Origin of the sequence: Psychrobacter cryohalolentis K5, assembly GCF_000013905.1 — a bacterium.
Taxonomy (GTDB): Bacteria; Pseudomonadota; Gammaproteobacteria; order Pseudomonadales; family Moraxellaceae; genus Psychrobacter; species Psychrobacter cryohalolentis.
Genome location: NC_007969.1, coordinates 1,845,484 through 1,903,154, shown reverse-complemented (window position 1 = coordinate 1,903,154; position 57,671 = coordinate 1,845,484). Strand labels below are relative to the sequence as shown.

The 57,671-nt window shown below is 43.2% G+C and carries 50 protein-coding genes and 1 tRNA gene (2 of these 51 only partly in view); 31 read left to right on the top strand and 20 right to left on the bottom strand.

Annotated elements, in window-relative coordinates:
• From speB to PCRYO_RS13085, 4 genes are all read left to right on the top strand, one after another.
• A protein-coding gene (gene speB, locus PCRYO_RS07895) for an agmatinase (RefSeq protein ID WP_011513879.1) crosses the window boundary here: on the top strand, window positions 1-85 show its final stretch. The gene continues 884 nt to the left of window position 1, outside the view; only the last 85 of its 969 coding nucleotides appear in the window; the start codon falls outside the window, past its left edge; the stop codon is at window positions 83-85.
• Between the two features lie 121 nt (window positions 86-206).
• Window positions 207-1,949, top strand: a complete 1,743-nt coding sequence (locus tag PCRYO_RS07890; RefSeq protein ID WP_011513878.1) for a 5-guanidino-2-oxopentanoate decarboxylase — start codon at window positions 207-209, stop codon at window positions 1,947-1,949.
• A gap of 135 nt (window positions 1,950-2,084) precedes the next feature.
• Window positions 2,085-3,491: a YjiH family protein gene (locus tag PCRYO_RS07885; RefSeq protein ID WP_011513877.1), complete on the top strand. Its 1,407-nt coding sequence runs from the start codon at window positions 2,085-2,087 to the stop codon at window positions 3,489-3,491.
• Between the two features lie 177 nt (window positions 3,492-3,668).
• The gene (locus tag PCRYO_RS13085) at window positions 3,669-3,842 is read left to right on the top strand and encodes an aldehyde dehydrogenase family protein (RefSeq protein ID WP_228707432.1); all 174 of its coding nucleotides are present in this window, start codon (window positions 3,669-3,671) and stop codon (window positions 3,840-3,842) included.
• A gap of 341 nt (window positions 3,843-4,183) precedes the next feature.
• Here PCRYO_RS13085 and PCRYO_RS07880 read toward each other — a convergent pair whose 3' ends face one another.
• From PCRYO_RS07880 to PCRYO_RS07865, 4 genes are all read right to left on the bottom strand, one after another.
• A complete protein-coding gene (locus PCRYO_RS07880; RefSeq protein ID WP_011513876.1) occupies window positions 4,184-4,792 on the bottom strand; it encodes a nitroreductase family protein in 609 nt (202 codons plus the stop codon).
• A gap of 135 nt (window positions 4,793-4,927) precedes the next feature.
• Window positions 4,928-5,638, bottom strand: a complete 711-nt coding sequence (locus PCRYO_RS07875) for a pirin family protein (RefSeq protein WP_011513875.1) — start codon at window positions 5,636-5,638, stop codon at window positions 4,928-4,930.
• Between the two features lie 239 nt (window positions 5,639-5,877).
• Entirely contained in the window at window positions 5,878-6,600 is a 723-nt protein-coding gene (locus tag PCRYO_RS07870; RefSeq protein WP_011513874.1) for a YoaK family protein, read from the bottom strand.
• 77 nt (window positions 6,601-6,677) lie between these two features.
• Entirely contained in the window at window positions 6,678-7,067 is a 390-nt protein-coding gene (locus PCRYO_RS07865) for a DoxX family protein (RefSeq protein WP_011513873.1), read from the bottom strand.
• A gap of 150 nt (window positions 7,068-7,217) precedes the next feature.
• On the opposite strand from PCRYO_RS07865, the gene PCRYO_RS07860 reads away from it, so the two are divergent.
• A complete protein-coding gene (locus PCRYO_RS07860) occupies window positions 7,218-8,123 on the top strand; it encodes a LysR family transcriptional regulator (protein ID WP_011513872.1) in 906 nt (301 codons plus the stop codon).
• Between the two features lie 468 nt (window positions 8,124-8,591).
• On the opposite strand, the gene PCRYO_RS07855 is transcribed toward PCRYO_RS07860, so the two are convergent.
• From PCRYO_RS07855 to PCRYO_RS07840, 4 genes are all read right to left on the bottom strand, one after another.
• Window positions 8,592-9,650: a CaiB/BaiF CoA transferase family protein gene (locus PCRYO_RS07855; RefSeq protein WP_011513871.1), complete on the bottom strand. Its 1,059-nt coding sequence runs from the start codon at window positions 9,648-9,650 to the stop codon at window positions 8,592-8,594.
• On the bottom strand, window positions 9,643-11,829 hold the full coding sequence (locus tag PCRYO_RS07850; protein WP_011513870.1) for a 3-hydroxyacyl-CoA dehydrogenase NAD-binding domain-containing protein: 2,187 nt from the start codon (window positions 11,827-11,829) through the stop codon (window positions 9,643-9,645). The genes PCRYO_RS07855 and PCRYO_RS07850 overlap by 8 nt, the downstream gene beginning before the upstream one ends.
• 56 nt (window positions 11,830-11,885) lie before the next feature.
• Window positions 11,886-13,094, bottom strand: a complete 1,209-nt coding sequence (locus tag PCRYO_RS07845; protein ID WP_011513869.1) for an acetyl-CoA C-acetyltransferase — start codon at window positions 13,092-13,094, stop codon at window positions 11,886-11,888.
• Window positions 13,095-13,272: 178 nt separating this feature from the next.
• Entirely contained in the window at window positions 13,273-14,424 is a 1,152-nt protein-coding gene (locus PCRYO_RS07840) for an acyl-CoA dehydrogenase family protein (protein WP_011513868.1), read from the bottom strand.
• Window positions 14,425-14,663: 239 nt separating this feature from the next.
• Here PCRYO_RS07840 and PCRYO_RS07835 point away from each other — a divergent pair, with 239 nt between their 5' ends.
• Window positions 14,664-15,317, top strand: a complete 654-nt coding sequence (locus PCRYO_RS07835) for a TetR/AcrR family transcriptional regulator (RefSeq protein WP_011513867.1) — start codon at window positions 14,664-14,666, stop codon at window positions 15,315-15,317.
• 242 nt (window positions 15,318-15,559) lie between these two features.
• Here the strand turns inward: PCRYO_RS07835 and PCRYO_RS07830 are convergent.
• Window positions 15,560-15,646 (bottom strand) — tRNA-Leu (locus tag PCRYO_RS07830).
• Between the two features lie 139 nt (window positions 15,647-15,785).
• Window positions 15,786-16,559 (bottom strand): ferredoxin--NADP reductase, encoded by a 774-nt coding sequence (locus PCRYO_RS07825; protein ID WP_011513866.1) that lies wholly within the window; start codon window positions 16,557-16,559, stop codon window positions 15,786-15,788.
• A gap of 399 nt (window positions 16,560-16,958) precedes the next feature.
• On the opposite strand from PCRYO_RS07825, the gene tsaA reads away from it, so the two are divergent.
• From tsaA to gspK, 8 genes are all read left to right on the top strand, one after another.
• Complete coding sequence (gene tsaA, locus PCRYO_RS07820; protein ID WP_011513865.1) at window positions 16,959-17,801, top strand: tRNA (N6-threonylcarbamoyladenosine(37)-N6)-methyltransferase TrmO; 843 nt, start codon at window positions 16,959-16,961, stop codon at window positions 17,799-17,801.
• 63 nt (window positions 17,802-17,864) lie between these two features.
• Window positions 17,865-19,652 carry a GspE/PulE family protein gene (locus tag PCRYO_RS07815; RefSeq protein ID WP_011513864.1) on the top strand — a complete coding sequence of 596 codons (1,788 nt, stop codon included), beginning with the start codon at window positions 17,865-17,867 and terminating at the stop codon, window positions 19,650-19,652.
• A 149-nt stretch (window positions 19,653-19,801) separates the two neighbouring features.
• Complete coding sequence (locus PCRYO_RS07810; protein ID WP_041753132.1) at window positions 19,802-20,590, top strand: TatD family hydrolase; 789 nt, start codon at window positions 19,802-19,804, stop codon at window positions 20,588-20,590.
• Between the two features lie 233 nt (window positions 20,591-20,823).
• Window positions 20,824-21,507, top strand: a complete 684-nt coding sequence (locus tag PCRYO_RS07805) for a TetR/AcrR family transcriptional regulator (RefSeq protein WP_011513862.1) — start codon at window positions 20,824-20,826, stop codon at window positions 21,505-21,507.
• A 176-nt stretch (window positions 21,508-21,683) separates the two neighbouring features.
• The gene (locus PCRYO_RS07800) at window positions 21,684-22,367 is read left to right on the top strand and encodes a prepilin-type N-terminal cleavage/methylation domain-containing protein (RefSeq protein WP_011513861.1); all 684 of its coding nucleotides are present in this window, start codon (window positions 21,684-21,686) and stop codon (window positions 22,365-22,367) included.
• A gap of 3 nt (window positions 22,368-22,370) precedes the next feature.
• Window positions 22,371-22,850, top strand: coding sequence for a type II secretion system minor pseudopilin GspI (gene gspI / locus PCRYO_RS07795; protein ID WP_011513860.1), 480 nt, complete (start codon window positions 22,371-22,373; stop codon window positions 22,848-22,850).
• On the top strand, window positions 22,847-23,722 hold the full coding sequence (gene gspJ, locus PCRYO_RS07790) for a type II secretion system minor pseudopilin GspJ (protein WP_011513859.1): 876 nt from the start codon (window positions 22,847-22,849) through the stop codon (window positions 23,720-23,722). Before gspI ends, gspJ begins: the two co-directional genes overlap by 4 nt.
• A gap of 3 nt (window positions 23,723-23,725) precedes the next feature.
• On the top strand, window positions 23,726-24,799 hold the full coding sequence (gene gspK / locus PCRYO_RS07785) for a type II secretion system minor pseudopilin GspK (protein WP_011513858.1): 1,074 nt from the start codon (window positions 23,726-23,728) through the stop codon (window positions 24,797-24,799).
• 49 nt (window positions 24,800-24,848) lie between these two features.
• Here gspK and PCRYO_RS07780 read toward each other — a convergent pair whose 3' ends face one another.
• The 3 genes from PCRYO_RS07780 to ychF form a co-directional block, all read right to left on the bottom strand.
• The gene (locus PCRYO_RS07780; RefSeq protein WP_011513857.1) at window positions 24,849-25,529 is read right to left on the bottom strand and encodes a TetR family transcriptional regulator; all 681 of its coding nucleotides are present in this window, start codon (window positions 25,527-25,529) and stop codon (window positions 24,849-24,851) included.
• 82 nt (window positions 25,530-25,611) lie between these two features.
• Window positions 25,612-27,045 carry a deoxyguanosinetriphosphate triphosphohydrolase gene (locus PCRYO_RS07775; RefSeq protein WP_011513856.1) on the bottom strand — a complete coding sequence of 478 codons (1,434 nt, stop codon included), beginning with the start codon at window positions 27,043-27,045 and terminating at the stop codon, window positions 25,612-25,614.
• Between the two features lie 136 nt (window positions 27,046-27,181).
• Window positions 27,182-28,273, bottom strand: coding sequence for a redox-regulated ATPase YchF (gene ychF / locus PCRYO_RS07770; RefSeq protein WP_011513855.1), 1,092 nt, complete (start codon window positions 28,271-28,273; stop codon window positions 27,182-27,184).
• A 489-nt stretch (window positions 28,274-28,762) separates the two neighbouring features.
• Here ychF and PCRYO_RS07765 point away from each other — a divergent pair, with 489 nt between their 5' ends.
• On the top strand, window positions 28,763-29,308 hold the full coding sequence (locus tag PCRYO_RS07765) for an Rrf2 family transcriptional regulator (protein WP_011513854.1): 546 nt from the start codon (window positions 28,763-28,765) through the stop codon (window positions 29,306-29,308).
• 170 nt (window positions 29,309-29,478) lie between these two features.
• Window positions 29,479-29,628 (top strand): hypothetical protein, encoded by a 150-nt coding sequence (locus PCRYO_RS13180; RefSeq protein WP_156772647.1) that lies wholly within the window; start codon window positions 29,479-29,481, stop codon window positions 29,626-29,628.
• Window positions 29,629-29,656: 28 nt separating this feature from the next.
• Here PCRYO_RS13180 and PCRYO_RS07760 read toward each other — a convergent pair whose 3' ends face one another.
• Together PCRYO_RS07760 and PCRYO_RS07755 are read right to left on the bottom strand one after the other, a co-directional pair.
• A complete protein-coding gene (locus PCRYO_RS07760; protein ID WP_011513853.1) occupies window positions 29,657-30,403 on the bottom strand; it encodes a hypothetical protein in 747 nt (248 codons plus the stop codon).
• 209 nt (window positions 30,404-30,612) lie between these two features.
• The gene (locus PCRYO_RS07755) at window positions 30,613-31,035 is read right to left on the bottom strand and encodes a hypothetical protein (protein WP_011513852.1); all 423 of its coding nucleotides are present in this window, start codon (window positions 31,033-31,035) and stop codon (window positions 30,613-30,615) included.
• Between the two features lie 527 nt (window positions 31,036-31,562).
• On the opposite strand from PCRYO_RS07755, the gene PCRYO_RS07750 reads away from it, so the two are divergent.
• The 8 genes from PCRYO_RS07750 (at window position 31,563) to mmsB (ending at window position 43,234) form a co-directional block, all read left to right on the top strand.
• Window positions 31,563-32,801 (top strand): MFS transporter, encoded by a 1,239-nt coding sequence (locus PCRYO_RS07750; RefSeq protein WP_011513851.1) that lies wholly within the window; start codon window positions 31,563-31,565, stop codon window positions 32,799-32,801.
• Between the two features lie 252 nt (window positions 32,802-33,053).
• Complete coding sequence (locus PCRYO_RS07745; RefSeq protein WP_011513850.1) at window positions 33,054-34,724, top strand: fatty acid--CoA ligase; 1,671 nt, start codon at window positions 33,054-33,056, stop codon at window positions 34,722-34,724.
• A 222-nt stretch (window positions 34,725-34,946) separates the two neighbouring features.
• Window positions 34,947-36,992: a propionate--CoA ligase gene (locus PCRYO_RS07740; RefSeq protein ID WP_011513849.1), complete on the top strand. Its 2,046-nt coding sequence runs from the start codon at window positions 34,947-34,949 to the stop codon at window positions 36,990-36,992.
• A gap of 324 nt (window positions 36,993-37,316) precedes the next feature.
• A complete protein-coding gene (locus tag PCRYO_RS07735) occupies window positions 37,317-38,801 on the top strand; it encodes a CoA-acylating methylmalonate-semialdehyde dehydrogenase (protein WP_011513848.1) in 1,485 nt (494 codons plus the stop codon).
• Between the two features lie 63 nt (window positions 38,802-38,864).
• Window positions 38,865-40,025 (top strand): acyl-CoA dehydrogenase family protein, encoded by a 1,161-nt coding sequence (locus PCRYO_RS07730; protein ID WP_011513847.1) that lies wholly within the window; start codon window positions 38,865-38,867, stop codon window positions 40,023-40,025.
• A 45-nt stretch (window positions 40,026-40,070) separates the two neighbouring features.
• Complete coding sequence (locus tag PCRYO_RS07725; protein WP_011513846.1) at window positions 40,071-40,853, top strand: enoyl-CoA hydratase; 783 nt, start codon at window positions 40,071-40,073, stop codon at window positions 40,851-40,853.
• 59 nt (window positions 40,854-40,912) lie between these two features.
• Entirely contained in the window at window positions 40,913-42,157 is a 1,245-nt protein-coding gene (locus tag PCRYO_RS07720; RefSeq protein WP_011513845.1) for an enoyl-CoA hydratase/isomerase family protein, read from the top strand.
• A 111-nt stretch (window positions 42,158-42,268) separates the two neighbouring features.
• Window positions 42,269-43,234, top strand: coding sequence for a 3-hydroxyisobutyrate dehydrogenase (gene mmsB / locus PCRYO_RS07715; protein WP_011513844.1), 966 nt, complete (start codon window positions 42,269-42,271; stop codon window positions 43,232-43,234).
• 87 nt (window positions 43,235-43,321) lie between these two features.
• On the opposite strand, the gene PCRYO_RS07710 is transcribed toward mmsB, so the two are convergent.
• Window positions 43,322-44,080 (bottom strand): IclR family transcriptional regulator, encoded by a 759-nt coding sequence (locus PCRYO_RS07710; protein ID WP_011513843.1) that lies wholly within the window; start codon window positions 44,078-44,080, stop codon window positions 43,322-43,324.
• A 643-nt stretch (window positions 44,081-44,723) separates the two neighbouring features.
• Here PCRYO_RS07710 and PCRYO_RS07705 point away from each other — a divergent pair.
• Window positions 44,724-45,560, top strand: coding sequence for a hypothetical protein (locus PCRYO_RS07705; protein WP_011513842.1), 837 nt, complete (start codon window positions 44,724-44,726; stop codon window positions 45,558-45,560).
• Between the two features lie 129 nt (window positions 45,561-45,689).
• On the opposite strand, the gene PCRYO_RS07700 is transcribed toward PCRYO_RS07705, so the two are convergent.
• Together PCRYO_RS07700 and pal are read right to left on the bottom strand one after the other, a co-directional pair.
• Complete coding sequence (locus PCRYO_RS07700) at window positions 45,690-46,385, bottom strand: 4'-phosphopantetheinyl transferase family protein (protein ID WP_105575666.1); 696 nt, start codon at window positions 46,383-46,385, stop codon at window positions 45,690-45,692.
• Between the two features lie 127 nt (window positions 46,386-46,512).
• Entirely contained in the window at window positions 46,513-47,031 is a 519-nt protein-coding gene (pal, locus tag PCRYO_RS07695) for a peptidoglycan-associated lipoprotein Pal (protein WP_011513840.1), read from the bottom strand.
• Between the two features lie 404 nt (window positions 47,032-47,435).
• Here pal and pepN point away from each other — a divergent pair, with 404 nt between their 5' ends.
• Window positions 47,436-50,036, top strand: coding sequence for an aminopeptidase N (gene pepN, locus PCRYO_RS07690; RefSeq protein WP_041753531.1), 2,601 nt, complete (start codon window positions 47,436-47,438; stop codon window positions 50,034-50,036).
• A gap of 110 nt (window positions 50,037-50,146) precedes the next feature.
• On the opposite strand, the gene PCRYO_RS07685 is transcribed toward pepN, so the two are convergent.
• Entirely contained in the window at window positions 50,147-51,229 is a 1,083-nt protein-coding gene (locus PCRYO_RS07685; protein WP_011513838.1) for a 3-deoxy-7-phosphoheptulonate synthase, read from the bottom strand.
• Between the two features lie 364 nt (window positions 51,230-51,593).
• Between PCRYO_RS07685 and lpxB the strand changes: the two genes are divergently transcribed.
• The 3 genes from lpxB (at window position 51,594) to PCRYO_RS07670 (ending at window position 55,196) form a co-directional block, all read left to right on the top strand.
• Entirely contained in the window at window positions 51,594-52,904 is a 1,311-nt protein-coding gene (lpxB, locus tag PCRYO_RS07680) for a lipid-A-disaccharide synthase (RefSeq protein WP_011513837.1), read from the top strand.
• A gap of 62 nt (window positions 52,905-52,966) precedes the next feature.
• A complete protein-coding gene (locus PCRYO_RS07675; protein WP_227500786.1) occupies window positions 52,967-53,818 on the top strand; it encodes a ribonuclease HII in 852 nt (283 codons plus the stop codon).
• 187 nt (window positions 53,819-54,005) lie between these two features.
• The gene (locus tag PCRYO_RS07670) at window positions 54,006-55,196 is read left to right on the top strand and encodes a CAP domain-containing protein (protein ID WP_011513835.1); all 1,191 of its coding nucleotides are present in this window, start codon (window positions 54,006-54,008) and stop codon (window positions 55,194-55,196) included.
• 115 nt (window positions 55,197-55,311) lie between these two features.
• Here the strand turns inward: PCRYO_RS07670 and PCRYO_RS07665 are convergent, their stop codons facing one another.
• Window positions 55,312-55,977, bottom strand: coding sequence for a DUF924 family protein (locus tag PCRYO_RS07665; protein WP_011513834.1), 666 nt, complete (start codon window positions 55,975-55,977; stop codon window positions 55,312-55,314).
• A gap of 89 nt (window positions 55,978-56,066) precedes the next feature.
• On the opposite strand from PCRYO_RS07665, the gene PCRYO_RS07660 reads away from it, so the two are divergent.
• Window positions 56,067-57,311 carry a carboxynorspermidine decarboxylase gene (locus PCRYO_RS07660; RefSeq protein WP_011513833.1) on the top strand — a complete coding sequence of 415 codons (1,245 nt, stop codon included), beginning with the start codon at window positions 56,067-56,069 and terminating at the stop codon, window positions 57,309-57,311.
• A 277-nt stretch (window positions 57,312-57,588) separates the two neighbouring features.
• Window positions 57,589-57,671 carry the beginning of a saccharopine dehydrogenase family protein gene (locus PCRYO_RS07655; RefSeq protein WP_011513832.1) on the top strand. Its footprint extends 1,192 nt past the window's final position, so only the first 83 of its 1,275 coding nucleotides appear in the window; the start codon lies at window positions 57,589-57,591; its stop codon lies off the right edge, out of view.

The following is a 57,671-nucleotide window of genomic DNA, read 5'->3' as shown; positions in this document are numbered from 1 at the left end:
GGTACTAGCCGCGAACCTGCTATTTGAGATGCTATGTATTCTACCGGGCGTGCGCTATGACGATAAGGTTAAAGCCATTTATTGAAAATAATTTATAAACCCAAACTGTCCTTTATAGGGAATTAAAGGGCAGTTTGGGTTTAGCTTGGATTTGATATTGAACGACTTATTTAATTGCTATTGAATTTTTTTAGGATGATTAACTCATGACGCATTCTCTACAAACGCCTTCTTCATTGCCAAATTCCGCGCCAACTGCCTCATCTCTAACTTGCGGTGAGCTGCTTGTTCAGTGGTTAGAGTATTATGGGGTGGAGACGGTATTTGGTATTCCGGGCGTACATACGGTCGAGCTATATCGTGGCCTGCCCAATACCGATATTCGCCACGTGACACCGCGTCATGAGCAAGGCGCAGGCTTTATGGCGGATGGTTATTACCGCGCTTCTGGTAAAGTTGGAGTATGCTTTATCATCACCGGTCCCGGCATGACCAACATCATGACGGCGATGGCACAAGCATTGGCGGATTCTATACCGATGCTGGTGATATCTAGCGTCAATAAAGTGCAGCATACCGGCAGCGGTGAAGGGCACTTGCATGAATTGCACGATCAGCAAGGTATGGTCAGTAAGGTTGCGCTCATGAGTAAAACGATTTGGCAGCCTGAGTCATTACCAAAAGTCATCGCTGAAGCTTTTGCGTTATTCAATGGCGCGCGTCCAGGGCCGGTACATATCCAGCTGCCCATTGATGTGATTACCGCCGATGCCAGTCATGTCGCCAAGCCGCCTAAGCTAAATAAGCTAGATGCTTCTCTAAACAGCCAATCTACTAATAATATTTCGACGCAACTACAAGCAAACAAACCGCTACCTCATCCTGCGCAATTGGATTTGATTGTTGAGCAGCTTAAAAGCGCAAAAAATCCAGTATTGCTCTATGGCGGTGGCTGCGTTGATGTTAATCATGACGCACAAAAATTAGCAGAACTTATCGATGCACCGACGTTTTTGACCATCAATGCCAAAGGTTTACTGCCGCCTGCTCATCCGCTGAGTTTGGGTAGCAATCAGTCATTGGATGTTGGTCGCGCTGTCATTAGCGAGGCCGACTTAGTATTGGCGATTGGTACTGAGCTTGGCGAGACTGATTATGACGTCTTTTTTAATGGTGGGTTCCAAATCAATGGCACGCTGATTCGTATCGACTGCGATGCTCAGCAATTACAGCGTCCGTTTAGAGCAGATATTGCGCTATTGTCAGATGCGCAAATGGCTATCAGCGGTTTATGTACGCGCTTAGAAAATCAACCGCTGAATCATCAAGCCGCACCGCGAGTAGCAAAGGTAAAGCAAGCGTTGATAGAAGAAATGACGCCAAATTTTGCTGGTCAAAACGCACTGCTACAGCTGATTCGAGATGAAGTAAAAGACGTCATTTTCGTTGGCGATTCAACCCAGCCTGTTTATAGTGGCAACCTTGGTTTTGAGGCTTTAGCCACGCGTCGATGGTTTAACTCATCGACTGGCTTTGGCACCTTGGGTTATGGTTTGCCTGCCGCGATTGGTGCCATGATTGGCTCAAAAGCGCCGGTTGTGAGTCTGATTGGTGATGGCGGCATTCAGTTTACCATCACAGAACTAATCTGCGCCGCCGAGCTTGATCTACCATTGATTGTGCTGTTATGGAACAACCAAGGTTACGGTGAGATTCGCCGCTATATGGAAGAGGGCGGCCTGCCACTGATCGGGGTCAATATTAAAACCCCGAACTTTGAGCCATTAGCCGCAGGATTTGGTGCCGGTTATCGTCGAATCACAGATAAGCAGCAGCTGCTCGAGGCATTAAAAGAAGACATCAAAGGCAAACAACCGATTATTTATGAGGTTGATGAAGCCGATGAGTTTCTTCTTGAAATGGGCAAGAGTTTTACCTGTTTTAGCTGATGTAATCAAGCATCATTTACATGAAAAATAACTAATAAAACGGCATTCAACTATTTGCTCAATTCGCTAAAACTAGGGATAGGTCAGACAGCGAAGGAAGAAATTTGGCGATCGTCGCCTATCAAGGAGGATTAAATGACGAATTATATCGATAAGTCGCAGCAGCCGATTTTGGGAAATGACCCTGTCGATCTAGAAACGCCGCAAGGGGCGCAGTGGCAAGCATCCATGTGGAAGTTTTTGCTATTTTCAGCGCTGGGTATGGCATTATTTATCATACCTTTTCAGTGGGATGGCAAAATCACCATTTTACTGGGCGTATTAACCGATACCCTGCAAGCAGTGCTGGGAGGTTATGTTGTTTACGCAGTATTGGCAATTGTGACGACATCCTTTATTGGAGCGCTGGCAGTTAAGGTATTAAGACCCAATTTGCACGAAGGCTCTATGTGGGCAAAGCTTTTTGATGTGGACTGGTTTTGGCTTGGCGCGCGCTTTTTGGGCGTTCTGTTTGCATGGATGATTTACCTACAAGTTGGCCCTGAGTTTATTATTAACCGTAATACCGGCAGCGTGATTTTTGAAGACCTGATCCCTATTTTGATTCCTTTGTTCTTTTTTGCCATTTTATCTTTACCGTTTCTGACGGATTTTGGTTTGATGGAATTCTTGGGTACTTTATCCAGCAAAGTGTTTGTTAAATTGTTTAAGTTACCCGGTCGCTCTGCGGTCGATGCGATGTCTTCTTGGTTTGGTGCCGCTTCCATTGGCTTGCTGGTTACCATGCAAGAGTACAATAAAAGCTACTATAGTCTGCGTGAGGCTGCGATTATTGCCACCACATTTTCGGTAACGTCCATCGCCTTTACCTATGTCGTTGCTAAAACCATCGGCGTCGATAATAACTTTGTTTTCTTTTATCTAACCATTGCGTTAACGGGCTTTATTGCCGCTATTATTATGCCGCGTATACCGCCGCTATCGCTAAAACCTGATACTTATCACTCGGGCAAAAGCATGCTGGATGAAGGTATTCCTGCTGAGTACTCTACCTACCAATGGGCGGTCAATCGTGCGGTTACGCGCGCGCATTCTATGCCAAGTTTGGGTAATGTATTCAAACACAGTTTAAAGAATTTGTTTGATATCTACCTTGGCCTCATTCCTGTAATTTTTGCTATCGGTACCATTGGTCTTGGTTTGGCAGAATACACGCCGGTATTTAATTGGCTGTCGGCGCCGCTCGTGCCATTGCTTGAACTATTGCAGATTCCAGAGGCAGCAGAGGCAGCTCCAGCGATGATTATGGGCTTTGCCGATATGTATCTGCCTGCTTTGGTCGGTAAAAGTATTGAGAGTGAGATGACAAGGTTTATCGTCGGTGCTGCTTCTATTACCCAGATTATCTATATGTCTGAGGTAGGCGCGCTGATTCTAAAATCAAATATTAAGCTGAATGTGCTAGAGCTGTTTATGATTTTTATTCTGCGCACGCTGATCAGTTTGGTGGTCATTACTACTGTGGCGCATCTGTTGTATTAAAAAATGTGCTTGTGCGTAATGCTATGCCAGCAATCGATTTTGCCTGATTAAAGGTAGCTATTGAAGCGGTAGACCGAAATGATGAGAAAGATACTTATGCATTATATGACCCAAATTTAGGAGAGGTGATTACTACGACCAGACTGAGCGCAGAAGTCCACGTAGATATGGCGGTGGATGTCACTACTCAAGTCTATCGGTCTTACACCCGTTGATATCTGTGCGCTTATTGTCCCGTGGAATTTTCCAATGGTAACCACTGCTTGGAAATTAGCCTTTGCATTGGCTGCAGGCTGTAACGTACTGTTAAAACCTTCTGAGGTGACATTAATCCAAGCAGGTCGTATTTAGATAGATGAGCAAAAAATAGTATTGCCAGAAGCAGGCTGGGGCGGGTTTAAGCAAAGTGGTATTGGTCGAGAGTTAGGCGCAGGTGGTCTATCGGCTTATCAAAAGAGCAAGCATGTCTTGTTACCGCAATAATGCTCAAAATCTGTACACAGAAAAGTCTCCAATAAGGAGGCTTTTTTAAGCCAATACAAAATTATGACAAGCAAGTGGGTTGCTGTGGTAAATACCTTGTAAGCACAATTAAATTAAAAGAATGTCAAAACAATAAAACCGCTAAGATATTTCGATAGCGGTTTTATTGTCTATATTGTGAGCAGCTTAGTATTGAAAACTATGCGATATTAACCAAATACTTTCATGCGCTCTTCGACAGGCTTAAACGTTTTGTCGCCTGCAGGCTGCTCGATAGCACCAAATACCATTTGAGCGTTTAGCGTCCAGTCTTTGTCAATATTCCATGCTTCAGCAACTTTGTCATCGATAATAGGATTATAGTGTTGCAGATTTGCGCCAACGTCGATACTGGCCAAAGCCGTCCAAATAACATACTGATGCATCGCGTTGGTTTGATGTGCCCAAATGGGGAACTTATCTGCATATAACGGCGCGTTTTCTTGCATGCTTTTCACGACACTTTGATTTTCAAAGAACATGATTGTACCTGCACCCGCCTTAAAGCCCGCGATTTTGTCTTTTGTTGATTTAAACTTCTCTTCATCACCAACGATTGCATGTAACGTCTCTTCAGTGATATTCCACAGTTTCTGATGCTCTTCACCAAACAATACGACAACACGCGTCGATTGTGAGTTGAACGACGACGGCGTATGCAAGATTGCATGCTCAACCAACTTAACGACTTCGTCATTCGATACGGGTAATTGATTGCTCAACGCATAGATAGAACGGCGTTTTTCAGCAAGTTGTTGTAAGGTATTTAGGTCTGACATAGTATTTCTCCACATGGTTAATATAAATTGATTCGAACTAATAAATGATCGGTACTATTAATGGTTATATCCAGTATCTACACTTCCAATAATTATCTTTTAGTATAGATAAATTAAAATGCGTTGAAGCGTCCATTAGCTCATTGGTACTTCCATTAGCAATACTTTAGCATCATCGATGACGTCCATCGTAAAGTTCTTAGTATCCCAAACACCAAGGCCATCGCGTGTATCCAAAGTGTTACCGTTTACGACAACTTTACCGCTAATGACAAAGACATAAACACCATTGTTAGGATCTTTTAGCTGATAGGTATGGGTAACACCTTTATCGAAATCACCCATGCTAAACCAAGCATCTTGATGAATCCATACGCCTGCATCGTCAGCATTGGGTGACAATACTTGATTGAACTCATTTGGCTTTAGGATATCGTCCATACGAACTTGCTGATAACGAGGCTCAACGTTCATTTTATTTGGAATAACCCAAATCTGTAGGAACTTCACCTCTTCTTTGTCATCGCCATTCATTTCGCTGTGCGTGATACCAGTACCCGCTGACATGACTTGGATTTCACCGGTTTCGATGATGCCATTATTACCGATGTTATCGCCGTGACCGAGCTTACCGGATAGAGGAATACTGATAATTTCCATATCGCGGTGTGAGTGCTTACCAAAGCCTTGACCACCAATGACGAAGTCATCATTGATGACACGTAGCGCGCCAAAGCCCATACGTTCTGGATTGTGATAATTGGCAAAGCTAAAGGTGTGCTTGCTTTTGAGCCAGCCATGGTTGGCATCGCCACGAGAATCTGCTGCATGATAGATGGTTTTCATAATTTATCCTTAGATATTAATAGGTTAAATGTCTATAAATTTATTATTAATTAACTTGCTTAAACAATGGGTCTATTATAATTGTTGTCAGCTAATAGATAAACAACGTTAAATGCAATTAGCTATTCTTGTTTTTAGAACAATTGGATGGCAGAGATAGCGCCACATATTCATAGTGGAACCATGGATTCTATAACAGGGTCAGTTGCATAAACGGTTGCTATAAGCCCAAAAATCCATTACGCAATATGTTGTAAAAAGTCTCTATCACGCGCCCTAACTGATAGATACAGCACGGGCAAAACAAATAAGCCTACTGCCCAAAAACTTAGCTGCATATATAACAACGCACCCACTAATGCACCTACTAAAAAGCTAGATACCAATACTGAGCTGTGTGCCAGTTTTTTGCGATTGTCCGCTGTGCGACTGACCAAGTAATCGGTCAGATTGATACCCAGTTGCGTAGTATTACCCGTCATCAATACTGTCGGACTCATATGCTTAATCACCGTTTTACTAGCGGTATTGCGAATCGCCAGCGCAATTAAGCCTAATCCACCCGTTATCGCCACGGTTATATCACCAGCATCGACAAAAGGCTGATAGTACAAACCGGCAATCATAAAAGCGGTCAGAAAAAATGCTTCCGCTAAGAATAAATGGCTCAGCGTTAGCTGTTTATTTTTACTATGGTCAATAAATATCTTGGTCACCATGACCGTCAAAATAAATAACGGTAAGGCGGCAAGTTTAATCCATAGACCGGCTTCACCTTTCACCAAGCCACTGCCCGCCATCACCAAGTTACCCGTGACATGTGCGGTGAAGAAACCAAACAAGGTGATAAAACCAATGGTATCAATAGCACCGCCAACTACTGTCAATAACACAGGCGTTTGATGACGCTGCCAAAAACTTGGTAAGTTATCCTTAGATGGGCTGTGAGCGTTAGTTGTCATGATAAGGAGCTGTCATAAGTATAAGTGAGTATAAATACACGTTTAACCATTGTTTTCTTACTTTTAGTTATAGGCAGTTATCTACGCGTGTTGCTGTGATCAATCGAATAAGCGCCTGCACCATGAGCAAAAATCATTAAGAAACCACCTGCTATCGCGATGTTTTTCATAAACGGGTTCATTTGTGATTCATCAATCCAGAACTGATGGAAAAGCAGTGCTGATATAATGTTAAAACCCACGAACAATAACGCAATCAGGCGTGCTTTAAAACCAAGCAAAATAGCAATGCCACCAAATAACTCAAGGGCAATCACCAACGGTAATAGCATACCCGGTACGCCCATCGACTCCATATAACCTTGAGTAGCAGCGTAGCCTGTGATTTTGGTAAAGCCTGAAAAGATAAAAATCATTGATAAAAATAGGCGACCAATTGGGGCGCTAAGCTCTTGTAATTTATCCATAGTAATTCTCCAAAAATGTCACAATGTGGATCTAAATCGTTTGTATGTCGCTAAGTAATGATTATATTTTAATTGTTGACCATGTATAGATAAACCGTAATAATCGCAAATAACAGTTCTTATTTAGAGAACAGTCAAGGAGCATCTTATATGGGACAATTAGAAGACATGGCAATGTTTGTACGCATTGTTGAAGCCGGTAGCATTACCAAGGCTGCCGAACAACTAAATATTGCCAAATCAGCGGTTAGCCGTCGCCTCAAGGATTTAGAGACGCGGTTAGGCAGTCAACTTATTAGCCGCACCACGCGCCAATCCAACTTAACCCAAGCCGGTGAGCAGTATTACCAAAAGGTGAACAATATACTGAGCGAAGTTGACGCCCTAAACGAAGAAACCAGTGGTGCGCCTACGCGTATCGAGGGCATCTTAAAAATGACCGCGCCATTGTCATTTGGCTTGATGCATCTAAATGATGTCATTGATGAATATGCCAATCAGCATCCCAATTTGAACTTTGAGCTCGATTTCTCTGATCGGCATACAGATTTGGTTGAAGAAGGGTTTGAATTGGGGATTCGTATTAGAGAACTGCAGGACTCGAGCTATCAAGCCAAACGTCTGGCGCTAATTCGCTATACCTTATGTGCCAGCCCTGAATATTTGAGTAAAATGGGCACACCAACTACCCTAGAAGATTTTGCCAAGCATGAGTTTTTACAATACGGTCTAAACAAATCCAGCACGATAGAGCTCATAGACGAGCAAGGTAAAAAGCACCAAGTCGCTATCAACTCAAAGATAAAGGTCAATAATGGCGACTTTTTACGAGAAATGGCGGTAAAAGGTCATGGAATCGCTTTTTTGCCCAATTTTATTACTTACAAAACCTTAGCCAGTGGTGCACTTGTGCCCATCATGCAGCAGTATCAATTGCCGACTTTAAATGCTTATGCTGTTTATCCCAAAAACCGATTTTTATCGCAGCGCTGCCGTTATCTAATCGATTTTATCGCTGAGCGTTTTGGCGATGATCCTTATTGGGATCGTTTTTAACTTTGTTTATGCGTTGGTGTTTGTTTTGGCTAAGTTTGTAATGCCTGTATAGATTCGCTTAGAGCAACTTAAAAGGTGTTAAATACTTGCCAATGGCACTGACAACGACTGCTCTTAACTAAAAGAGTAATTATTAGTGGTTATTTTGATGTCTCAAAATGCTTGAATAAAGATAATTAAAAACAACAATGCAAATAATGTTTTAGGTTCATATGCGGTGTCTTATTGCTATCACCGCGATAACTATTACATCCCGTCAAACCTTCTTTGCAAAATTGCAAGACTTCCTCTTTAGTCAAACTTAGATCTGCTTTAACGACGAAGATTTTATATAGCCTTTTGTGTCCATCGTGTCGATACCGCTGCTGCTGATATTTGTAATGTTGGTATCATGAACGATTTTTTCCAACATAAACCTTCTTTGGTTTTTGACGATTAACTTTAACATAGCGTCCTGACTATGTCATTTTACTGCCAGCCTAATGTTGCACCATGCTCATCTTGGTGCGCAAATAAAGGGTGCGCGCGCGCTTCCTCTAGTGTAAGAACTGGCGTAACGCACACATCTGCCGATTCAAAAACCTGCTGCCAGTGAGCAAGACCATATCTGGCAAAGGTATCAGCGACCAATTGCGCCGTTTCTTGGCTGTCTCTGGTATTAGGCATGACACCCATTTGCCAATGTTTAGTTTTGAGCTCAGGTAATTCTAATACGTCACATAACCCTTGCCAAAACTTTAGCTCTAAAGAGCCGACTGCCATATGACGATCATCTGCTGTTTTGTACAAACGATAGCAGGGTAGTAGACCACCTAAAAAATCATGCTCCGGCTTTGGGTTTTTACCAGAGAAGCTTGCAACCAACTTACCAGTTGCTTTTGGCATGACCAGATGCTGATACAAGCTATGGGTCATACTGACCGCAACGTGACGACCTTTACCCGTGCGCTGTGCTGACAACACGGCAGCCAAAAGGGTAATGACTGCCGTATCACTGCCGCCTGCCAAATCTGCAAACTGGATATTAGGCATTGCTTGATCACCATCTGCGGTTTTGAGCTGATCAAGCACGCCGCTCATCGCCATAAAGTTGATGTCATGACCAGCTTTATTAGCCCAATCATGGGTAATGCTCTCGCCATCAACAACGCCATAACCCGTAATCGATACCATGACCAGCTTTGGATTAATAGCATGCAGGGTCTTAGCGTCCAGCCCTATACCTTCAAGCACTTCTGGGCGAAAACTATCAAGCATCACATCGGCATCTTTAAGATGCGTTTTGATTGTTTCAATACCTGCTGAATCACGAAAATCAATTTTTTGAGTCTTTTTACCATGGTTTAACGCGGTGAATAGCTCGCCAAAGGCGCGGGCAGGATCGCCATTAAGCGGTTCAATCTTAATAACATCCGCGCCCAAGTCAGCAAGTAGTCTAGTCGCAAAAGGCCCTGGGAGGTTGCGCGTCAAATCAACAACGCGCAGCCCCTGTAGGCAGTTTTTCATAGCATCAGCTTGATTAGCCATCTATAAACTCCTCACCACTTGAAGCCATATCCACTAATATTTGAGCCGGTTCAAACCGTTTACCATATTTGCTAGCAAGCTCGCGGCTACGTTCAACAAATTTATCAACGCCTACTGAGTTGATAAACTGAAGCGTACCACCTTGGTTCGGTGCAAAGCCCCAACCGAAGATTGAACCTACGTTTGCATCAGCTACCGTACGTACGACGTTTTCCTCGAAACACTTCGCGGTCTCATTGGCTTGCACGTAAAGTAGGCGGTCTACCAAGTCTTGCTGAGTCGGCTGCTCATCTGTTATTGGGTACAGTTCAGTGAGTTCAGACCATAAGTACTTTTCGCCATTTTCTGGATAATCATAGAAGCCTTTAGCAACCTTTTTACCTTCACGGCCAAGTTCTTTGACCATTTTTTCTACCACTGGCATGGCTGGATGCGGTGTAAAGGTTTTGCCTTGCGCTTCTAAGGCACGCTTGGTTTGCTGCATGACATGTAATGATAGGCTTAGTGACACCTCATCTTGCAGTGCGAGTGGCGGCATCGGCATACCAGATTTCATACCAGCCACTTCAATACTACGAGGATGAATACCTTCACTTAACATGGCAATACTTTCTGAGACATAAGTACCAAAGACGCGAGAAGTGTAGAAGCCTCGGCTGTCATTGACAACGATAGGTGTCTTACCGATTTGACCAACATAATCAAAGCCTTTGGCTAACGTTGCATTGTCCGTTTCTTCGCCCACGATAATCTCAACCAATGGCATCTTATCTACTGGCGAGAAGAAATGTAGACCGATAAACTGGTTTGGACGCTTGCTGGCTTTGGCAAGTTCAGTGATAGGCAATGTAGACGTGTTTGACGCATAAACGGCATTTTCTGGAATTACTGCTTCAGCATTACGCGTGCATTCAGCTTTGATGTCTACATCTTCGAATACCGCTTCGATAATTAAATCACAGCCTTCTAAATCGTCGTAAGACGTTGTGGTTTTAATAAGGTCTAACAGTGCTTGTTTTTTCTCTGGTGTTGAACGACCACGGCTGATCGCCTTATCTAGCAACTTAGTAGAATAGTTTTTGCCTTTTTCAGCGCCTTCGATAGCCGTATCTAACAGCACCACTTCCATACCCGCTTTAGCTGAGACGTAAGCGATACCAGCACCCATCATGCCAGCACCAAGTATGCCGACTTTGCTTACTTTAGAACGCTCAAACCCTTCTGGGCGTGACTGACCTTTTTTAATGCTATTTAACTGTGTCCAAAGCGTATTTATCATATTTTTGGACGCGTCTGATAATACACAAGCGACAAAAAAGCGTGATTCGATTTTAAGACCGTTATCGATATCGGTTAGGCAGCCCTCAAATACGCTAGATAAGATATGGGTAATGGCAGGATAATTGCCGTGTGATTTTTGATTTGCCATCGCTGGCGCAATCGAAAATACTTGCACTATTTTAGGATGCTTGCTGTCACCGCCTGGGATTTTAAAGCCTTTTTTGTCCCAAGGTTGCTGCGCTTTTGGATTGTCATTAATCCACGCTTTAGCCTTACTGATAAGCCCATCATTATCATCAGCCACATCATCGATAAGACCAATGTCAACCGCTTGCTGTGGGCGCAGCTCTTTGCCTTGCGTCATCAGCTCAAGAGCTTTTTGAATACCAACCAAGCGTGGCAGACGCTGAGTACCACCGCCACCAGGCAATAGGCCTAGTTTAACTTCAGGTAGACCAAGCTTGGTTTTAGACGCGGTCTTTGGAGAAGAGTCAATAGCGATGCGATAATGACAGGCTAACGCCAGCTCTAAACCGCCACCTAGTGCCGTACCAGTAATGGCAGCAACCACTGGCTTACCTGAAGTTTCAAGTTTACGCAGGCTAGTTTTTAAGTCCTCAACCAAGTCAAACGCTTGCTCAGCAGTTTCAAGAGTGGCCAGTTGGTCAATATCTGCACCAACTACAAAGGTTGATTTACCAGACGTGAGGATCAAACCTTTTGCTTCTTGGTCGTTGACAAAAGCATCCGTCAATTTGGCAAAGGCGTCATTAAAGCCATCACCGATGACATTCATCTTACGATCTGCTTGATCGATAGTAACCGTGATAATACCGTTGTCTGATTCTGCTGAAAAACTGTTTAATTCATTAATGGCATTTACACTGTTTGCGTTCATTCGATATCCTTATTTTCTATGCGTAGGTTTGTCCATATATAGGTAATATTTGAGGCTTAAACACGCTCAATAATGGTAGCAATACCCATACCACCACCGACACATAGGGTAATCATTGCTGTTTTTAGATCGCGGCGCTCAAGCTCATCAAGTACCGTGGTCAGCAGCATCGCGCCTGTCGCACCCAGTGGGTGACCCATAGCGATAGCGCCACCATTGACGTTCACTTTATCAAGCGAGAGACCAAAGTCATCAGCGGTATTAAGCGGCACAGCTGCAAATGCTTCGTTGATTTCCCAAAGGTCGATATCAGCAGCAGTCATACCGGCTTTAGCCAGTGCTTTTTTGCAGGCAGGGGTAGGGCCAGTTAACATGATGGTTGGCTCTGAGCCAATCACAGATGCCATCGTTATTTTAGCGCGTGGTTTTAGACCTGCTTTTTTGCCAGCAGCTTTACTACCCACAAGACACAATGCTGAACCATCAACGATACCCGATGAGTTACCAGCGTGGTGCACATGATTGACGTTTTCAATCGTCGTATATTTATCAAGAATAACGCCATCGAAGCCCATTTTGCCTGACATTATAAATGATGGGTTTAGGCCTGCTAGCGTTTCCACTGAAGTGTTTGGACGAATGGTTTCGTCTGTGTCTAATAGCAATAAACCGTTTAGATCTTTTACGGGAACGACTGACTTATCGTAGTAGCCTTTCCCCCATGCAGCCGCTGCTCTTCTGTGTGATTCTGATGCAAACTCGTCAACGTCTTTACGACTAAAGCCTTTTAGCGTTGCGATGGTATCAGCGCCAACCCCTTGAGGTACGAACTGAACGGCATCGTTTACTCGTGGATCCATATACCAAGCGCCGCCGTCCATACCCATTGGTACACGGCTCATTGACTCAACACCACCGGCGACGACTAAGTCTTCCATACCAGACATGACTTTGGTTGCCGCAAGGTTAATTGACTCGAGACCAGACGCACAAAAGCGTGACAGCGTTAACCCTGCTACGCTCTCATGCCAATCAGCGTCGATAACGGCGATACGTGCGATATCAGAACCCTGCTCACCGACTGGTGTCACACAGCCTAAAATGACGTCGTCTACCAAACTGGTATCTAAATTATGGCGTTGTTGCATCTCTTTTAGTAGCGTGCGAATCAGCCAGATAGGTGACGCCTGATGGAGGGAGCCATCTTTTTTGCCTTTGCCACGTGGGGTGCGAATGGCATCATAGATATAAGCGGTCTGGGTCATAATAAGTCCCTTTAATATTTCATTGGATATTTGTTAGATAATGAAGTTTTGAGGAGAACGTACTCTCCTCAATTAAATACTTAAGAACATTTGGCTTAATAACATTCGTATATTGGCTGGCATGTATTTATTTGCATGTAACGGTTTTCATAAAGCGGCTTGGTTTTCCCCAACGCTATTACATAAAGCGTGAAGCCAATTCCTTCATAATCTCATTAGTGCCGCCGTAGATTTTTTGGACGCGCGCATCAGCATACATACGAGCGATTGGGTACTCTGTCATATAGCCGTAACCACCAAATAACTGTAAGCATTCATCCATGACATTGCACTGTTTTTCGGTCACCCAATACTTGATTAATGACGCTTGCGGTGCGGTTAAGGTGCCATTAATCATCGCTTCAACAGCAGAGTCACACAAAGCTTTTACGGCTAGGTAATCGGCCTGAACTTCAGCCAGCTTAAAGCGCGTGTTTTGGAACTTCCAAATTGACTTTCCAAAAGCTTCACGCTCTTTTACGTACTCAAGCGTCAACTCTAAAGCCAGCTTGATAGCACCGCAACCACTTAGCGCAATAATCAGGCGCTCTTGCGGCAACTCTTGCATCATTTGGATAAAGCCAAGACCTTCAACACCGCCTAATACATTTTTCTGTGGGACACGGACGTTACTAAAGAATAGCTCTGAGGTATCTTGAGAAGATAGACCGGTCTTTTTGAGGTTGCGACCACGTGAGAAACCTTCTAGAGCGTCAGTTTCGACCACAATCAGGGAAACACCCTGAGCGCCCTGATCGCGATCCGTTTTGCAAGCTAAAACGATAAGGTTGGTATGCTGACCGTTAGTAATAAACGTTTTTGAACCATTGATAATGTAGTCGTCGCCATCTTTCACCGCGTAGGTTTTTATTGCCTGTAAGTCAGAGCCTGTCGTTGGTTCTGTCATCGCGATAGCGCCAACAGATTCGCCAGTAGCCAGTTTAGGTAGCCATGCTTTTTTCTGCTCTTCAGTACCGTGCTTTAAAATATAGGGCGCTACAATACCTGAGTGAACCATACCACCAAAACCAGCTTGGTTAGCCTGTGCCTGAGCCAAAAGAATCGCGGCTTCGTGACCAAAATCACCACCGCCACCGCCATATTCTTCAGGCATTGACGCACATAAAAAGCCCATATCGCCAGCCTCGTGCCAAGCTTCACGGTCGATCATGCCGTTTTCACGCCACTGCTCGTCTTTATCTTCCCAGCTTTTAAACATCTTCAAAGCACTGTCATATACCATGCTGTGTTCTTCGGTCATCCAGTTTGAGGCAAAGCCTTCAATACTCATGTGGTTCATCCTTGATAGTTATGGTGTTTAAATTAATATTTAGGGTAATTTATATTACCCTTTAGTTCGGTATTAAAAACTCTTTAAAATAAAAACTTGAAGAAGATATACTAGATGACCAAAATGCTTTATTCAACACGTTTAAAATAAATGGTAATACATCTTACCTTAGACAAAATTGGCTCATTGAATAAAGTGATTGACTCTAGTCCAAACAGATTACAAGGGAGTAAATAGGAATGACAATGAAGGCGGTCAAGCAAAAGGATGGTATTGAGACCTCTCAACATTTAGCGCCCTTATCAGATATGCGACCTGCCACCTTGGATAAGATTGAGCAAGCGGTTCGTAAAGTGTTCGCAGGCTTCGACCCTAGTGAAGTAACGATGGCGCAAATTGCAAAGTCTGCCAACGTTTCATTGCAAACGCTCTATAAATACTTTGGTGACAAGCAAACTTTGTTTAATACCATTATGGATATCGTACTTGGTAGGTTGGCGACGCGGATTATGGATCATTTACAAGGGATTGATAGCGTCAAAGATCGATTGCGCAAGACACTCTGGGTATGTTTTGATTTTGTCGACAGCCATCCAGATGCAGTGATGGTGCTGTCCTCGATATCGGTATCCCGCATTCGTAGTATTGCTATCTATGAGAATAAAGAGCTGATTGGTGCATTTTTGGATGTATTAGAAGATGGGCAAAAACGAGGGGTATTAAACGACAGCGTGCCGCTATATATCCTATTTGATGTTTTTATGGGTTTTATCAGCCGTCTAGGTTTTATGCATATTATGCGGCAGACAAATACGCCGATAAACGCAGAATTTGACGCGCTATTTGTGATTTTATGGCGAGCGATATCTAAGCCTGAAACAGAGAAAGTGTAATGGTTTATCGCCTAGACCATATTAGAACCTGACTTTCTAACAGCGTCTCCAATCTTAACTTTGATCGTTAGACAGTAATTCCATTTTGATTAAACAGTAAAAGGTGTAATTACTATCTAGTTTACTGTTATTAATCTCAGTTTGCTATAGACCTGCTCAGACTACTACAGACACAAAAAAGCCCTTATGCTATTGAACATAAGGGCTAATCAGTCATTCTCGAACTTGCTTGTACTACTAATTGGTACCGGTGGTCGGACTCGAACCGACACGCTTTTAAAGGCAACGGATTTTGAATCCGTCATGTCTACCAATTCCATCACACCGGCGTGTTAGGTGATAAAGTTTATATACTGCAAACATTATCGAATTGGGCTACAGGGTTATCTCTGTATAGGCTGCGTATTATAGCAGCCTATTTTTGAGCGTCAAGAATTATTTATTGTATTTTGAATAAAAGTTTAGATTTTAACCCACAAAGGCGCGTTCAACCGCATAATCTGCCTGAACACCCATACGCGGTGATACTGTTAGACCAAAATCATTCAAAATAGCTGAGACTTCAGCATTAAATGGCATACTACCGCAAATTAGGACGCGATCATCTTCCTTGTTCATCGGAGGCAGTCCGATATCTTCAAAAAATTTGCCAGATTTCATTAAGTCGGTAATACGACCAGTGTTTCTAAATTCTTCGCGAGTGACCGTTGGGTAGTAGATGAATTTCTTACGGAAATCTTCACCAAAAATTTCATCATTCGGCAGCTCGTTTTCGAACATGTCACGATAAGCCAAGTCACTAATACCGCGCACACCATGTACTAATATGACCTTTTCGAAACGCTCGTAGACTTCAGGGTCACGTGCCAATGCTAAAAATGGTGCAACACCTGTACCGGTTGAGAGCATATAAAGGTTTTTACCCGGTAATAGATCATCTAATACCAAAGTGCCCGTTGGTTTTTTACTGACCAATAGCTCATCACCAACTTTGATATGTTGCAGACGAGACGTTAAAGGACCGTCTTGCACTTTAATGGAGAAAAACTCCAAATGCTCTTCATAGTTAGGACTGGCAATCGAGTAAGCGCGCAGCAACGGCTTGCCATCAACGACCAAACCAATCATCGCAAACTCGCCATTGCGAAAGCGCAAGCCGTCGTCGCGTGTGGTTTTGATGCTAAATAGTGCATCATTCCAATGATGAACCTCTGTAACCGTTTCGGTGCGAAGTTTTGACATAAATTCCTCGTTAGTAAGTGGTAATCTGTATCAATCTAAATAAATGCTGAATACCCATTTTTCATGATAAAGTCAAAATGGTGCAAAATTTTAATAGAAGATGAATGCTATCAATGCTAATTAAGCCATCACTCTGTTATTTTAACATTATTATTCGGCGTTATAAGGTGATGCGGCGCGCATGACCGCGATTTTTAAGCCATTAATGATGAATGCAAGCCATTCTCAATAAATTTCTCGCTCATCATAACAAACTTTAAAATAAAAATCCGTCAAGCGGCTTTGGTATAGCATGATAAAATGGAATATCGTTAGTGAGTTATAATCTATAATTAGTCACAGATGGCTTGTATAGCGCTTATGTGGAACTATAAAACCCTGTTTTTTTGGATTTGATTTATGTCTTGTCAGACTGCTTCTTCATTGAGTAATCATATAGCACCAATTATCGGCTACCATCGTGCGCCGCTTTCACAGAAGTTTGGCGCGCCAAGACAGCCAAATCTGGTTGCATTGACCAGCGTGATTGAGATGATTGCGCCTTATGATACGCCAGCGGCATTTATCGGGCTGGAGGATTTTAGCTATATATGGGTAAGTTGGCAGTTTCATCACAACTATTTGTATAAAGATAAACAGGCTAATAAAGCGGATAGCAGCTTTCGTGCGCAAGTGCGACCGCCGCGTTTGGGCGGCAATCAAAAGATAGGTGTGTTTGCCAGTCGCAGTATGTATCGACCCTCAGCGCTTGGATTGTCTGTGGTTAAGCTTGAAGCTATTGAGATTGTAGAAGGACGGGTGCTACTTATCATTAGCGGTGCTGATATGATAGATGGTACACCAATTATCGATATCAAGCCTTATGTGGCTTATAGTGATGCGTTACCTGATGCACAAAGCGGTTTTGCGCCCTCTGCGCCGCATTTGTTGGAGGTGACTGTCACTAAAGTTGCCTATGAGCAGTTTGTGCAAATTATAGACAATCAACATATTCACAATGAAGCAGAAAAAATAGCTCACAATGAAAAAGCAACGGTAAAATCGGTCATTCATAAAATGCAAAAACAATTGCTTATGCCTGATCTTGATAATATTAAAGCGTTGATAGCACAAGACCCACGCCCTGCTTATCGCCAGAAAGAGGTTAATACTTCATTTATCATGCGCTATAAATCTGTTGATGTGAGTTTTCAATTGATAGGTTCAGGTGAATTACAGATAACGGATATCGACACAATATAGTCTAATAGGTAAGATGAATATCAACATTGCGCAAATGCTTTAAACCATAAAAGAAGAAAAAATATGCCTGCTCAACAGTATTCGATAGTAATTGATTTGCGTTGGTGCCTTGATGAGTTGCTGGCAGATCGAGTGATAGACCAACGGGGTTATAATCTCGTCATTACCAGCCGCCGCAGTAAGGGTCAGCATCCGCTATTGACTATAAGTGAGTTTGGTCTGCCTAATAGTCATGCACTTGATAATAATACTGAAAATAAATTAACTTTGGCATGGCTCAATCAATGGTTGGCTGCCAAAGCAGATATGTCGCTGGTCCGTATTGACCCGTTAAAAGTCGATGTACCAGCAGTGACGCAGCTCATGTCGTTTGAGTATGCACGCTCGCAGCATATTTTGCCGATTGAAGTAACGCTTGATGAGGTGGTTATCGGTACCGATCAGCCATTTTATACCGATTGGCATGGCAATATTGAAAAGCTCATTAAGTCAAAAAGCTATCGTACAGTCTTTATTAATCCTGAACAAATCAATCGCTATCGGCAAGAATTTTACCAAGTCACGCAAGCGATTGCAGGGGCGAACTCACTACATAAACGTGCCGCATCTGATATCACTAATGTTGAAGCACTATTACAGCTAGGGGACAATACCAACCCCGATGCCAATGACCAACATATTGTCAAAGTCGTCGATTGGTTGTTGCAATATGCCTTTGAGCAGCGCGCCAGTGATATCCATTTAGAGCCACGTCGTGAGACGGGCAAGGTGCGTTTTCGCATTGATGGGGTGCTGCATAGTGTTTATGAGATGCCACTCGCTATTATAGTGGCGGTAACGGCACGTATTAAAATCTTGGGACGGCTCAATGTTGCAGAAAAACGCAAACCACAAGACGGGCGACTAAAAACACGTACACCAAAAGGCTTAGAGACGGAGCTGCGTTTATCCACGATGCCGACTGCCTTTGGTGAAAAGTTGGTTATGCGGGTATTTGACCCTGAGGTACTAGTACGCTCCTTTGCTCAGCTTGGTTTGTCAGGTAAGCAGCTGGAGACTTGGCACGAGCTGACAGCGCATCCAAACGGTATTATTCTAGTGACAGGTCCAACAGGTTCGGGTAAAACGACTACCTTATATAGTACGCTGAAGCAGCTCGCCACTGAACAAGTAAACGTCTGTACCATTGAAGATCCGATTGAGATGATTGAGTCAGCATTTAATCAAATGCAGGTTAATCCAGGAGTTGATTTACATTTCGCTGATGGTATTCGCTCTTTGATGCGTCAAGACCCTGATATTATTATGGTTGGTGAGATTCGTGATGCTGAAACGGCAAACATGGCGGTACAAGCATCTTTAACAGGGCATTTGGTGCTCTCAACCTTGCATACCAATGATGCGCCAAGTTCAATTACTCGACTGCACGATTTGGGTATTCAGCCTTTTTTGACGTCAGCAACGATATTGGGCATCATGGCACAACGTTTATTACGGACATTATGTCCACATTGTAAGCAAGCCGTGGATGTTACGGCAGATAGCGAGATTGCCATTCAATGGCAAGAATTAGTACAGCCGTGGCGCGCGTCCGTGCCAGCGCAGATTTATAAGGCACAGGGTTGCGAGCATTGCCGCCATACTGGTTATCAAGGTCGTATTGGTCTTTATGAGATTATGCCATTATCAAATGAGTTGAAAAAACTGGTCGCTGCTGATGCCAATCTGGATGTATTAAAGCAGCAAGCATACCGTGAAGGCGTACAGCCATTACGCCTATCAGGTGCGAAGCGTATTAGTGAAGGGGTAACGACCATGGAAGAGGTGATGCGCGTGGTACCTTTGCATTAGTAGAGAGCCGCTATATTAAAAGATGCCATTGCATTAAAAGTAAGTTTGTTAAGCAGTGCTTGAAAAGTGCCCGCTTCAAAACAATAAATACGATACAAATTGAATTTTTATCCTAATAATTTTTAAAAATGACTATAACGAGATTGTTTATGTTTACCGATAGCCACTGCCATCTTAACCGTTTAGATTTGACCAAATACGATGGTCAATTGTCTGGCGCAATTGCCGCGATGAAAGAAGCCAATGTCACTCGCGCGATGGCAATTATGTGTGATTTTGCTGAATATGATGAGATTGCCAATATCGTCAGCACCTACGGCGATGAAACGCTCAATCTTGGCATGAGCGTTGGTATTCACCCTTGTGAAGATATCAGCGTTTTACAATCTGCAACCGTTGAACGTTTGATAGAAACGGCTAGCGCTGACCATGTGTGGGCAATAGGGGAGACGGGACTTGATTATTACTGGTCGAAAGAAAATAAAAAAGCGCAACAAGCCAGCCTTGCCCGTCATATTCATGCCAGCCAAAGTCTAAAAAAACCGCTTGTCATCCATATGCGTGATGCTAAAGAAGATACGATTGATATTTTAAAAGCAGAAGGTGCTGAGCATGGCATTATTCATTGTTTCACCGAAGATTGGGAAACCGCAAAACATGCCTTAGACTTAGGGTTTTACATCTCATTTTCAGGCATTGTCAGCTTTAAAAGCGCGCAAAATATCAAAGATGCGGCAAAAAATATGCCAAGAGACAGGATATTGATCGAAACGGATAGCCCTTATCTAGCGCCTGTCCCCAAACGTGGTCGCCCGAATGAACCAGCTTACGTGCCTTATGTTGCCAGTTGTATTGCAGAGATGTATGGCTGCAGTAGCGAAGAGGTCGGTACACTGACTGCAAAAAACTTTGAGAATTTACTAGCACAGTATCATTAAAATGGTTATGCTATGACCACTCAGTCATTTCTTGCAAGTGGCAGCTGTTTTATGCATGCCGTCTTGCAGCGTTAAATATAAGTACATGATTATAAATGATTATTTAGCAAACATACGCATATTTCTTTATTGTGTTCGTCAAGCAGTCTTTGAAGTATTTGATACTCCGAATGCCGATATGCCAATACGAACTGTGGTCATATGCATGATATTGTCAAGTTTTAGGAGAAGTTATGAGTCGTCAGCATCAATTCAAGGTACGAGAAGAGAATATCTTAGCAATGGCAGAGCAATTGCTACTTGAGTCAGGCGATGGCGACATCACTTTAGACAGCTTGGCAGACCAGCTTGATTTGGCTAAAGGCACATTGTATAAGCATTTCTCTAGTAAAGATGAGCTCTATCTGCGTATTATCATTCGTTATGAAGAGCAGCTGTTTGAGATTAATCGTATTGACGATTGCCCATCAGCAGGCGTCGCTCGTATGATTTTCCAGCAATTATTTAATCCACAAAAAGCCATGCTACTCAATCAAATCGAAGAGCGTTTGGCGGCATCAGTGACGGGTCTTAATCGCTTATTTGGTGAGCTGTATGATATTCGCCGTCAGCGCATGAAGCGCTTGATTGATATTATCAGTGCTTATCTGAAGGATGAGCACAGTAGCTTAAGCACGCGTGATTACCTATCATCTATCTGGGCGATGGGTCAGGGCGGTGCAGGGCTGTTGAACTCAAGTTTTTATCAGCGTTATTTGGGACGCCGCGATACTCTGCGTTATGCCTTTGTCCAACAAATGCTAGAGCTGCCAAGCCATTACCCGGCGGCTGAGGATGAAGTGATGGATGAGGATATGCAGGAATTGGTCGAACAGATTGATACTGAGTCAGAAGAGCATCGCAATACCAATTATTAGGTTTTTACTGTAACTTAAAAACCATGAGTCGTTATTTTATAAAAATCTGTGTTGTTATATGCTATATAGCAGCACATTAACCTTTACTTGATACAATCAATCCTCTCTCCCGTTTTATATCTCACCCAATATAACGTCATTTTTAATGGAATGACGCCATTCAAGATGACTTTTGTATGTCAAAACTCTCATCATCAATGACACATCATCATACCCAAGCTGGCTTTACACTGGTTGAAATCGTCGTCGTCGTGGTTATTTTGTCTATATTCGCTGGCATGATGAGCTTATCAGTAGGTAGTAGTGAATCGCGTAAAAATCGTGCTTTTTATGAGCATCTGACGGATTCATTGAGTTATGTTAGGCTGTTATCGGCTGAACGTATGCAGCCGATGGGTTTGAGTCTGCAAGCCAATAAGCAAGGTCAAATTACCCCTGTGATTGTCACTCTATCTAATCCTTATGTGGCTTATCAAACTGATACCTCGGCGTCTTCTAGTGGAGACAGTACGCCTAAGAATTCAATGGAGCTATCTGCTGATTTATCCAATATGTCTAGTGGGATTAAAGACAAGCTACCAACACCAAGCTGGGGGCTTGAGTCCGAAGTCACTTTACCTGAGCTGCCTGCTGGGGTGAGCTTAGCCATACAAAGCCTAGATGCTGGTAATATGTCAAATAGAGGACAAATCCAAGCACTGCAACCTTGGTTTACAGATCAAACAGTGCCGCAAGTATTATGGTTTGGTACAGGGCAAGCAGCACCGGTGACTATTGAAGTACGCCATAATTCGCGTCTGGTAGGTGAGGTCATTACGATTATGCCCGATGGCAGTGTGTCGATAGGTCAAGGGCAATAACCGATGATAAATAATGACAGAGCCAAACCTAACCATGTAAACCGAAAGCCAAAACTACCAAAGCATGAGAGCGGATTTACCTTGATTGAGGTGATGGTTGCTCTAGCGATTTTAGCGGTTGTGGCAGTGGCTGCGAGCCGTGCCAGTAGTGCTTATTTAAGCTCGGTCGATGTATTACGGACACGTACGCTTGCACATTTTGTTGCCCAAAATGCTGCTGCTGACTTACGTATTCAAGACACCTGGCTAACTGCTAATAGTACCCAAACAATCAATGCCCAAGGTCGCGACTGGCAAATTACGATGACTGTGAGTCAGGATATAACGCCAGCATTAAAAAAAGTGAATATCGCCGTTGCGCCTATCATAGATGGTCAGACGCGTACCGCAGTCAATGATATCAATGTGATACTGAGCAACTCAAAGCAAGATATAGGTAGTTTGGACTTGACTGGCTCAAACCCAAATGGAGGTAGTCTGTGAAATCGCAGCATGGATTTACCTTACTTGAGCTGATGGTCGCCATGGCAATATTTGCGATGCTAGCAGTGGCAGGCTGGCAGGTGTTTGATAGCGTCAACCGTGCTCGAGAACGTGCCCAGTTCCATGCAGATAATTTAGCCGTTTTGCAATATGCTTATCTGCAGCTACAGCAAGATATGGGGCAAATCGTTCCTTATCAAGCAGTAAATACTCAAAGTGCCAGTGCTTCAAATGTTGATAATGCAAATAATAGCAATCAAGAAAATGTACTACAGCCGATGCCTGAACCTTTTATGAGTTTGGATAGTGCGCGTATCAGCTTTGTCCGTTTTGCTGATCCTGATCCTCGATATCAAAGCAGTCCTAGTATGCAGCATGTCGAATATATTTTTGCTGATGAGCGTTTGATTCGCCGTCAATATGCCAGTATAGGCGGAGGTAGTGATAGCATCAGCTTGGACAGTGTCTTGCTTGAAGGGGTGACAGCAGGGCAATGGCAAGCGTATCTGCCAGAAATGAGTACAAAGTTTCCCAATGAAGACAGTAATAGTAACAATGCCAGCTTGAATAGCCAATTTGGACAAGGGGCGGCGTCAACCACTGCTCAGCCTGAGAGTGTGCTGCTACCGAAAGGAGTTGCTATCACTTTCACTTATCAAGATATGCCGATTACCTGGCAGTGGGCGCTTGCTCCGCAGCCAATACCAAATAATAGTGCCAATAAAAATAATACTCCTGATAATTCTAACGGCAACGGCAACGGCAACGGCAACGGCAACGGCAACGGCAACGGCAACGGCAATAGTAATGGCGCAAGTAACAATGATGCAGCCAATGGCAATGTAGATAATAATTCAGGGAATGGAATTTAATATATGCCAAGCATGCCAGTTATGCCCATGAAAGTCGACTCTCAGCGTGGTGTCGCGCTACTTACCATTTTATTACTAGTGGTTAGTATTACGGTGGTTGCAGGGGCGATACTTGCCAGCCAAAAAATTGCGATTAGACGCAGTGGTTTGTTGTTTGATCAAAACCAGCTCTTACAAGATATCGATGCCGGTCAGCAACTAGCGGTTACGATGATTCGTGCCGATGCTAATCTAAATGACACTGATAGTACGCAAGATATCTGGGCAAAGCCTGTACCCCCTTATACCTTGGGCACACATAGTATTGGCATTGAAATACGTGATGAAGCCAGTCGCTTTAATATCAATAATTTATATCAAAACGGCGCAGTTGATAGTAATGCTTTGGCAGTATTGCAACGGCTATTAATCCAATTGAATTTGGCGCCAGATATTGCTATTGCTGTTCTTGATTATCAAGATGCAGACAGTGAGGTTTATCAAGATGGCGGCGATGAAAGTACGGTTTATAACCAGCAGTCTAATAGCTCAGCGGATAACGATTTGCCCAATCAACGATTGGTCAATATTGATCAGCTGCAAAATGTAAAAGGCATCAATGCGGAAGTATTGGCAGTGCTACGACCTTACATCACAGTAGTGCCACATTATTTACCTATTAATATGAATACAGCCAGTCCGGTGATACTTGCTGCTCTAATCGACGGCGCAACTAGCCAGAAAATGCAAACCATCGTTGACCTGCGGGAAAAGCAAGTATTCGAATCTATTGATGAGATATGGCAGCTGCCAATATTAAGCAGTTTGGATAATAAGCAACGAAAAGTAATAGCGCCACTCTTGGCGGTTGATAGCCAAGCTTTTACGGCACTTATCACTGCTACGGATAATGCAACTGTTGGTCAAGCAAGACAACGCTATGCAACCATCATGATTAGCAAGACTGCTACTGATGTTACGGAAAATAGCAATAACGTCGATAATGCTAATAGCAATAATAAAAACGCTGATAACAAAAAGCCCAAAGAGGTTCGCGTGTTGACGCAACGACTTTGGGCATTTCGACCGAATTTTTGATGATTATCACTAAACGATAATCATCAAAAACAACCAAATATATGTCTTATTAATCACTTAAATGAGTTTCTTCAGTAGATTTCCAATTATAAGCGCCATAAAACAACATCTGTGCTTGGCGCGTACAATTATGTAGCATCAGCTGCTTTCGTTGTTCAATTTCAGCCAAGTCGACTTCATCATCATGATCTTCAGTATAAGTCAGCTCTAGCCAATCAATAATCCAAGAGAAGAACATATTGACCCCAGCCTCAGCCAGCAGTCTACGATCATAAGTATTAATGTGGGTAAAAGCAGGCTGTAACGCCAAATCGTCTGCCAAGCTTCCCCCATGCTGTTTGATAAGCTCATTGATGGCTTTACGGACGGCGTCTGAGCCACCATAGCGCTCACTGACCAAAAACTGCCAATAGTAGGGTTGCTCACTGACCATATGCAAGAATAGCTGGATACTTTTGGCAATTTGACGCTCAAAGCTGCGTTTACGTCCAATATGCAAACTCTCACTCAAAGTGGCTAATGTACCACCTAGCTCTTCAATCACCAAAGCGCGACCGAGCGATTCCATATCATCAAAATGGCGATAAAATGCGGTCGGCACGACACCAACCTCGCGCGTGACTTGTCTGAGGCTAATAGAGCTAAAAGATTGTCCTGTCATACATAAATCGAGCACTGCATTAAAAAAAGCGTGCCGAGTTTGAAGTTTTTTTTGTTCGCGACTGCTCATAATATTTCAAAATTAACTGATAGATGTCTATCATACTCATTTCATTGCAAAAATACGAATGAAATACACTTAAATGTCGCTTTTAAACGACAGTCCCCCAATGTCCTTGTAGCTCTTGAGCCAATCGATAAGCTTCATGGTCATTCATGCCGGTTATAAAGTCTAAGACATTGAGCATATTTTGATAAATATTATCTGTTAAAACACGGTGATGCTCATCAAGATGTGGCTTTAGCAACATGAGCAAACGCTGTTGTTCAAAGGACATCGGTGTGCTTGTCTGATTTGTCCAAGCTAACGGCATAAAAGCATCTAACAGGCGATGCAGACATTGATTGGCCATTAGCTCCATGCGCACTTTACTTGGGTGGTTAAAAATTTTTTCACGTGCTAACTCTTTGGCTTGGGTAATACCATGCTGAACGGTCGCATCACAATGGGTAAATAGACTGCCTTGCAGTGTACCCGCTAGCATCGCATCACTATTATCAACAAATGCATCGGTGACGGTATTGACCAATCGCATCATTGCCCGTGCACGTAGTGATGCCAGATGCTGCCTGACGGACATATGTGTAGGCAGGCTGATAGTGCTAGGACGCTCGCCAATCAGCTCATAGAAGATAGCAGCCACCTCATTGTAGGTAAGCATATTTAGATTGATACCATCTTCTAAGTCTATCAGCGCATAACAAATATCGTCAGCAGCTTCCAACAAATAGGCGAGGGGATGGCGAGCATAACCGTCATGCTGCTCTGAGCGAGGTAGATTCAAGCAGGCTGCTAACTCTTCTAACTGTACGGCTTCACTATAAAAGCAGCCAAATTTCTGTGCCTTAGCTGATATCCTGCTGTGCGGAGTACTTTGATGACTGCTTTGAGTGTCATTATTACTATGCGTCACAAGCCAAGGATATTTCATAAACGCGCCTAGCGTGGCACAAGTCAAGCGCATACCACCTGCATCAGGGTGATGCTCATTACGGATGAGTATACGAAATCCTTGCGCATTACCCTCATAAGCCAGCAAGTCTAATTGCTCATTGCTGCTCATATTTTGCAGAATGGTTTGACGTTCAGAATGCATAAACCAATCACGAATGGCGTACTCTCCCGCATGCCCAAAGGGTGGATTGCCGATATCATGGGCGAGGCAGGCTGCTTGTACAATCACACCCACATCAGCGGGCGTGACACCATCAGGTAAACCACCTTCTAGTTTGTCATGTAGCTTCTCGGCTGCCATGATGCCTAAAGAGCGCCCAATGCAAGAAACCTCTAGTGAATGTGTAAGTCGGGTATGAATGCCCAATTGATTGGTCAATGGATGGACTTGGGTCTTTTGATTGAGTTGACGAAAGGAATGCGAAAACACCAATCGGTCATAGTCTTTATGAAAAGAAGAGCGCGCAGTATCTTGAGCGGGAGCTTTTTTATGACTGCCTAAACGCTGGGCACTAAATAGTTTTGCCCAGTGGCTACGGCTATTAAGTGATTTATTGATAGGAGCGATCATAGTGCATAATCCTTTATTCTTATTATTTAAATGTTATCGCTCCCAGTATAATAAAAAAAGCCAGCATCAAGACTGGCTTTTGGTTGTTCTATGCTAAGACTGTGTAAACATGCTGTGTAGTATTAAAGGTTAAGCATTAAACATTAAAACGGAAATGCATCACATCGCCATCTTGTACGATATAAGTCTTGCCTTCTAAGCGTGATTTACCGGCAGCAGCAGCACCTTTTTCGCCGTTATGTTCGATAAAGTCGTCATAAGCAATGACTTCAGCGCGAATAAAGCCACGCTCAAAATCCGTATGAATCACACCAGCTGCCTGAGGTGCGGTTGCGCCAACAGCGACTGTCCATGCACGCACTTCTTTTACACCAGCGGTAAAGTAAGTCTGCATATCAAGCAAATCATAACCACCGCGAATCACTTGGTCAAGACCGGCCTCGAGCATGTCCATTTCAGCCAAGAAGTCTTTTTTATCATCTTCATCAAGCTGGGCAATTTCAGATTCGATTTGGTTACACAATGCGATAACGATAGAATCTTCGCCAGTGGCATAGTTGCGTACGGCATCAAGATATGGATTATTCTCAAAGCCATCTTCGCTCACGTTAGCGATATACATGGTAGGCTTCAGAGTAATTAAACCATAGCTCCTGATGAGTTTTTTCTCATCAGCATCAAGATTGGCGGCGCGTGCGGCTTGACCTTCTGCTAATAATGGCTCGATTTTCTTAAAAATATCAAGCATAGCGCCAGCGTCTTTATCACCGCCTTTGGCTTTTTTGGTCAAGTTAAAGATCGCGCGCTCAACCGCTTCTAAATCGGCTAATGCCAATTCAGTATTGATGGTCTCGATGTCGTCGATAGGGCTAACGCGACCATCAACGTGTACGACGTTGTCATCATCAAAACAGCGTACCACGTGCGCAATCGCATCGGTCTCACGGATATTGGCTAAGAATTGGTTGCCCATGCCTTCGCCTTTTGACGCACCAGCGACCAAACCTGCGATATCAACAAATTCCATCGTCGTTGGTAGTACGCGCTCAGGGTTAACGATATCAGCCAGTTTCTTTAGGCGTGGGTCAGGCACTGGAACGATACCCGTATTGGGATCTTTGGTACAAAATGGAAAGTTTTCAGCGGCGATACCCGCTTTGGTCAAGGCGTTAAACAGGGTGGATTTACCCACGTTTGGTAGACCGACGATGCCGCAATTAAAACCCATAACATGCTCTCAATATATTGATAAAATCAGTTGATATAAGACTTAGTAAAATAGTAAATCAAAATTGGGCGTATTGTAGCAAATTTAACCGAATATGGGTGAGGTTGTTATACTGGTTAATTGGAATTTCATCGAGCAGTATTAGCTGCCTTTTTGGTTCTCATTATTATGCTAAGCTACTGTAGTTGAAGCACTTCAAAATAGACAACGATAGGGTGCTTTTGTCGCCAGAATAGCATTCATTAACTTCTATTTCTCTCTTTAGACATTTAGACTCCTGATGGTTTTTATACGTGAATAGTCTAAGTCGCTGAAAGCAGTAGATTTCTACTGTTTTTGTGAGAGCGGATAATAACTGATTCGATAAGCTTGGGGCGTTATTCCACATTCAATCCATTTCTTTTTATAAAGCGGTTTTAAATCACTTTACTTATCTAGCATAGCCCTTAGAATAAATGAATAACCCATTAGAAATAGGAGCACTTTAAGGTGCGATTGACCAATTACAGTGATTATGCACTGCGCTCGTTAATATATTTGGCCACTAAGCCCGAGCCGACGCTATTGGCAAATATCAGTGATATTGCCAATAGTTATCATATATCTAAAAGTCATTTGACCAAGATTATCCAGCAGCTCGGACAGCTTGGTTATATCGATAGTGTGCGCGGTAAGAATGGCGGTATTCGCTTAGCGCACGCGCCAAAAGACATTAATTTGGGTGAATTGATTAAAAAGATAGAGCCGGATTTTGCTTTGGTTGAGTGCTTTTCTACAAACTCATTGGACAGCTCGATCGCTGATATTAATAGTGCTGTAATAAATGATGAAAAGAACGCTAGCGCCAACGATATGTCATTAAAACTGATTGATGAAACTGTAAGTCACATAGCTTCAGGCTGTATTATCAGTCCGGTCTGTCAGCTAAAACAGGTGCTTGCTGAAGCGTTGACAGCATTTATTGCCGTGCTTGAACGCTATACATTGGCAGACATTATCGAGAATAAGGATGAGCTTGCAGCGTTATTATCATAATTTTCATAACATATTTTCTCTATTTTGAAAGGCAATTTAAATAAGACAGGATGTTATGATCTACTTAGCATCATTGTGAAGTTACTATTAATAGTATGCCATTCTAGTGAGAATTATTTAAATTAACTTCAAGATTATTAAAGAGTCATACTATAAAATGCGTTTGCAAAATGAGCGCATCAGCTGTTATGGCAGTTATGTTATTAACAGGTTGCTCAAGTTTAGATACGGTTAGCAACGCCACTCAAGACAGTACCATACAAATTGCCCCGACGTTGCAAACAGGGTTTCGCGATAAAAAAGGCTACCCATTTTGGTAGCCTTTTTTATCGTTTATCCAATCAACAATTACGCGTTTTCAAGCTTAGGTCGTGCTTTTGCAATCGCTTTTAATAATGCCTTCTCAAACTCGCCATCTTTAAATTTAACCAAATAAGAATGTGCTGCGCAAAAGTTGCGTACATCGCGCCAGTCATCTGCCAAGTTGCTCGCCCAATCACAATACTCTTTACCAGCGTTCGGCTCATTCTTTAGTGCTTTTTTGGTAGTAGGATGTAGCAATAATTCAGGTAACACCGCTTCTAATAGCTTTGTCGGCGGACTCATAAAAGTATCATCGACGTGTAAGCTTTTGCTAGCAGGATGGAATGCCAGCAGCGAACCTGCATGAATCATCTCATTAGGTGCGATATAGTGAACCCCTTGTGACAATGAGAATTTAAGCTCAGGATAACGCTCAGCGACCGCATCACTTTCGACCAAATCGTCTGCCCACTGTACTTCAGACACTTTTTTATGATGCCGACTACTGCCATAAAAAGTCGCTTGCGGAAAGTCTTTTGCCATTTGCGCGCAATGGACAGTATGAAAGGGGTGCAAATTAAGTACCGCTTCGACATCTTGCCCATTAGTAGTCAGTGCCATCACTTGCGCTCGCACGTCATCAGTCAAGGTGTAGCTGTCTAAAAAAACAAATCGTCCAGAGGCAAGTTTAACCAATGAGCATTGTGTACCGATATTCAGCACACCGCCTAAACGAAACGTACCACGAATGTTCCAAAATCCTGCACCCAAATCTATGATTTTATCGCTCATTAATACTCGTCCTTATGGTTTATTTTTTTAACTATTTTAGTGGTTATACGGTTGCTGATATATAAACGCTTATGCCTATTTATAGATATACAAATTTATAGATATACAAAGTTTGCCATAAAAAAGATAGCAGGATGTGTATCAATATACGAATGTAAAAATGTATTGATTTGATGTTGTGTTGGCACCGGATCGAAAGTTTGAGTTGTTTATTCTTCTAACAATTTGGTAAGTAATTCATCTATTTCCGCTTTAAACTCTTTATCTTCGATTTTATTGGCGGTAATTTTTGCGTTCTGCAGGCTGGTAATTGCAGCTTCTTTTTGCCCCAATTCAACTTGGATAACTGCCATAGAAAACGCAATGGATGACAGATGGTCTTTTGAGTTGATAGCTTTGGCTTTTTCAAGTGCCTTATCATAAATGACCAACGCTTCATCTAACTCTGCAGTGAAGTCGGCTAGCGTTTCCCATTGCTCTGGATGGTCTTTATCGGTATTTTCATTATCGATACAAATCGCTTTTAACTCGCTATATAGCCAATTAAAGGCTTCTTGATGTCCTTTTCTATCGGCTTCTAGTAGCTTTTCAGCCAAGGTATAAACGGACTTGTATATTTTGGTGTTAATCATGACTTACATCCTTTTTAAAATTAAGCATAGCGTTTTAGGCAACATATGGCTGAAATTACGGGCAATACTGTAGGTAAAATACGGAAAAATCGTTATTTTAACATCATTTGTGTTACTGCTGAACGCCATACATTGGAAGGGACTGTAAAATAGCACCCTACCTGCGCTGACTCAAGAGACGATTGAGTTTATCCACGGTTTATTATTGAGCGCTTTATAAGCCGTTTTTATAGTTATAGGCTTATATTTGCAGGCTACTGCCATTATGGTGCTGAATGCTGTTTTGTAACATAGCGCAACCTGTGTTTGTTATGTGCTGTGATAAAATGCAACTTAAATTTTTGAGAATTATTGGCTTTGGAACTCAGCTGTTTTAGTGAATAAGACTTTAATGGAAAATACTGTGATTAAAATTGCCTTCATTAAATTTTTTTGATGTTAAGTCATGATTTTTACAGTTGTTAGATTAGATATTTTATGTACTATTGCCATATTTCTATTACCCACGCCCAATTAGCCTAAGCTAAATGAGCCTTTTTATAGTCAGTACTCTTTTGAATAATCATATAAATAACAACACGACAAAGATACCCTTTGATTCGCCTTCATGGGTGCTGAAGTTAACTATTGGTCTGATTGGGATGTTCGCCTTTTTGCAGGTGTATTCTATTCAAGCGGTATTGCCAGTATTGATGGTAGATTTTTCAGCGACTGAAGTGCAGGCAGGGATGGTTGTTGGCGCAACAGTGATGGCGATTGCCATTATGTCACCGTTTTTAGGGATGCTATCTGATGCGGTCGGGCGCAAATCTTTTATCGTTGGGGCATTGTTGTTTTTAGCGATACCTACTGCTTTAATCGCCCAAAGTCCTAGTATTGGCTGGCTCGGTATGTGGCGCTTTATGCAAGGATTGTCTGTCCCAGGCATTACGGTTGTGACCATTGCCTATATCGGTGAGGAGTTCGAGGGGCGAGCTGTCACAGAGCTTATGTCATTCTATGTCTCAGGCTCGGTACTTGGCGGCTTTATGGGGCGGTTCTTGCTGGGGCATCTGCACGAGTTTATTGGCTGGCGTGCAGGCTATTATGTGATGGCAGCGATGACGCTTATCGGTGCACTATGGGTTGGCAAGATGTTGCCATCGTCGCGGCATTTTGTAGCCAATCCAAATTTTCGCTCAGCGATGCAGACGCTTGGTGAGCATTTGACCAATCGTTATGTGGTAACCGCATGTTTGCTCGGCGCTTGTGTGCTTTTTTCGCTCGTTGGTTGCTTTACCTTTATCAATCTACATCTTGCTGGCACGCCTTATGAGCTTAGCACTGGCGCGCTTGCCAATATTTTTGCGGTGTATTTAATCGGAGTGATTATCACGCCATTGTCGACGACATTATTACGTCGATTTGGGGCAGCACGCACCGTTCGAGTGGCAGTAATTTTTTCGATGCTTGGTGCGTTATTAACGCTGGTCACGCCATTATGGGGCATTATTATTGGGCTTGCCATTATGTCGTCAGGCGTTTTTGTTACCCAAGCGGCAACCATTAGCTATATCGCCGTCAATGTCAAAAACGGACGTTCATTAGCCTCAGGTTTATATTACATGGCTTATTATGCGGGCGGCACGATGGGTGCATGGCTGTGCGGTATCGTTTATGCACGTGGACAATGGTCATTAACCGTTTGGCTATTATTATTTGTACAAGTATTGGCACTTTTGGTCGCAAGTTTTGGCATGATAAAAACAAAATCGCGTCCTGCTTAATGCCAGACAAGCTAACACCAGACAAACCAACAGAAGAGATAAAATAAGCTATCACAAGCTAAGCAACTGAGAAACGATTATTTTCGAACGATGAGTATTGTGCCACTTATGTGTCATGCCTTTACATGAGGCTGGTTTTTTCCTACTATCAAGAGGTTATTGATAAAAACATCACCATGTAATCACGACTGATATCCAATCAATTGGTTTTTATCTGCACTCAAAAATACTATAAACAAGGACGTCAAACTTATGTCAAATATCTATCACAGTGCGCCATCCGCCTATGATTTTCCGCTATTGGTTAAGCAGTTATTAAACCGCGCCAAAACCGTATCACAAGATCAAGAAATCGTTTATGCAGATAAAAAACGTTTTACTTATAAAGACTTGTTTAACCGTATCAATCGTTTGGCGAATGTTTTAGACGGCTTAAACCTTGATGCTGGTGATGTGGTTGCTGTGATGGATTGGGACAGTCATCGCTATCTTGAATCCTACTTTGCCGTACCAATGTCAGAGTATATTTTGCAGACGGTCAATATTCGTCTATCACCTGACAAAATCCTTTACACCATTAATCATGCGAAACCAAAGGTGCTGCTACTCAACTCTGAATTTGCGCCGTTGGTCAAAGATTATCAGTTTGAAAACTCCAGCATTGAGCATATTATTTGGTTAGATGATAATGGTGTGACCTCTGAGGGCGTATTCGGGGGTAACCAGAACCGTGTCAAAGGTGAATATGAGGCGCTACTTGATGCTGCTGATGACCATTTTGATTTCCCAGATTTTGATGAAAACACCATTGCTACAACTTTTTATACCTCAGGTACGACAGGTGATCCGAAAGGCGTGTTCTTTAGCCATCGTCAGTTAGTACTGCATACCCTGACGGAAGCAGCGTCGATTGGTATGTTGCCAAATAAACAAGGCGTCAGCTATGGTGATGTCTATATGCCAATGACCCCGATGTTCCATGTCCATGCGTGGGGCTTTCCGTTTACAGCTACTATGACAGGTCTAAAGCAAGTATATCCTGGTCGTTATGCACCCGATTTGTTGATGGATTTGATTATCAATGAAAAGGTCAGCATCACCCACTGTGTACCGACAATTTTGCAAATGGTACTCAAAGAAGCGCAAGACCGCGGTGCCAGCTTTAATGGTCTAAAAATGATTATTGGTGGTTCACGATTGACAGAAGGCTTGGCAAAAGCGGCGATGGATCAGGGTATTGAAGTTTATACCGGTTATGGGATGTCGGAGACCGCACCTCTAATCAGTCTGACTGACTTTAGCCTCAATGAGCCGCAGCTGAGTGAAGAAGAGGATATTGCTCGCCGCTGTATGACGGGTAAGCCTGTACTTATGGTTGATGCTCAAGTATGGGGAGAGAACAATCAGCCAGTTGGTACAGGTCAGGATAATACTGGCGAGCTGGTATTACGCGCACCGTGGTTGACCCAAAGCTATTTAAAAAATGATGACGCTGGCAAAGAGCTGTGGGAAAACGGCTACATGCATACTCAAGACATCGCTTATATACGACCTGATGGCTATATCAAAATCACCGATCGCTTAAAAGATGTGATTAAGTCAGGTGGCGAGTGGATATCTTCACTAGAGATTGAGACGATTCTATCGCTACATCCTTCGGTGGCGGATGTGTCTGTGATTGGGGTACGTGATAAGCAATGGGGCGAACGTCCATTAGCATTAGTAGTACTCAAACCAAATTGCCAAGATACCAAAGTTGATGACATCAAAGCGCTGGCAGAGCAGGCAGTGGCCCGTGGTATCATTCCAAAATACGGTATACCTAGTCAGTTTAAGTTTGTAGATGAACTACCAAAGACCTCTGTTGGTAAACACGATAAAAAAGTGATGCGTGAGATGTATGCCAATCAGAGCGAGGTATAGTTTTTTTGAACTAACTCAACTATTAAGCAGATAACAGGCTTAATAGTTGACCTTTATGATTGGCTCTGCTACATTTTAAACCGATACACACTAAATCGATACGTAGTGTATCGGTTTTTTTGATTTAGTAAGGATAGCTGGCCGGGATAGCCAGTCTTATATTATGATATTATCGGACAAATCACATCGCATTACCCATCATTTATGCTAAGGACAGCTATTATGAGCGCGCAAACCGCCACTGCAGTGACCAATCAAATGTCAGCCCCAACATTTCAAGCACTAAATACGACTCAAACCTTTGCTGAGATTTATCAGTCTTCTATTGAAAATAAAGAAGAGTTTTGGGCTGAGCAAGCCAAGCGTATCTATTGGCATAAAGAGCCTGAGCAAATCCTTGATGACAGTAATTTGCCATTTGCGCAGTGGTTTGTTGGCGGCGAGACCAATCTTTGCTATAACTGTGTCGATCGTCACCTTGAAGAACGTGCAGAACAGGATGCCTTTATTTGGCTGTCATCAGAGATTAATCAAGAACTCGTAGAAACCTATCCTGCTGTAGTCGATGCTTTTAAAGACTTGGGTAATAACGTTGAGTTCTATACCGACTACACCAAGCGCCGCCTGACTTATAACGACCTTTATAAAGAAGTGAATTATTTTGCCGATGTATTAAAGCGTTACGGTATTGAGAAGGGCGATCGTGTCATCATTTATATGCCGATGATTTTAGAGGCCGCTTATGCAATGCTCGCCTGTGCGCGTATCGGTGCAGTGCATTCGGTGGTATTTGGTGGCTTTGCTGCCCATAATTTAGCCATTCGTATGGATGATGCTGAAGCAAAAATGGTCATCACAGTGGATGCAGGTTTGCGTGGTGGTAAAGTCGTCAACTATAAAAACCTTGTCAATCAAGGTATCGAGCAGGCAACCACTAAGCCTGAGCATGTAGTAGTGGTCAATCGTGGTATTTTGCCGTTTGACGTAAAAGAGCTAGATGTGGATTATGCCACTGAACGCCGTATCAGCTGTGAAGCCAATGCTATCGTCGAGCCTGTATGGCTTGAGTCTAATACGCCATCGTATCTGCTTTATACCTCTGGTACGACGGGCACACCAAAAGGTGTGCAACGTGATACCGGTGGTCATGCAGTAGCACTGACCACATCGATAGACTATATCTACGACGGTAAGGCAGGCGAGACGTTTTGGGCGATATCTGATATCGGTTGGGCCGTTGGGCATTCTTATACCATTTATGCGCCATTGCTTGCTGGCATGACCAGTGTTATGTATGAAGGCTTACCGCATCTACCAAACCCTGGTATCTGGTGGCGTATTGTGGAGGCCAACAAGGTCAATATCTTATTCACCGCACCAACTGGTGTGCGTATGCTGAAAAAGCAAGATGAGACATGGATGACCCGTTACGATGTCTCAAGCGTCAAATCCTTCTTTTTGGCAGGTGAGCCACTAGATGAGTCTACTGCCAGCTGGCTGACCAAGCATTTGGGTGTACCGATTTTAGACCATTATTGGCAGACAGAATCAGGTTGGCCTATTCTGAGTAATACTCCTAGGTTCGCTGATAAACCGCACAAACAAGGCTCACCTGGCTATCCTATGTATGGCTACGATGCGCAGGTCATCAATGAAGAAACTGGCGAGCCGTGTAAAGCGGGTGAAAAAGGTTTACTGGCGATTCGTGCGCCCTTACCACCGGGTTGTTTGACCACAGTTTGGGGTAATGATAAGCGCTTTATTGACAGCTACTTTAGCTTAGCGGATAGCAATCAATATTCGACATCGGACTATGCAGTCGTTGACGAGGACGGTTATTTTCATATCCTTGGTCGTACCGATGATGTCATCAACGTCGCCGGTCATAGACTGGGAACCCAAGAGATTGAAGAGGCAATCAGTATGCATGCAGAGGTCGCAGAGTGTGCGGTCGTGGGTATTCAAGATGAACTAAAAGGCGAGCTGCCGATTGCTTTTTGCGTGTTAAAAGATCATGAACTGGTGGCAACCACTGAAAACCGCTTTCGCCTTGAGCAGCAAGTGATCGGTGCGGTGGTGAAATCCTTAGGCGGTATCGCGCGACCTGCTGCGATTTATTTCCCGCAAGCATTACCAAAGACGCGCTCTGGTAAGATATTGCGCCGTGCTATTCGGGCGTTAGCAGAGGATAAACCCACTGGTGATATGTCTACCCTTGATAATCCAACGGCTATTGATGCGGTCAAGCAATCTATGAAGGATTACTAGGCGCATTTTCAGGCACGTTTTAAAACTACCTTTATCTAAAAAAGCTCATGAATGCTCATGGGCTTTTTTATTGTCGTTAATAGCTTATGGATTATGGTATATAAATCGGACATTAACGTTAACTTTACTAAAAGCAGCATAAAGAGCTTGACCCTAAAATTGTTTTATTGTTATAGTCAATAACGATACGAAATAAATCATTTTAAAATTATATGACAGAATGATAAATTTTAAGTTTTTAAATTTAGAGTTTTAAAACTCAAAGTCTTCAAAATTCTAAGCCGTCACCTAATGGCGGTCTTACAAACAAGATAAGGATATCTTATGCACCACGTCAAGCAGCTCATCAATGGTCAATTTGTTGATTCTAATACTAGCGAATGGATTGATATTACCGATCCTGCCACTCAAGAAGTCATTGCCAAGGTACCGCAAACGACAGACGATGAAATCAATCAAGCAGTCGCTGCCGCTCAAACGGCTTTTCAAACGTGGCGTAAAACACCAATTACCACTCGTGCTCGTATCTTTTTAAAGTACCAAGCACTGATTCGCGACCATATGGATGAATTAGCAGAGATCTTGACTGCAGAGCAGGGCAAGACCATTGCTGATGCGCGTGGTGATGTATTCCGAGGTTTAGAGGTAGTCGAGCATGCAGCAGGCATTGCAAACCTGCAGATTGGGGACTTTGTTGAAAACGTTGCATCAGGTGTTGATACTTACAGTATTTGGCAGCCACTTGGTGTTTGTGCAGGCATTACGCCGTTCAACTTCCCAGCGATGATTCCACTGTGGATGTTTCCAATGGCGATTGCCACGGGTAATACTTTTATCTTAAAACCTTCTGAACAAGATCCGATGGTGACCATGCGTTTGGTTGAACTTGCGGTTGAAGCGGGTGTGCCTGAAGGAGTGCTAAACGTCGTACATGGCGGCAAAGCCACCGTTGATGCGATTTGTGATCATCCTGATATTAAAGCAGTTTCTTTTGTCGGTTCGACCAATGTCGGCAAACATGTTTATGAGCGTGCCAGTCAATCAGGCAAACGTGCTCAGTGTATGATGGGCGCAAAAAACCATGGCGTTATCTTGCCGGATGCCAATAAAGAGCAGACTCTTAATCAGCTAGCAGGTGCCGCATTTGGTGCTGCCGGTCAGCGTTGTATGGCACTGTCTGTCGTTGTCCTTGTCGGTGCTGCTGGTGAGTGGATTGATGACATCAAGGCCAAAGCAGAAGGTTTAATCGTCTCAGCCGGTAAGCACGATAAAGATTTGGGTCCACTGATTTCTCCTGCAGCAAAAGCGCGTGTTGAGCATTTGATTGGTACTGGTGTAGAAGAGGGAGCCAGTCTATTGCTTGATGGTCGTGGTATTACGGTTGAAGGGTATGAGAAAGGCAACTTCGTTGGTCCAACTATCTTTGATAACGTCACAAGCGACATGCAAATTTACAAAGAAGAAATCTTTGGACCTGTACTGTGCATCATGCGTGCCAATAGCTTAGATGAGGCAATTGAGCTGCTCAATGCCAACCCGCATGGTAATGGTACCGCTATCTTTACTCAGTCAGGGGCTGCCGCGCATAAGTTCCAGCAAGATATCCAAGTCGGTCAAATCGGTATTAACTTGCCAATTCCTGTGCCACTACCGATGTTCTCGTTTTCAGGCTCACGTGCTAGTAAGCTTGGTGATTTAGGTCCTTATGGTAAGCAAGCGGTGCAATTTTATACCCAAACTAAAACCGTTACGGCACGCTGGTTTGATGATGAGGCAAGTCGCGGTGTCAATACGACTATTTCAATTTAACGCTGAATCACCTATATTTGCACTGACGACTTAATATACCCTATTCAGCACAAGGATGACCCCATGGATTTTTCATTAACCGATGACCAAATTGCCTTTCGCCAAACTGCTAGACAGTTTGCCCAAAAAGAGCTTAAGCCCAACGCTGCTGAATGGGATCGCACTTCGCACTTCCCAATTGATGTGATTAAAAAATCAGGCGAGCTTGGCTTTTTAGGGTTATATACCAACCCTGAGTATGATGGCTTGGGCTTGCCGCGTTTAGATTCTGCCATGGTTTTTGAAGAGCTAGCATGGGGTGATACCGCGGTGGCTGCTTATATGAGTATTCATAATATGGCAGGCTGGATGATTGGTGAGTTTGGCAGTGATACATTGTGCAAAAAATATTTGCCAAATATGGTCAGTGGTGAATGGCTTGGCAGCTACTGCTTAACAGAACCTAATGCCGGTTCTGATGCCGCATCATTACGTACCAAAGCCGATAAGCAAGGCGAGTATTATGTGCTGAACGGTGAAAAAACCTTTATTTCAGGGGCCGGCTCAACCGATGTGTTGGTCGTTATGGCGCGTACGGGCGCTGCAGGACCAAAGGGGATTTCAGCATTCGTGGTTGATGCCGATAGTGCTGGTATTGAATACGGCAAAAACGAGCATAAAATGGGCTGGAAAGCACAGCCAACACGGACGATAAGCTTTAAAGATGTCAAAGTGCCAGTAGAGAACCTCATCGGCGAAGAAGGTCAAGGCTTTCGTATCGCTATGAAAGGGTTAGATGGCGGTCGAATTAATATTGGTATCTGTGCAGTAGGAACAGCGCAAGCAGCGCTTGAGACAGCGACCAATTACGTGCAAGAGCGCAGTCAGTTTGGCAGCCCGATTGCCAGCTTACAGTCGGTACAGTTTAAGCTTGCTGATATGTTGACTCAAACCATCACGGCACGGCAAATGCTGTATTTAGCGGCGAGCAAAGTCGACAATAACGATGCGCAAGCCTCTACTTATTGTGCGATGGCAAAGCGTTTATCGACCGATCTTTGTTTTGATGTCGCTAACGAAGCTCTGCAACTACACGGTGGTTACGGCTATCTCAATGAGTATCCGCTTGAGCGTCATGTGCGAGATTTGCGTGTGCATCAGATTTTGGAAGGCACCAATGAGATTATGCGCGTGATTGTCTCGCGTCAGCTATTACAAGACGATGCATTGAGCCAACTGCGCTAACCTATTTATATGAATAAAATGATTTTATGATAAGGATGTTTGATCATGACGGATTATACCAACTTAAAACTATCGATTGATGGTCATACTGCGACATTAACCCTAAACAACCCACCTGCTCATACATGGACGATGGACAGTCTTAAGGCGCTTAAGCAACTGGTCACTGATCTCAATGCCAATGATGAGGTATATGCACTAATCGTTCATGGTGATGGTGATAAATTCTTTTCAGCGGGCGCCGATCTAAATAATTTTGCAGATGGTGATAAAGGTCGCGCAATCAGTATGGCGATAGCGTTTGGTGAAGCATTTGAAGCACTGTCAGCCTATCGCGGCGTTAGCATTGCAGTGATCAATGGCTATGCGATGGGCGGCGGTCTTGAGTGTGCGCTTGCTTGTGATATCCGTATCGCAGAAGATCATGCTCAAATGGCGCTACCTGAGACAGGCGTTGGCTTGTTGCCGTGTGCCGGTGGTACACAAAATCTAACGGCTTTGGTAGGCGAAGGGTGGGCAAAGCGTATGATATTATGCGGTGAGCGCGTCGATGCCGAGACTGCGCTACGCATTGGCTTAGTCGAAGAAGTTGCTGCGAAAGGTGAAGGATTACAAACAGCACAAGCATTGGCGCAAAAAGCTGCTAAACAATCACCAGTTGCAGTCAGTTATTCCAAAAAACTTATTCAAGCAGCAAGACACACACCACCTGCGCAAAACCTTATCCATGAGCGTGAAGCCTTTGTTAAATTGTTCGATACTGAAGATCAGCGCGAAGGTGTGCAAGCATTTTTAGAGAAGCGTAAGCCTGTTTGGCAAAATAAATAAACGCCATAGAATCAAACTTAATGATACTATTTTTCTTTTAATATTTGTAGGTCACATTTATGACAGCAGCTATAGAAGGCACACTAGAGGCGCCGGTATTATTCAGCACCGAACCGACAGATTGTGGTCACCTTATTGGGATAATGACGTTAAATATGCCCAAATCTCTTAATGCCTTAAGCGTTGAGATGTGTCAGTTGTTATCGCAACAACTAGAGCAGTGGCAAGGTGATGAGCAAGTAGTGGCATTGCTATTAAAAGGCGCAGGCGACAAAGCGTTTTGTGCAGGCGGTGATATTCGTAGGTTATATGACAGTATGTCAGCAACAGCGCCTATGCCAAATCCTTATGCGACGGATTTTTTTGGTCATGAATATAGTCTTTATCGACAAATGCACTTTTATCCCAAACCATTAATCTTGTGGGGCGATGGCATCATTATGGGCGGCGGTATGGGTTTGATGGCAGGCTGTAGTCATCGTCTGGTCACTGAGCGTACCCGTTTTGCCATGCCTGAGATTACCATAGGCTTATTCCCTGATGCTTCTGGCAGTTGGTTTTTGCAGCGCATGCCGGCTAAAACTGGTTTGTTCTTGGGATTGACGGGTGCGATGTGTAATGGTAGCGATGCATTATTGACCAACTTAGCAGAATATGGGGTTGGAAGTCAGGATTATGATGCCATCATGCAGCGCTTAACACAGAGCGACTGGCAAACGGCAGCTGATAATAATAAAGAGAATAAGCACAATAAAGAAAGTAACAACAGCGCCCATAGTATCGTGAGTCGGGCATTGGGGGCGCAGCCTGTTGCTGAATTGCCTGCTAGTAAGCTTGCACAGCATTGGTGTGCTATTCAGCAACTAATGAACAGAGGCGGTTTGGGTGATATCGATGCGCTATTACAAAATGATGAGGCGCTCACACAACTTGATACAGATTTTGCTACCGACAGTTGGGCACAACGAGCCATTGCAACCTATCGACATGGCTGTCCAGTGACTGCGGCATTGACCTATGCGCTATATCATAAGGTGACGGATTTATCGCTAGAGCAAGTTCTGTATTTAGAAGCCAATGTCGCTGTACATTGTGCCGCCAATCCTGACTTTAAAGAAGGCGTACGTGCGCTACTGATTGATAAAGATCGTAATCCACAGTGGTCACGCTCACTAGCAGACTGCTTGAGTAGCGAAGGGCAGGCGTACATACAGCAGCACTTTATCAATCCTTATGCTAAAGATGAGCATCCGTTAGGCGATTGGCTTAGCGCTGCTGCATTGGGTAATGAAGCGGTTCGCTAACCAGATATTTAGCATCTGATTTAAGCTAACTTAACTGGATTAAGTGACTAGATTAAGTGAAATTTGAAAAATTAAAACTAATTGCATAATCAATCATCAAGGAGCGATGAGATGGCTACAAAGGATACAGGTTCAAGTAGTACAACTACGACTGATAATGATGGTAATACAGCAAAGCCAAATATCGCCTTTATTGGACTAGGTAACATGGGCGGTCCAATGGCAGCAAACTTGTTAAAGGCAGGTTATACGCTATCGGTTTATGATTTATCTGTAGAGGCGACCGCGCGCTTGCAACAAGCGGGTGCCAATATAGCAGAGAGTCCGAAAGATGCTGCTCAAAATGCCCAAGTGATTATCAGTATGTTACCTGCTGGCAAGCACGTGCATTCTGTCTATCTAGGAGAAGGTAGCTCTGACGGTCTACTTGTAGACTTACCAAAAGGTACTTTGGTTATCGATAGCAGTACCATAGCAGCAGCTGATGCTAGGAAAGTAGCAGAAGTTGCAAGTAAGCTTGGTATTGATTTTTTAGATGCGCCAGTCTCTGGCGGTACAGGTGGCGCTATCGCTGGCACATTGACCTTTATCGTTGGTGGAGACGATGCAGCCTTTGCCAAAGCTGAACCGATACTGGCTGTAATGGGAAAAAATATCTTCCACGCAGGCGAGCATGGTGCAGGACAAGTAGCTAAAATCTGTAATAACATGCTGCTTGGAATTCTGATGGCAGGAACGGCAGAGGCGATTAATCTAGGTGTCAAAAATGGTCTCGATCCAAAGGTACTATCCGATATCATGCTACAAAGCTCCGGTCGTAACTGGACGCTAGAGGTCTACAACCCGTACCCGCAAGTGATGGAAAATGTCCCATCGAGCAATGGCTATCAAGGCGGCTTTATGAGTAAGCTGATGCAAAAGGATCTTAACCTTGCCATGCAAACCGCTCAAGACACGCATGTAGAGACACCAATGGGCGCTAAAGCAACTGAGCTATATGCTGCGCATACCATCGAGAATGGTGATAGAGATTTTTCTAGTATTATGGCGCGTCACGACAGCTCTGTATTGTCTTAAATTATTAAGCACACAAATAAAAAAGGTCGGCATTATAGTAATAGTGCAGACCTTTTTTTGACTTATTTCTAGTTTATATCAAGGCATTTAACTTGGCAGCTCGTAGACCAGAGACTGAATATCTTGCGCCGCTTTTTGTAGTCGTGGCACATAGGTTAAGAGGTCATCTAAGGACACCCGTATGGTCGGTGCATGCAGATATAACGAAGCAAGGTAGCGTGATTTCCTATCCCTTATCGGTACGGCGATTGCCACCATCTCAGAGATAAACTCTTCGTTATCGATACCTATGCCTGTTTCAGCGATACGATCAAGCTCAGCGTTTAATTTTTCGATATCAGTGATGGTATTTTTAGTGAACTTATCTAGTGACAAATTTTGTAGTATTTTTTCGCGGCTTGCACTCGGCAACTGACTTAAATACAGCTTCCCAGTCGCTGTACACCACATTGGCGACTTTGCGCCCACTGGTAAATAAATCTGTATCGGCAAGGTCGTTTGTGCGCGGTTGGTATAGATCATATTCATGTGATAAGGAACACCGATACCGCAGGTTTCTTTTAGCTCATCGACCAGTTTTTGCAAAATCATTTGACGTTCATTAAAGAACAGTCGCTGCTGCCAAAGCTCAACACCCAAATTGCGTACGCGTTTACCCGGTATAATACCGCCGCCAATATCAATTGTCACAAATCCTTCATCAACCAGATTTTGAATCAATCGATGAATGGTTGGCTTCGGAATATCAAGCTCCTGCGATAGCTCTAGTGGCGAAATCGGCTTTGAGGCATAAGATACCGCCTCAATAATCTCTAGCACACGGGTAATCGATGATACTTTAGGCATATAAATGACTCAGTAATAATAAAAAAACAAAGCAAGTAGCTATATTATAACGGATATAATCGCCTCTAAAAATAGAGCAGAACAGTCAAGGCGATAAGGCTAAAAATGAATAAGCGCAAAGGAATACAGTAATTGGCTTACTGACTCTAATTTAGCAAAATATAACCCTTAGATAAGCCTGCCTCTCATTATATAGTAACGTATTTACATTGCGTGAATTTATAACAAAATTATCTGAGAATTTTTCGGTTTTCTTAGCAAGATTAGATACGTTCAGTCACAAAGTACAACAATCTGTAGTAATTAACTCTATAACTGTTATTGCGTTATTTCTCAAGATGCTTCATCATGCAGACATATTTTGTAATACCTTTACATGAGCGTTAAGCATTCCAATAATCATGTGTAGGCTGCGCGGTGGCTTTAATACCATTGTGTAACAAAAGGGCGAAGTATTGCGGGCTGGTGTAGTAATTATTACAATATCTATGCAATCTTTACATAATGGTAAATAAAAAGTGCATCTTTAGGGGTGACTTTTTGAGCCAAAATTGTTTTAATCCTCGCATCAAAATGATTGTTTAAAAAAGTTAGATTTTCATTTTTTTATGGGCGCGTTATTTCATACTTTAGGAGAGTAATTATGAAACTTATTCAATTAACAGCAATCACTGCTGCCGTTTTAGCCTCAACTGCTGCTCTTGCAGCTGATCCAGTTATCGTTATTGATGGCAATGACGCTGTTGTATACGAAGCTGAGCCAGTAGCAGTTGCTTATCAAGCAGACGCTGGTTATGCCTATAATGCAGATGCTGGTGTGTTACGTAACACCACTGGTGCAGTTGTTGGCGGTACTAAGACTTTCTTCCAAACTGTTACTCATCCAGCAGCGATCAGTGCTGAAGTTGGTACTTTAGGCTATGGTGCTAACATCGCTTGGGGCTTAAACGACAAAACTGAAATTCAAGCTGGTTGGGCAGGCGGCGATGCTGCTGATTTATTCGGCGGCGACTTTGATGCTAACGACGTAAACTACGATGTAGATACTGATTTTAGCAACCCGTACCTAGGCGTACAAGTACGTCCTATGGCAAACTGGTTCACTATGGGTGCTGGTATCATCGTTCCTGACAACGATATTGACGTGACTGCTAACGCTAATAATAATAGCTATAGAATCAACAATGTTGATTACGATGCAACTCAAGTCGGTACTCTGAAAGGTAATCTAGAGCATCGTAACAAACTAGCACCTTATGCTACTATCGGCTTCCGTCCTAATATCACTAATAACTTCGGTTTGTTCGGCGAGTTAGGTGCAGCATATATGGGTAAGACCGATGCTACTGTTAATGCCGTTAATGGTACCAATCCAGTTCTAGGCGCTGTCGCTGCTGCTGATGCTGAAAAAGAGCTAGAAGATAAAGACTGGTTAGAGTGGATGCCAATTGTTAAAGTTGGTGCAACTTACCGCTTCTAATTTAACAACCGTTTAAATACTGTTGTTAACAGAAGAATAAGTACAAAAAAACGATCCTTTTGAGGGTCGTTTTTTTTATGTCTAAAATAAAGTAATAAATGTCATTTATTATCAGGTATTTGATATTTATCAATAAACAATAACAGTTTGCTGTGAGGAAATAACAGAAATTTGATAATTAGTCTTATCGTCAGTCAGAGTAAGCAAGGGTAGGGTTTCTATAGGCTGATTGAGTAAATCGTAAATGATGGCGGAATAATCCATGCCTAAACCTTGGGCAAGCGTATATTGATGTATTTTAATAAAGCTCTCTTTTATTTGCCACAGCCATCTTATGGCAGAGTTACGCTGTATCATTGGCAATGCTTGCAAGATAGCCAGCTCTTTTGGATGATAGAACCGCTTTGCTACCTGCCATTTCACGGCATTGACTTCGATATCAATACCCGAGGCACGATGGCGACTGATAACGACAGCGACCTTGACGTATGGTATGTCTGATTTTTCTATATCATTTAGCATTCGAGTAGCATTTTTATTATTGCAATTGGTATGGCTAAAACACACATAATATTGGCTATGAGTGAGTCGATAAGGAAAATTTGATTCATCTAAACGATCGACGATATCCAGTCTTTTGAGCAATGCCTGCAATAATAGCCTTACGCCTGCACGTTGCTGCTGGCGTTGGTTATAAGCAATTTGAGGGGCAGCTAAGCAAGTAGTGGTTTTTTTAATATCGCAATGTGAAGCACGCACTTTAGCAGTCGCACACCACGTCATTGTCATGGGGTCGAGCTGAGTATAGAGAATATCGTGTAGCATTAAGTTTTGCATAGTCTGTATATTGTAGAAACTTATGGTTTATATCGCGATTTATCTTAGCCTAACAAAAAGCCCAACAATAGGCTTGTTGGGCTTTTGAATGCTTATAATGTCTTATGCTATATGCTTAGTAAGACAATTCAGCACGGCGGTTTTGGGCATAGGCATCTTCGTTCGTACCGGCAGCAGCAGGACGCTCTTCGCCATAGCTGATGACACGGATATTATTTGCTGCAACGCCTTGTGCTGCAAGATAATCACGTGCTGCTTGGGCGCGGCGCTCACCCAATGCGATGTTATATTCACGGCTACCGCGCTCATCGGTGTGACCCGCGATAACTACGCCTGCATTTGGGTTAGATTTTAACAGACCCGCGTGTTGGTTTAAGACACCTGCAGATTGTGAAGTGATCGCACTGCTGTCAAAGGCAAAGTATACAACGGCTTGGATGTTCTCAGCACCGGTAATAACTGCGTTTGAGTTGTCTACGATAACAGCACCATTGTAGCCAACTTGACCGCCTGGGATACCTAGAGGGGCAACGACGACTTCAGAAGTGGCACGCTTAGTGGCACAACCTGATGCTAGAACAACAGCACTTGATAATACAGCGAGGGCAGCGATTTTTGAAAAACTGGTTGACATAATAAGCTCCAAAAATTTTAATGAATTAGATTTGTTGTTGTAAACTGCTTACGATAAAACTTAGGCAATTGCTATCTATAATATACTAAATGTTACTTTATGTAAGTACTATTACTGTAAATAATGCTAGAGTTTACAAATAGATATAATGCGCATTACGCCAATATTTACGCCATTATATAGGGATTCTTACCATCGTTACCTTTCTTATTTTAATTTAGTAGTCACCTTGAAATTTGGCGCTTTAAGTCAATGTATTTAGGTATCTTACATAGGTATTGCGACAGTATCAAAGTGTCGCTTAAGTCTTGCTATAAAGGCTGTTATAAATATAACCATCATAAAAACCAATAGGAATCTATATGTCTACCGCTGAAAACGATGCACAAATCATCAATGCTGAAATGCCTGATGTACCTCTCCATGCGCCCAGTAAAATCAATTTAAAAGACTATCAAAAGCCAAGCTTCGATGTTGAAACTGTCAGCTTAGATATCAAGTTATTTGAAGACCATGCACAGGTAGATAGTACTCTAAAGATGGTACGTCAAAGCGCAGGCGATATCGTTTTATTTGGTGAAGATTTAGAGCTGTTGGCTTTGTCTATGAATGGTGAGGCATTGAGTGCTGAGCGTTATGAGCTGTCAGCAGGTAAGCTTACGATTAGTGATGCTCCTGATGAGGTGACATTGGCGCTACAAGTGCGTATCTGTCCACAGACCAATACTGCCCTTGAGGGGTTTTATATGGCGGGCAGTGGTGATGAGACGATGTTTGTCACCCAGTGCGAGCCGGAAGGTTTCCGTAAAATTACCTTTTATCCAGACCGCCCTGACGTACTCGCGATATTTACCACTCGCCTTGAAGCAGACAAGCGCTATCCAACACTATTAGCCAATGGTAATTTGGTTGAAGCGGGGGAGATGATCGATGCGCCAAACCGCCATTATGCTATTTGGCATGATCCGACCAATAAGCCAAGCTATCTATTTGCTTGTGTGGTCGCTGACTTAGATGTATTAGCGGATAGCTATACGACCAGTGAAGGTCGAGAAGTCTTGCTGGAAGTCTATGCAAAGTCTGCTGACATCGATAAATGTACTGTCGGTATGCAGGCGCTCAAAGATTCGATGCAATGGGATGAAGTTAATTACGGTCGTGCTTATGACTTAGATCGTTATATGATCGTTGCAGTCAGTCAATTTAATATGGGTGCGATGGAAAATAAAGGGCTAAATATCTTTAATACTGCCTGTGTATTATCAAGCCCTGAAACCACGACTGATACTCGTAGCTTTAGCGTAAAAGCTATTATCGCCCATGAGTATTTCCATAATTGGACGGGCAATCGGATTACTTGTCGTGATTGGTTTCAGTTATGTTTAAAAGAAGGCTTTACCGTTTACCGCGATCAATCGTTTTCAGCGGATCAGCAATCAAGCGCGGTACAACGTATCGATGACGTCGCGACTTTGCGTGCCCATCAGTTTGCAGAGGATGCAGGACCACTTGCCCATCCTGTACGTCCTGAGAGTTTTGTTGAGATTAATAACTTTTATACCACCACCGTCTATGAAAAAGGCGCTGAAATTGTCCGTATGATAGCCAATACCTTGGGCGCTGATGATTTCCGAAAAGGGACGGACGAGTATTTCCGTCGTTATGATGGTCAAGCGGTCACGGTTGAAGACTTTTTATCTGCGCTTAGTATTACTAACGGTAAAGTAGAAGACTTTATCGATTGGTATCGCCAGCCAGGTACGCCAGTGGTGTCCGGTCATCAAGACTATGATAGCGCCACGCAAACATTGACCATTACGTTGAGTCAGCAAACCCGCCATGTGAGCGGCTTTGATGCGCCAAAACCCTTGCCTATTCCAGTTGCAACGGCATTATTTGATAAAGAAAGCGGCAAAATTATTGCTGAGAGTATGTTGCTATTAGACCAAGCTACACAAACCTTTACTTTTGAAGGCGTAAGTGCTGAGCCTGTGGTGTCTTTGCTACGTGATTTTAGTGCGCCTGTACAGCTGAATTATGATTATCAAGATGAAGATTTGGCATTTTTACTCAAACATGAAACCAATGGCTTCAATCGTTGGCAAGTGACGCAGATGCTGGTCAACCGTATTTTGTTGCCCACCCAAGGCACAAAGAGCAATCCTGATGTTTATCTAGCGGCATTGGCGCAGACATTGCCAGTGCTCGCAGGTGAAGATGCAATGCTAGCAGCGCGTTTACTTGATATTCCATCAGCTCAAGAGTTGGCGGCTGCTATTCCTGAAGATTATGATCCAGAAGTGGTCAAAGCGCAGCGTGAAGGTTTGTATCAGCAGCTAGCAGAGGCGTTAAAAGATCAATGGGAAATGCTTTACAAGCAACTGCCATTGCACTCCTATGAAGACAGTGCAGAAGCTCGTGGTGAACGGGCACTACGTAATGTGGTGCTAGATATGGCATTGAGCGCGAACGTGGAAGGCGCTGTAGAGTGGGCACAGCAGCAGTATGATAATGCCAGCTGTATGACGGAACGTTTTGGCGCACTAAAGGCCATGGTCAATCATCAAGTGGCAAATGCTGATGCGTATTTAGCAGATTTTTATCAGCGTTTTCAAGCCGATGATTTGGTGATTGATTTGTGGTTTAGTGTCCAAGCATCTGCTGACAACGTCAATGCTGATGTTATTAAATCACTATTAGCACATGAAGATTTCGATTGGAATACGCCCAATCGCGTACGTTCAGTCATCAGCGCTTTTACCTCGCAGCCAACTGCATTATGGACGCAACAAGGTTTGGATATCTATACAGACGTGATTAAGAAGCTAGATGATTCTAACCCGATGATAGCCTCGCGCCTACTACAAGTATTGGCACGTTGGAATACGTTAGCTGAGCCACGCCGTCAAATGGCTCATTCGCAGCTGCTCGATGTGCAGCAGCAAGTATCCTCTAAGCATGTGCATGAGAGTCTAAGCAGTGTGCTGGGTGCAGTGACTGCATAGAGCTTTCTTAGAAATCTAAAATTATAATCTTAAACATGAAAAAAGCCCGTCTGACAATATAGTGTCAAACGGGCTTTTTTAATAAGCAGCTATTATTGGATAAGCAGTTATTAACGGTTAGGTAGGATGTCTTTGACCATATCACGTAAGTTATGTAGTGCTGTGACCGTGCTGTCCCAATCTAGGCAACCATCTGTAATTGACATGCCGTATTCGAGCGCATCCAAATCAGCAGTCAGCTCTTGGCGACCGCCTTTTAAGTGACTCTCAATCATCATACCAATGATGGACTTGTTACCATTTCTGATTTGCTCCGCAACGTTTTGGATCACCATCGGTTGCAAATAAGGGTCTTTACCAGAGTTGGCATGACTTGAGTCAATCATAATCTTGCTACTAGTTTTACCTTTGGCAAGCGCGTCTTCTACTTGAGCGACTGCTGTTTCATCGTAGTTAGGCTTACCATTGCCACCGCGTAATACCACGTGAGCATAAGGGTTACCTTTAGATTTGATGATAGACACTTTGCCATCTGAGGACAGACCCAAGAAGCTATGACCCGCTTTTACCGCTTGCATGGCGTTGACCGCAACAGTCATGCCACCATCAGTACCGTTTTTAAAGCCGACTGGGCATGATAAGCCTGAGCTCATCTCACGATGCGTTTGGCTCTCGGTCGTACGTGCGCCAATCGCTGACCAGCTGATCAAGTCCTGCATGTACTGCGGTGTATTCGGGTCAAGCGCTTCAGTAGCACAAGGTAGTCCTTTTTCATTGAGATCAAGCAGTAGCTTACGGGCTGTACGCAGACCTTTTTCGATATCAAAGCTGTCATTCATATCAGGGTCATTAATCATGCCTTTCCAGCCAACGGTCGTGCGCGGCTTCTCAAAATAGACACGCATCACAACGAATACGCTGTCTTCAATCTCTTTCGCCAATATGGCTAAGCGATCAGCATATTCATGAGCGGCTTTGATGTCATGAATAGAGCATGGACCAATAACCACAAACAAACGCTTGTCTTTGCCATCCAAGATGTTTTGGATAGTGTGACGACCATTTAAAACGGTTTTATAGGCTTCGTTTGATAAAGGAAGTTCGGTTTTTAGCTCATTGGGTGTGATTAATGGAATAAATTTTTCAATATTCACGTCGTCAATTTCTGCATTATGGGTAGCGGTTGTTATCATGATTATATATCGTCTAGCTGATTTATAGGGACTTTCATTATGCGGACAAAAGTACCAGTTGACAAGGGGAGTCGAGCAGTTAATTGACTGATAACTGGAATGCTGATGCGAAAACTTGGTTATACTTGATGATTATAGGTAGGATAAAGAGACGTTTATGCCACTGGATTTCTTCGGGCAGCTTCGCTATTTTTATCATCGTCACGTATGATGGCAGTATAAATAGCTGAATTTTAGCACCACAAACGCCGCTGATTATGATGGTGCGTATCCTATAATAGATACCCCATGTTATATTTTATAATATCCATGTTTTCTCCCTTGTACGACTTTCACTGTTACACTTTATTATTAAGAGCTTGTCATGACCGATAACCATACGCTTCAGCCTGATTTAACTGTACCATTTGATACTTACGAGATCGCTAATGTAGCGCGTGAGCCGCTCGTTATCGGTATCGTCGCTGGTGAAGTATCAGGAGACAGTCTGGGTGCAGACTTCATGCAGCAGATGAACAATCTACGTGATGACATCGTTTGGGTTGGAGTAGGCGGTACCAAAATGCAGGCACAAGGGCTTAATAGTATTTTTCCATTGTCTCGTTTGGCAGTGATGGGTCTGGTAGAAGTCATAGGACAGTTGTCTGATTTGCTTAGGGCGCGTCGTGAGTTGCTGGCTGCTTTTAAAAAGGCGGATATTGATTGGTTTATTGGCATAGATGCCCCTGATTTTAATCTACGAGTCTCTAAAAAATTAAAGCCTAAAGGCGTGTTTTGCGTGCAGTATGTTAGTCCTTCTATCTGGGCTTGGCGCGAGTCACGTATTCATAATATTAAAGCGGCAACCCACTTGGTATTGTGCCTGTTTCCGTTTGAGCTGCCTGTTTACGAGCGTTATAAGCATCCGGCGATATGCGTTGGGCATCCACTGATGCATACCATTGACCAGTCACTGCTCGACATACCAATCAATCAGCGCCGTAGTGAGCTGGTCTGGCACAACGATGGCTTACAGCAGTTTTTTATCGAACGCTTTGATGAAGTCAGTCAGCTTATTTGTGTGATGCCGGGCTCACGCCGCGGTGAAATAACGGCTATTTTACCCTTGATGCTAGACGGTATCCAAAAGCTGCTTTTATTGGACCCAAAGCTTTGCTTTATCATCCCAACTGTCGATCAAAACCATCAGTATATCGTCCAAGACGTGATTGATCAGCGCTCAGAGCAGCTGCGTGCCGCCATCGTGGTGGTCTATGATGATAGCCAGCCAACCTTTAGTCAGCAGGCGATGGCGGCATCAGATATTGTGATGTTAGCCTCAGGTACCGCAACGCTTGAGGCGATGCTACTTGAGCGTCCGATGGTCGTCGTCTATCAGCTGAATCAGCTAACCTATCAGATTGCTAAACGTCTGGTCAAAGTGCCCTATGTGGGTTTGCCAAATATTTTGGCAGCTACCGCGATCGTACCGGAGCTTATTCAAGAGCAAGCAAGTGGTGACAATATCTGCCGTACCGTCATGCGCCTTTTGCAGCCACGTGCTTATGCGGAGCAATTGAATGCGCTGATTCAGACCAAGCATCTTTTGCAACAGCAAAGCAATCATCAACCTGCCAATAGCGTGATTGAACAATGGTATCTGCAAAATTATCCGTCGAAAACGCCGCAGATCTAGTAAGAAAATTCATTACATACCTTTTCATTTCATAAAATAAGACAATAAAATTAATGAATAGCATGCTACATATAGAGAGTAATCTTTTACAGATTGAACGCAGTATCGAACAGATTGATATAAAAGGACAATATATTAATTTGGCTTCTCCCATTTATTTATCTGGTCAACTTAATATCAACGAATTACTTGCGCAATATTCGAATAATATTGCACAGAGTGATACGAGTTCAGTGCTTCAGATTGGTGTCGATGAAGCAGGGCGTGGACCATTGTTGGGCAGTGTGAATGTTGCGTCGGCAATATTACCACGTGCTTGGTCAGGACTGATTGAAGGGCAGCCTCTCAAAGATACGCCCTTATCGATACTGACGGACTCCAAGCAGTTGAGCGAAAAAAAGCGCGATATGCTGTATCCCTTGGTTCAGCAACATGCCATTGGTTATGTCATTGCTGATATTCCAGCGGCAGTGATTGACCAAGTGAATATCTTACAAGCCACCATGCTTGGGATGCGTTTATGTACTGAGGTAATGTTAGAGGTCATTGCTTATCATTTGAATGACATGGCACAAGACGTACACCAGCTGCATGCTGAAGTTTTATTCGATGGGAATCGCTGTCCTGAATTGAATTATGCAAGGCTCGTAGAACTTGGTGTCGAAGAAAAAGTTGACTGTCAAGCATGGATCAAGGGTGATGCTCGTCATACCAGTATTGCCGCCGCCAGTATTTTGGCAAAAGTTAGCCGTGACAAAACCATGTACGCGCTTGACGCTCAGCATCCTGAATATGGCATTGCCAAGCATAAAGGCTATCCAACACGCGCACATATGGAGGCAATCGAAACTTATGGCGTATTAGCCGCGCATAGACGCAGCTTTGCACCCGTTAGAAAGGCGTTAAAGCGTTAAGAGTGGGTAGAGATTGGCTGATTTATTTAAATAAATAGCCTAAGCGAAATACTTGTTAGTTTTTTAGTAATCATGATTTAAAGTTTTATACTTTTTATTAAATGACATCCGAATAAGTATTCGATAATATCCGTTATACCCAAAGTATTGTTCATAATAACTACGCCACTATCTTATAGGATAAGAGATGACCCTCAAATTGCCAGAAAAAAACCTCGCTGCAATCATATTATTAACGGCTTTTTTGACGGCCTGTGGCGGTGGCGAAGACTCAGACAATAGCGCTAACGACGTTACGCCAAAGCCAACAGCACTTGCTGCTAGCTCTGATGATACCTCGACTGATAAGCCCGATGACCAAACTGATAATGTAGCAAGCGACAATGAGGCACAAGCAGCATTAATCGCAAGTAATACCTTTAGTCTAGCGCGTACCAGCTGTGGTCTTGGAGGTTTGTCCGCTGACACCGCACTGGATAATATTGCGATTCAACATGCCAAATATATCAAGCACGTATTTGCTAACAGTACACCGACTACTTTTAGTCCACATTATGAAAATAAGATTGCGGATATCGCAAACGTCACAGGTGATAATAACCCGTTCTTTAGGGGCGTTAGCTTCACAGACCGGTTATTAAAGGCAAAATATGGCAACGCCCGATATGGGGTGACTGAGAATATTGCCCAATCGGTTTACTATAGCTCGGTAGGCAATATTATAGGCTCTGATATAGTGGCAGGCTCAATGGCTAAGTCGTTATTGGCAGCGCCTTATCATCTGCGTTCTTTGATGCTACCAGGTTCAAGTTTGACAGGGACGGGCATGGTCACCTATAAGACTTTTGGTAAGGATACGGCTAATAATCAAGGTTATGTATTAGTCAACCATGCCTCAGCCACGCAGGCGACCGAAGATAATACGGTAGCAGGAATATTCACTTATCCATGCCAAGGGGTCAGCGGTACCGTCACTGCGTTGTATAACGAAACGCCAAGTCCGGTCAAAGGAACAGGTCGTGACTTACAAACTGATCCTATCGGACAGCCTATTTATGTCAGTATGCCGTCTGCTCAAACGATTGATATCAGCAATGTTAAATTCCATGATATACAGCGTAATATGGATGTGCCCATTGAGCTATTAGATTATCGCCAAGATCCCCATAAAAATACCATATATGAGCTACCAGCGAACGAAGCGTTCATCTTGCCCATTACGGACAATTTGAAAAGCTGTACAAGCACCAGTAAAAAAGACGAAAATTGTGGTTTACATGGCAATAGTGATTACCGTGTCAGCTTTGATATCTTAGTTGATAGCAAAGCCATAGAGCGTGAGAGCTTTACCTTTAAAACTGGTGCTGTGAACAATTAATTGCGTGATCTAGAAGACCTATTATAGAACAAGTTATAAAACAAGGGCTGAATCAGTTATCTGATTCAGCCCTTGTTTTATATAATGGTCAATCCACTATGAAAGCGTTATCACGTCAAAACGACGAGTTCCACTGATGCAAAAAGGCTTCTTCTTCATCCGTTGACTCACGATCTAACGTGTTATTGCGATGTGGGTAACGCCCAAACTGCTCGATAATCTCTTTGTGCTGCTGCTCAAAATCTAACGTAATGGCATCATCGAGCTTTTCAAACAATGGCAGATAGCGACTATGAATCCTTAAAGATTCTGAATGCATAAACGGCATAATAGCAAATTTGCGCCATGTTATTGGTAAGGTAGAAAAATGTGGCTGCAATATGACTTCTTGAGCCAACACCAGCGCCATACCATCTTGCGCAAAGGCTTCCGCTTTATTGCGGCATAAATTGCGTGAAAATTGATCTAAAACGATGATCTCTGCCAGACGCCCAGCCAAAGCGGTAATGGAGCTGTTGCAGTCGGTTGCTGCTTCTGAAATGCGCCAAGTGACGCATTCCCCTTGCTTTGCTGCTTGCCAAATTTCACCAAACCGCTCTTTTATTTTCTGATCAAATTCATGGCTTTGTTCAAACCAATACTGTTCATTGTCCTTATCAAACCAAAAATCCAATACGGCACGCGCCTCTGAATCGAGATACTCTAAACTTATGTTTTTTGGATCAAGTGACGATAAATTGGCATGGCTTTTTGAGGTGGAATAATCGGTTGAGAGAGACATAAGCTATTCTAATTATGATAGATTTAGTCTACTATAGCGCAAATATTTATGTCTGTCATGATACGAGCAGCAGCTATTAGGTAAACCTTATGAATACAAAAAATTCGCTACAAAACACTCAGTCATCATTACCACCAACGCCATATTACTTGCTTGATGAAGCCGCAATCGTCGCCAATATGCAGATTATCGCGCGCCTGTGCGAGTTGTCGGGAGCAAAAGCACTGCTTGCGCTCAAATGTTTTGCGACTTGGGGCGTTTTTGATATCATGCAGCCCTATCTGCATGGTACGACGTCATCTTCGCTCAATGAAGTCAGATTGGGTTATGAGACTTTTGGTAAAAATAGCAATGCTAGTAGCAAAGATAAAAAAGAAACTCACGCCTATAGCGTGGCTTACAGCGCGGATGAGATGCCTGAAGTGCTCAGCTACGCCGATAAGATTATCTTCAACTCAATCTCCCAGTTAAATGTGTTTAAAGATCAAGCAGCAGCGCAAAACATACCGGTTGGGCTGCGCTTAAATCCAAAGACCAGCAACTCGTCATTCATTATTGCCGATCCTGCGCGTCCGTTTAGTCGTCTTGGCGAGCATGATAAAGATAAAATTGCAGCCGTGTTGAGTGATATTAGCGGTGTTATGATTCATAACAACTGTGAAAATGACAGTTTTGAGGCATTTAGTGAAAGCTTAGCTGATATTGAAACCAGATTTGGTGATGTTTTGCAGCAGCTTGAATGGGTCAGTTTGGGCGGTGGCATTCATTTTATTGCTCCTAATTATCCACTAGAAAAACTGGCTGACAGGTTAAAAGGCTTTAGTGAAAAATATGGCGTACAAGTCTACCTTGAGCCGGGTGAGGCAAGTATTCATGGTGCTGGCACGCTAGTCACAAGCGTTTTAGATACAATGCACAATGAAAAAAATCTAGCAGTAGTAGATTCATCCATTGAAGCACATATGCTTGATTTGCTGATTTATCGTGAGTCAGCGCCGATAACGGCTGTTAATAGTGATTTAATTAATATCGCCTCTCTTGATATCGATCCTACCAACATTGCACCCATAAGCGAGAACGCTAAATCAGCTGATAATACGATTATCTATGGTCGTTCTTGTTTGGCAGGCGATATCTTTGGTGAATATGCCTTGCCAAATAAGCTAAAAGTAGGTGACACCGTTACTTTTGGCAACGCAGCAGGCTATACCATGGTGAAGAAAAACTGGTTTAATGGCGTGAATATGCCAGCGATTGTCATTCGCCGCTTAGATGGCAGTATCGATATCCAACGCGAGTTTGATTATCAAGATTATAAGGCAAGCTTGTCATAACGCTATTAGACGCATATTCGGCATGACCAAATGGTAATGCCAAACAACTATCTATAAATTTTTATTCGCTTTGACGTTTTTAAGTTATGTTGTAATTTTTGCCGAAAAGTCAGTAAAAATTGTTATAATTGCTACTGGCAAACACAGTAGGATTTGTCTAACGGGTGCGTGGGTTTTCCTCGGTCTTCCTTTTTAATTCACGCATATCATTCACTCGTTTCTGTTTTGCATAGCCAATATCAATGGTATCGACAGGGACACAAAGGAGGATTGTTCTTTGAACACAAACCAACAAGTTAAGCCTAGTAAAAAAGATGTACTTATTATCGGTGCTGGCGGCGTCGCTCAAGTAGTCGCGCA

What these genes read in the sequence shown, in the direction of transcription:
- gspK (WP_011513858.1), top strand. Translation starts at nt 23,726, where the DNA reads ATGCCAAGCATGCCAGTTATGCCCATGAAAGTCGACTCTCAGCGTGGT.
- PCRYO_RS07885 (WP_011513877.1), top strand. Translation starts at nt 2,085, where the DNA reads ATGACGAATTATATCGATAAGTCGCAGCAGCCGATTTTGGGAAATGAC.
- PCRYO_RS07865 (WP_011513873.1), bottom strand. Translation starts at nt 7,067, where the DNA reads ATGGATAAATTACAAGAGCTTAGCGCCCCAATTGGTCGCCTATTTTTA.
- PCRYO_RS07675 (WP_227500786.1), top strand. Translation starts at nt 52,967, where the DNA reads ATGCTACATATAGAGAGTAATCTTTTACAGATTGAACGCAGTATCGAA.
- PCRYO_RS07665 (WP_011513834.1), bottom strand. Translation starts at nt 55,977, where the DNA reads ATGTCTCTCTCAACCGATTATTCCACCTCAAAAAGCCATGCCAATTTA.
- PCRYO_RS07670 (WP_011513835.1), top strand. Translation starts at nt 54,006, where the DNA reads ATGACCCTCAAATTGCCAGAAAAAAACCTCGCTGCAATCATATTATTA.
- PCRYO_RS07660 (WP_011513833.1), top strand. Translation starts at nt 56,067, where the DNA reads ATGAATACAAAAAATTCGCTACAAAACACTCAGTCATCATTACCACCA.
- gspI (WP_011513860.1), top strand. Translation starts at nt 22,371, where the DNA reads ATGATAAATAATGACAGAGCCAAACCTAACCATGTAAACCGAAAGCCA.
- lpxB (WP_011513837.1), top strand. Translation starts at nt 51,594, where the DNA reads ATGACCGATAACCATACGCTTCAGCCTGATTTAACTGTACCATTTGAT.
- PCRYO_RS07850 (WP_011513870.1), bottom strand. Translation starts at nt 11,829, where the DNA reads ATGAACGCAAACAGTGTAAATGCCATTAATGAATTAAACAGTTTTTCA.
- PCRYO_RS07735 (WP_011513848.1), top strand. Translation starts at nt 37,317, where the DNA reads ATGCACCACGTCAAGCAGCTCATCAATGGTCAATTTGTTGATTCTAAT.
- ychF (WP_011513855.1), bottom strand. Translation starts at nt 28,273, where the DNA reads ATGGGTTTTAATTGCGGCATCGTCGGTCTACCAAACGTGGGTAAATCC.
- PCRYO_RS07700 (WP_105575666.1), bottom strand. Translation starts at nt 46,385, where the DNA reads ATGCTACACGATATTCTCTATACTCAGCTCGACCCCATGACAATGACG.
- pal (WP_011513840.1), bottom strand. Translation starts at nt 47,031, where the DNA reads ATGTCAACCAGTTTTTCAAAAATCGCTGCCCTCGCTGTATTATCAAGT.
- PCRYO_RS07740 (WP_011513849.1), top strand. Translation starts at nt 34,947, where the DNA reads ATGAGCGCGCAAACCGCCACTGCAGTGACCAATCAAATGTCAGCCCCA.
- tsaA (WP_011513865.1), top strand. Translation starts at nt 16,959, where the DNA reads ATGTCTTGTCAGACTGCTTCTTCATTGAGTAATCATATAGCACCAATT.
- PCRYO_RS07875 (WP_011513875.1), bottom strand. Translation starts at nt 5,638, where the DNA reads ATGAAAACCATCTATCATGCAGCAGATTCTCGTGGCGATGCCAACCAT.
- PCRYO_RS07755 (WP_011513852.1), bottom strand. Translation starts at nt 31,035, where the DNA reads ATGATTAACACCAAAATATACAAGTCCGTTTATACCTTGGCTGAAAAG.
- PCRYO_RS07810 (WP_041753132.1), top strand. Translation starts at nt 19,802, where the DNA reads ATGTTTACCGATAGCCACTGCCATCTTAACCGTTTAGATTTGACCAAA.
- PCRYO_RS07860 (WP_011513872.1), top strand. Translation starts at nt 7,218, where the DNA reads ATGGGACAATTAGAAGACATGGCAATGTTTGTACGCATTGTTGAAGCC.
- PCRYO_RS07685 (WP_011513838.1), bottom strand. Translation starts at nt 51,229, where the DNA reads ATGATAACAACCGCTACCCATAATGCAGAAATTGACGACGTGAATATT.
- PCRYO_RS07800 (WP_011513861.1), top strand. Translation starts at nt 21,684, where the DNA reads ATGTCAAAACTCTCATCATCAATGACACATCATCATACCCAAGCTGGC.
- PCRYO_RS07805 (WP_011513862.1), top strand. Translation starts at nt 20,824, where the DNA reads ATGAGTCGTCAGCATCAATTCAAGGTACGAGAAGAGAATATCTTAGCA.
- PCRYO_RS07840 (WP_011513868.1), bottom strand. Translation starts at nt 14,424, where the DNA reads ATGAGTATTGAAGGCTTTGCCTCAAACTGGATGACCGAAGAACACAGC.
- PCRYO_RS07705 (WP_011513842.1), top strand. Translation starts at nt 44,724, where the DNA reads ATGAAACTTATTCAATTAACAGCAATCACTGCTGCCGTTTTAGCCTCA.
- PCRYO_RS07730 (WP_011513847.1), top strand. Translation starts at nt 38,865, where the DNA reads ATGGATTTTTCATTAACCGATGACCAAATTGCCTTTCGCCAAACTGCT.
- PCRYO_RS07870 (WP_011513874.1), bottom strand. Translation starts at nt 6,600, where the DNA reads ATGACAACTAACGCTCACAGCCCATCTAAGGATAACTTACCAAGTTTT.
- PCRYO_RS07725 (WP_011513846.1), top strand. Translation starts at nt 40,071, where the DNA reads ATGACGGATTATACCAACTTAAAACTATCGATTGATGGTCATACTGCG.
- pepN (WP_041753531.1), top strand. Translation starts at nt 47,436, where the DNA reads ATGCCTGATGTACCTCTCCATGCGCCCAGTAAAATCAATTTAAAAGAC.
- PCRYO_RS07750 (WP_011513851.1), top strand. Translation starts at nt 31,563, where the DNA reads ATGAGCCTTTTTATAGTCAGTACTCTTTTGAATAATCATATAAATAAC.
- PCRYO_RS07880 (WP_011513876.1), bottom strand. Translation starts at nt 4,792, where the DNA reads ATGTCAGACCTAAATACCTTACAACAACTTGCTGAAAAACGCCGTTCT.
- PCRYO_RS07775 (WP_011513856.1), bottom strand. Translation starts at nt 27,045, where the DNA reads ATGATCGCTCCTATCAATAAATCACTTAATAGCCGTAGCCACTGGGCA.
- PCRYO_RS07720 (WP_011513845.1), top strand. Translation starts at nt 40,913, where the DNA reads ATGACAGCAGCTATAGAAGGCACACTAGAGGCGCCGGTATTATTCAGC.
- PCRYO_RS13085 (WP_228707432.1), top strand. Translation starts at nt 3,669, where the DNA reads ATGTCACTACTCAAGTCTATCGGTCTTACACCCGTTGATATCTGTGCG.
- PCRYO_RS07780 (WP_011513857.1), bottom strand. Translation starts at nt 25,529, where the DNA reads ATGAGCAGTCGCGAACAAAAAAAACTTCAAACTCGGCACGCTTTTTTT.
- PCRYO_RS07890 (WP_011513878.1), top strand. Translation starts at nt 207, where the DNA reads ATGACGCATTCTCTACAAACGCCTTCTTCATTGCCAAATTCCGCGCCA.
- PCRYO_RS07835 (WP_011513867.1), top strand. Translation starts at nt 14,664, where the DNA reads ATGACAATGAAGGCGGTCAAGCAAAAGGATGGTATTGAGACCTCTCAA.
- PCRYO_RS07710 (WP_011513843.1), bottom strand. Translation starts at nt 44,080, where the DNA reads ATGCCTAAAGTATCATCGATTACCCGTGTGCTAGAGATTATTGAGGCG.
- PCRYO_RS07760 (WP_011513853.1), bottom strand. Translation starts at nt 30,403, where the DNA reads ATGAGCGATAAAATCATAGATTTGGGTGCAGGATTTTGGAACATTCGT.
- PCRYO_RS07745 (WP_011513850.1), top strand. Translation starts at nt 33,054, where the DNA reads ATGTCAAATATCTATCACAGTGCGCCATCCGCCTATGATTTTCCGCTA.
- PCRYO_RS07855 (WP_011513871.1), bottom strand. Translation starts at nt 9,650, where the DNA reads ATGGCTAATCAAGCTGATGCTATGAAAAACTGCCTACAGGGGCTGCGC.
- PCRYO_RS07815 (WP_011513864.1), top strand. Translation starts at nt 17,865, where the DNA reads ATGCCTGCTCAACAGTATTCGATAGTAATTGATTTGCGTTGGTGCCTT.
- PCRYO_RS07825 (WP_011513866.1), bottom strand. Translation starts at nt 16,559, where the DNA reads ATGTCAAAACTTCGCACCGAAACGGTTACAGAGGTTCATCATTGGAAT.
- PCRYO_RS07845 (WP_011513869.1), bottom strand. Translation starts at nt 13,094, where the DNA reads ATGACCCAGACCGCTTATATCTATGATGCCATTCGCACCCCACGTGGC.
- mmsB (WP_011513844.1), top strand. Translation starts at nt 42,269, where the DNA reads ATGGCTACAAAGGATACAGGTTCAAGTAGTACAACTACGACTGATAAT.
- PCRYO_RS13180 (WP_156772647.1), top strand. Translation starts at nt 29,479, where the DNA reads ATGAGCGCATCAGCTGTTATGGCAGTTATGTTATTAACAGGTTGCTCA.